Annotated in this window: 49 protein-coding genes and 2 pseudogenes (2 of these 51 only partly in view); 22 read left to right on the plus strand and 29 right to left on the minus strand. The window is 67.4% G+C overall.

Going from position 1 to position 57,671, the window contains the following annotated elements:
- From glk to RG19_RS08190, 4 genes are all read left to right on the plus strand, one after another.
- Positions 1-61, plus strand: partial view of a glucokinase gene (gene glk / locus RG19_RS08175; protein WP_058834845.1) — the end only. 938 nt of this gene lie to the left of the window's left edge; the window shows 61 of its 999 coding nt (coding positions 939-999); the start codon falls outside the window, past its left edge; the stop codon is at positions 59-61.
- Positions 58-801, plus strand: a complete 744-nt coding sequence (gene pgl / locus RG19_RS08180; RefSeq protein WP_238376606.1) for a 6-phosphogluconolactonase — start codon at positions 58-60, stop codon at positions 799-801. Before glk ends, pgl begins: the two co-directional genes overlap by 4 nt.
- A gap of 157 nt (positions 802-958) precedes the next feature.
- Positions 959-2,875 carry a phosphogluconate dehydratase gene (gene edd / locus RG19_RS08185; RefSeq protein ID WP_058834846.1) on the plus strand — a complete coding sequence of 639 codons (1,917 nt, stop codon included), beginning with the start codon at positions 959-961 and terminating at the stop codon, positions 2,873-2,875.
- 27 nt (positions 2,876-2,902) lie between these two features.
- A complete protein-coding gene (locus RG19_RS08190; RefSeq protein WP_058834847.1) occupies positions 2,903-3,559 on the plus strand; it encodes a bifunctional 4-hydroxy-2-oxoglutarate aldolase/2-dehydro-3-deoxy-phosphogluconate aldolase in 657 nt (218 codons plus the stop codon).
- Positions 3,560-3,586: 27 nt separating this feature from the next.
- Here the strand turns inward: RG19_RS08190 and RG19_RS08195 are convergent, their stop codons facing one another.
- From RG19_RS08195 to RG19_RS08235, 9 genes are all read right to left on the minus strand, one after another.
- A complete protein-coding gene (locus tag RG19_RS08195) occupies positions 3,587-6,757 on the minus strand; it encodes a discoidin domain-containing protein (protein WP_082672558.1) in 3,171 nt (1,056 codons plus the stop codon).
- Positions 6,758-6,864: 107 nt separating this feature from the next.
- Complete coding sequence (locus RG19_RS08200) at positions 6,865-7,725, minus strand: carbohydrate ABC transporter permease (protein ID WP_058834848.1); 861 nt, start codon at positions 7,723-7,725, stop codon at positions 6,865-6,867.
- Positions 7,722-8,600 (minus strand): carbohydrate ABC transporter permease, encoded by an 879-nt coding sequence (locus RG19_RS08205; RefSeq protein WP_058834849.1) that lies wholly within the window; start codon positions 8,598-8,600, stop codon positions 7,722-7,724. Before RG19_RS08205 ends, RG19_RS08200 begins: the two co-directional genes overlap by 4 nt.
- Positions 8,590-9,882 carry a sugar ABC transporter substrate-binding protein gene (locus RG19_RS08210; RefSeq protein ID WP_058834850.1) on the minus strand — a complete coding sequence of 431 codons (1,293 nt, stop codon included), beginning with the start codon at positions 9,880-9,882 and terminating at the stop codon, positions 8,590-8,592. Before RG19_RS08210 ends, RG19_RS08205 begins: the two co-directional genes overlap by 11 nt.
- 105 nt (positions 9,883-9,987) lie before the next feature.
- Entirely contained in the window at positions 9,988-11,583 is a 1,596-nt protein-coding gene (locus RG19_RS08215; protein WP_425599726.1) for a glucoamylase family protein, read from the minus strand.
- 137 nt (positions 11,584-11,720) lie between these two features.
- Entirely contained in the window at positions 11,721-14,711 is a 2,991-nt protein-coding gene (locus tag RG19_RS08220) for a TonB-dependent receptor (protein WP_058834852.1), read from the minus strand.
- Positions 14,712-14,819: 108 nt separating this feature from the next.
- The gene (locus RG19_RS08225) at positions 14,820-15,830 is read right to left on the minus strand and encodes a LacI family DNA-binding transcriptional regulator (protein WP_058834853.1); all 1,011 of its coding nucleotides are present in this window, start codon (positions 15,828-15,830) and stop codon (positions 14,820-14,822) included.
- 162 nt (positions 15,831-15,992) lie between these two features.
- Positions 15,993-16,268, minus strand: coding sequence for a BolA family protein (locus RG19_RS08230; RefSeq protein WP_058836502.1), 276 nt, complete (start codon positions 16,266-16,268; stop codon positions 15,993-15,995).
- Between the two features lie 26 nt (positions 16,269-16,294).
- Positions 16,295-16,594, minus strand: a complete 300-nt coding sequence (locus RG19_RS08235; protein ID WP_058834854.1) for a YciI family protein — start codon at positions 16,592-16,594, stop codon at positions 16,295-16,297.
- Between the two features lie 411 nt (positions 16,595-17,005).
- On the opposite strand from RG19_RS08235, the gene RG19_RS08240 reads away from it, so the two are divergent.
- From RG19_RS08240 to RG19_RS08250, 3 genes are read left to right on the plus strand one after another with little or no spacing between them, the layout of a single operon-like run.
- On the plus strand, positions 17,006-17,929 hold the full coding sequence (locus tag RG19_RS08240) for a segregation and condensation protein A (RefSeq protein WP_058834855.1): 924 nt from the start codon (positions 17,006-17,008) through the stop codon (positions 17,927-17,929).
- A gap of 58 nt (positions 17,930-17,987) precedes the next feature.
- Positions 17,988-18,896 carry an SMC-Scp complex subunit ScpB gene (gene scpB, locus RG19_RS18425; RefSeq protein ID WP_082672560.1) on the plus strand — a complete coding sequence of 303 codons (909 nt, stop codon included), beginning with the start codon at positions 17,988-17,990 and terminating at the stop codon, positions 18,894-18,896.
- Positions 18,896-20,509 carry a pseudouridine synthase gene (locus RG19_RS08250; RefSeq protein ID WP_058834856.1) on the plus strand — a complete coding sequence of 538 codons (1,614 nt, stop codon included), beginning with the start codon at positions 18,896-18,898 and terminating at the stop codon, positions 20,507-20,509. The genes scpB and RG19_RS08250 overlap by 1 nt, the downstream gene beginning before the upstream one ends.
- Positions 20,510-20,803: 294 nt before the next feature.
- On the opposite strand, the gene RG19_RS18430 is transcribed toward RG19_RS08250, so the two are convergent.
- The 3 genes from RG19_RS18430 to RG19_RS08265 all read right to left on the minus strand — a co-directional run bounded on the left by RG19_RS18430 (position 20,804) and on the right by RG19_RS08265 (position 23,322).
- Complete coding sequence (locus RG19_RS18430) at positions 20,804-21,277, minus strand: DUF3247 family protein (protein ID WP_338037914.1); 474 nt, start codon at positions 21,275-21,277, stop codon at positions 20,804-20,806.
- The gene (locus RG19_RS08260) at positions 21,228-22,058 is read right to left on the minus strand and encodes an amidohydrolase (protein WP_058834858.1); all 831 of its coding nucleotides are present in this window, start codon (positions 22,056-22,058) and stop codon (positions 21,228-21,230) included. Before RG19_RS08260 ends, RG19_RS18430 begins: the two co-directional genes overlap by 50 nt.
- Positions 22,059-22,167: 109 nt before the next feature.
- On the minus strand, positions 22,168-23,322 hold the full coding sequence (locus RG19_RS08265; protein ID WP_274377920.1) for a pyridoxal phosphate-dependent aminotransferase: 1,155 nt from the start codon (positions 23,320-23,322) through the stop codon (positions 22,168-22,170).
- A gap of 44 nt (positions 23,323-23,366) precedes the next feature.
- Here RG19_RS08265 and RG19_RS08270 point away from each other — a divergent pair, with 44 nt between their 5' ends.
- The 10 genes and pseudogenes from RG19_RS08270 (at position 23,367) to RG19_RS08315 (ending at position 31,378) form a co-directional block, all read left to right on the plus strand.
- Positions 23,367-23,900 (plus strand): DUF3293 domain-containing protein, encoded by a 534-nt coding sequence (locus tag RG19_RS08270; protein ID WP_058834859.1) that lies wholly within the window; start codon positions 23,367-23,369, stop codon positions 23,898-23,900.
- A 143-nt stretch (positions 23,901-24,043) separates the two neighbouring features.
- Positions 24,044-24,658: pseudogene (gene ccmA, locus RG19_RS18205) on the plus strand (heme ABC exporter ATP-binding protein CcmA); the annotation flags it as partial.
- Positions 24,659-24,883: 225 nt separating this feature from the next.
- Positions 24,884-25,561, plus strand: a complete 678-nt coding sequence (gene ccmB / locus RG19_RS08280) for a heme exporter protein CcmB (protein WP_058836504.1) — start codon at positions 24,884-24,886, stop codon at positions 25,559-25,561.
- Positions 25,562-25,599: 38 nt separating this feature from the next.
- A complete protein-coding gene (locus RG19_RS08285) occupies positions 25,600-26,349 on the plus strand; it encodes a heme ABC transporter permease (RefSeq protein ID WP_058834860.1) in 750 nt (249 codons plus the stop codon).
- On the plus strand, positions 26,346-26,513 hold the full coding sequence (gene ccmD / locus RG19_RS08290; RefSeq protein ID WP_058834861.1) for a heme exporter protein CcmD: 168 nt from the start codon (positions 26,346-26,348) through the stop codon (positions 26,511-26,513). Before RG19_RS08285 ends, ccmD begins: the two co-directional genes overlap by 4 nt.
- On the plus strand, positions 26,510-26,986 hold the full coding sequence (gene ccmE / locus RG19_RS08295; protein WP_058834862.1) for a cytochrome c maturation protein CcmE: 477 nt from the start codon (positions 26,510-26,512) through the stop codon (positions 26,984-26,986). The genes ccmD and ccmE overlap by 4 nt, the downstream gene beginning before the upstream one ends.
- Positions 26,987-27,169: 183 nt before the next feature.
- A pseudogene (locus RG19_RS08300) lies at positions 27,170-29,071 on the plus strand (heme lyase CcmF/NrfE family subunit); the annotation flags it as partial.
- Positions 29,072-29,355: 284 nt separating this feature from the next.
- Positions 29,356-29,895 carry a DsbE family thiol:disulfide interchange protein gene (locus tag RG19_RS08305; RefSeq protein WP_058834863.1) on the plus strand — a complete coding sequence of 180 codons (540 nt, stop codon included), beginning with the start codon at positions 29,356-29,358 and terminating at the stop codon, positions 29,893-29,895.
- A complete protein-coding gene (locus RG19_RS08310; protein ID WP_058834864.1) occupies positions 29,892-30,359 on the plus strand; it encodes a cytochrome c-type biogenesis protein in 468 nt (155 codons plus the stop codon). Before RG19_RS08305 ends, RG19_RS08310 begins: the two co-directional genes overlap by 4 nt.
- Positions 30,359-31,378 (plus strand): tetratricopeptide repeat protein, encoded by a 1,020-nt coding sequence (locus RG19_RS08315; RefSeq protein WP_238376607.1) that lies wholly within the window; start codon positions 30,359-30,361, stop codon positions 31,376-31,378. Before RG19_RS08310 ends, RG19_RS08315 begins: the two co-directional genes overlap by 1 nt.
- A gap of 194 nt (positions 31,379-31,572) precedes the next feature.
- On the opposite strand, the gene RG19_RS08320 is transcribed toward RG19_RS08315, so the two are convergent.
- The 17 genes from RG19_RS08320 to RG19_RS08395 all read right to left on the minus strand — a co-directional run bounded on the left by RG19_RS08320 (position 31,573) and on the right by RG19_RS08395 (position 51,636).
- Complete coding sequence (locus RG19_RS08320; RefSeq protein ID WP_162267062.1) at positions 31,573-32,232, minus strand: DUF6708 domain-containing protein; 660 nt, start codon at positions 32,230-32,232, stop codon at positions 31,573-31,575.
- The gene (locus RG19_RS17575) at positions 32,114-32,617 is read right to left on the minus strand and encodes a hypothetical protein (RefSeq protein WP_157515207.1); all 504 of its coding nucleotides are present in this window, start codon (positions 32,615-32,617) and stop codon (positions 32,114-32,116) included. The genes RG19_RS08320 and RG19_RS17575 overlap by 119 nt, the downstream gene beginning before the upstream one ends.
- 3 nt (positions 32,618-32,620) lie before the next feature.
- Positions 32,621-32,905: a hypothetical protein gene (locus RG19_RS08325; RefSeq protein WP_157515208.1), complete on the minus strand. Its 285-nt coding sequence runs from the start codon at positions 32,903-32,905 to the stop codon at positions 32,621-32,623.
- Positions 32,881-33,900 (minus strand): DUF6708 domain-containing protein, encoded by a 1,020-nt coding sequence (locus RG19_RS08330; RefSeq protein WP_058834868.1) that lies wholly within the window; start codon positions 33,898-33,900, stop codon positions 32,881-32,883. The genes RG19_RS08325 and RG19_RS08330 overlap by 25 nt, the downstream gene beginning before the upstream one ends.
- Before the next feature lie 66 nt (positions 33,901-33,966).
- On the minus strand, positions 33,967-34,998 hold the full coding sequence (locus RG19_RS08335) for a DUF6708 domain-containing protein (RefSeq protein ID WP_058834869.1): 1,032 nt from the start codon (positions 34,996-34,998) through the stop codon (positions 33,967-33,969).
- A 3-nt stretch (positions 34,999-35,001) separates the two neighbouring features.
- Positions 35,002-37,839, minus strand: coding sequence for a T6SS effector BTH_I2691 family protein (locus tag RG19_RS08340; RefSeq protein WP_058834870.1), 2,838 nt, complete (start codon positions 37,837-37,839; stop codon positions 35,002-35,004).
- On the minus strand, positions 37,836-38,711 hold the full coding sequence (locus RG19_RS17225) for a DUF4123 domain-containing protein (RefSeq protein ID WP_082672563.1): 876 nt from the start codon (positions 38,709-38,711) through the stop codon (positions 37,836-37,838). The genes RG19_RS08340 and RG19_RS17225 overlap by 4 nt, the downstream gene beginning before the upstream one ends.
- Position 38,712: 1 nt before the next feature.
- Positions 38,713-41,550 carry a type VI secretion system Vgr family protein gene (locus tag RG19_RS08350; RefSeq protein WP_058834872.1) on the minus strand — a complete coding sequence of 946 codons (2,838 nt, stop codon included), beginning with the start codon at positions 41,548-41,550 and terminating at the stop codon, positions 38,713-38,715.
- 55 nt (positions 41,551-41,605) lie between these two features.
- Positions 41,606-41,953, minus strand: coding sequence for a hypothetical protein (locus RG19_RS08355; protein WP_058834873.1), 348 nt, complete (start codon positions 41,951-41,953; stop codon positions 41,606-41,608).
- Positions 41,954-41,994: 41 nt separating this feature from the next.
- Positions 41,995-44,769 (minus strand): type VI secretion system ATPase TssH, encoded by a 2,775-nt coding sequence (tssH, locus tag RG19_RS08360; protein WP_058834874.1) that lies wholly within the window; start codon positions 44,767-44,769, stop codon positions 41,995-41,997.
- A gap of 41 nt (positions 44,770-44,810) precedes the next feature.
- On the minus strand, positions 44,811-45,896 hold the full coding sequence (tssG, locus tag RG19_RS08365; RefSeq protein WP_058834875.1) for a type VI secretion system baseplate subunit TssG: 1,086 nt from the start codon (positions 45,894-45,896) through the stop codon (positions 44,811-44,813).
- Positions 45,860-47,695 carry a type VI secretion system baseplate subunit TssF gene (tssF, locus tag RG19_RS08370; protein ID WP_058834876.1) on the minus strand — a complete coding sequence of 612 codons (1,836 nt, stop codon included), beginning with the start codon at positions 47,693-47,695 and terminating at the stop codon, positions 45,860-45,862. Before tssF ends, tssG begins: the two co-directional genes overlap by 37 nt.
- A gap of 9 nt (positions 47,696-47,704) precedes the next feature.
- Positions 47,705-48,190: a type VI secretion system baseplate subunit TssE gene (gene tssE / locus RG19_RS08375; protein ID WP_058834877.1), complete on the minus strand. Its 486-nt coding sequence runs from the start codon at positions 48,188-48,190 to the stop codon at positions 47,705-47,707.
- 144 nt (positions 48,191-48,334) lie between these two features.
- Complete coding sequence (locus RG19_RS08380) at positions 48,335-48,832, minus strand: Hcp family type VI secretion system effector (RefSeq protein WP_058834878.1); 498 nt, start codon at positions 48,830-48,832, stop codon at positions 48,335-48,337.
- Between the two features lie 147 nt (positions 48,833-48,979).
- The gene (gene tssC / locus RG19_RS08385; protein WP_058834879.1) at positions 48,980-50,467 is read right to left on the minus strand and encodes a type VI secretion system contractile sheath large subunit; all 1,488 of its coding nucleotides are present in this window, start codon (positions 50,465-50,467) and stop codon (positions 48,980-48,982) included.
- 5 nt (positions 50,468-50,472) lie between these two features.
- Positions 50,473-50,979, minus strand: a complete 507-nt coding sequence (tssB, locus tag RG19_RS08390; RefSeq protein ID WP_058834880.1) for a type VI secretion system contractile sheath small subunit — start codon at positions 50,977-50,979, stop codon at positions 50,473-50,475.
- Between the two features lie 39 nt (positions 50,980-51,018).
- On the minus strand, positions 51,019-51,636 hold the full coding sequence (locus RG19_RS08395) for a hypothetical protein (protein ID WP_238376608.1): 618 nt from the start codon (positions 51,634-51,636) through the stop codon (positions 51,019-51,021).
- Between the two features lie 315 nt (positions 51,637-51,951).
- Here RG19_RS08395 and tssJ point away from each other — a divergent pair, with 315 nt between their 5' ends.
- From tssJ to RG19_RS08420, 5 genes are all read left to right on the plus strand, one after another.
- Positions 51,952-52,512, plus strand: a complete 561-nt coding sequence (gene tssJ / locus RG19_RS08400; protein ID WP_238376609.1) for a type VI secretion system lipoprotein TssJ — start codon at positions 51,952-51,954, stop codon at positions 52,510-52,512.
- Between the two features lie 181 nt (positions 52,513-52,693).
- Positions 52,694-54,040, plus strand: a complete 1,347-nt coding sequence (tssK, locus tag RG19_RS08405; protein WP_058834882.1) for a type VI secretion system baseplate subunit TssK — start codon at positions 52,694-52,696, stop codon at positions 54,038-54,040.
- Positions 54,037-54,825, plus strand: coding sequence for a type IVB secretion system protein IcmH/DotU (gene icmH / locus RG19_RS08410; protein ID WP_058834883.1), 789 nt, complete (start codon positions 54,037-54,039; stop codon positions 54,823-54,825). Before tssK ends, icmH begins: the two co-directional genes overlap by 4 nt.
- A gap of 7 nt (positions 54,826-54,832) precedes the next feature.
- Positions 54,833-57,445, plus strand: a complete 2,613-nt coding sequence (locus RG19_RS08415; RefSeq protein ID WP_082672564.1) for a type VI secretion system Vgr family protein — start codon at positions 54,833-54,835, stop codon at positions 57,443-57,445.
- Positions 57,442-57,671, plus strand: the 5' portion of a protein-coding gene (locus RG19_RS08420; RefSeq protein WP_058834884.1) for a DUF4123 domain-containing protein. Its footprint extends 727 nt past the window's final position; 230 of the gene's 957 nt are visible here — the first part of the coding sequence; it begins with the start codon at positions 57,442-57,444; its stop codon lies beyond the right edge, outside the window. Before RG19_RS08415 ends, RG19_RS08420 begins: the two co-directional genes overlap by 4 nt.

The raw sequence follows: 57,671 nt of genomic DNA on the forward strand, positions 1-57,671 counted from the left end.
TGCCGGCTTGCTGGGCTGCGCAGCCCTGGCACAGCGTCACTTCCAGGCAAACGCAGCATGAGTCCCCAGACCTACCAGATGCCGAAAGCCCAGGACGCCGAAGCGCGCGTCCAGCTCTACACCTACGACTCCGTGACGCAGTGGATCTGGGGCGCCGCGGTCACCCTGTCCGCGGAGCTGGGACGCAGCCTGGAACACAAGCCGCGGGCGCGTCTGCTGCTGTCGGGCGGGACCACGCCGGCACCGGTGTACGCCGCGCTCGCCAAGTCGCCGCTGGACTGGTCGGCGATCGACGTCGCCCTCGTCGACGAGCGCTGGTTGCGGCCGGACGACCCGGACAGCAACGCGCGCCTGATCCGCGAGTCGCTGCTGCAGGGCAATGCCGCCCGGGCCCGCTTCGAAACCCTGACCCAACCGGGCCGCCCGCTCACCGAGGCGGTGGCCACCGCCAACGCGCACGCGCGCAACGCGCCCGATGTCGTCGTGCTGGGCATGGGCGAAGACGGTCATACCGCTTCGCTGTTTCCCGGCATGCGCGACCTCGACGCCGCCCTGTCGTCGCGTCAGGCCTACGTCGCCGCGGACGCCACCGGCTGTCCGGGCGCCGGCAACTGGCATACCCGCATCAGCCTGACGCCGGCCGGGCTCGCGCCCGCGCGGGTCCGCGTCCTGCTGATCCGCGGCCAGCGCAAGCGCGACCTGCTCGAGCGCGTACTGGCGGGCGAGGACGCCCACGAATACCCGGCGCGCATCGCCTTCACGACGCCGGGCGCACCCTTGCACGTGCACTGGTGCCCTTGATGCCCGTTGAAGGCCGGTCTCCGTTCGGCCCCTCTGCGGCACGCACGCCGCCCCCCGCGCATGCGCCCGCCCGCATGCGCCGTCCGCGCGGTCTCGACGACCGCCTTGCCGTCCGCAATTCCGCGGACGGCGTCGCCAAGCCCACAGCCATAACGCCATGAGCCTGCATCCCGAATTCCACGCCGTCACCGAGCGCATCCGCGAACGCAGCCGTCCCTCGCGCGCGGCCTATCTGGCCGGCATCGATGCCATGCGCGACGCCGGCCCCCTGCGCGGCCGCCTGAGCTGCGCCAACCTCGCCCACGGCTTCGCCGCCTGCGGTCCGACCGACAAGGCGCGCCTGCGTGGCGGCCCCACGCCCAACCTCGGCATCGTCACCGCCTACAACGACATGCTCTCGGCGCACCAGCCGTACGAGACCTACCCGGACCACATCCGCGCCACCGCACGCCGCCTCGGCGCCACGGCACAGGTGGCCGGCGGCGTGCCGGCGATGTGCGACGGCGTCACCCAGGGCCGCGCCGGCATGGAGCTGTCGCTGTTCTCGCGCGACGTCATCGCCCAGTCCACCGCGATTGCGCTGTCGCACGACATGTTCGACGCCGCGGTCTACCTCGGCATCTGCGACAAGATCGTGCCCGGCCTGCTGATCGGTGCCCTCGCCTACGGCCATCTGCCGGCGGTGTTCATTCCCGGCGGTCCGATGACCCCGGGCATTCCCAACAAGAAGAAGGCCGAGGTCCGCGAGCGCTACGCCGCCGGTGAGGCCACCCGCGAGGAACTGCTGGAAGCCGAGGCCGGCTCGTACCACTCCGCGGGCACGTGCACCTTCTACGGCACCGCCAATTCCAACCAGGTCCTGCTGGAAGCGATGGGCGTGCAGTTGCCGGGCGCGTCGTTTCCCAACCCGGGCACCCGCCTGCGCGATGCCTTGACCGACGCCGCGGTGGAGCGCGCACTGCAGATCACCGCGCTGGGCGACGACTACCGGCCATTCGGCCAGGTGATCGACGAACGTGCGATCGTCAACGCGGTGGCCGCATTGATGGCCACCGGCGGGTCCACCAACCACACCATCCACTGGATCGCGGTGGCACGCGCCGCCGGCATCGTCCTGACCTGGGACGACATGGACACCCTGTCGCACCTGGTGCCCCTGCTGACCCGCGTGTACCCCAACGGCGAAGCCGACGTGAACCGCTTCCAGGCCGCCGGCGGCACCGCCTTCGTGTTCCGCGAATTGATCGACGCCGGCCTGATGCACGCCGACCTGACCACCGTCATGCCCGGCGGCATGCGTGCGTGGAGCGACGAGCCCTGGCTCGACGGCGACACGCTGGCCTGGCGCCCCACGGCGACCACCAGCGGCGACGAGACCGTCCTGCGCCCTTACGCCGCCGCGTTCGAGGCCCACGGCGGCCTGCGCCTGCTCAAGGGCAACCTCGGCCAGTCCCTGATCAAGACCTCGGCGGTGAAACCGGAGTACCGCCACATCGATGCGCCAGCGGTGGTCGTCGATACGCCCCAGGCCCTGAACAAGTTGCACAAGGCCGGCGCCCTGCCGCAGGACTTCGTCGCCGTGGTGCGCTACCAGGGCCCACGCGCCAATGGCATGCCCGAATTGCACTCGCTGGCACCGCTGCTGGGCATGCTGCAGAACCAGGGCCGGCGCGTGGCGCTGGTCACCGACGGCCGGCTGTCCGGCGCTTCGGGCAAGATTCCCGCCGCCATCCACGTCACCCCCGAGGCCGCACGCGGCGGCCCCATCGCGCGCGTGCGCGACGGCGACCGCATCGTGCTCGACGGCGAGAACGGCACGCTCCGGGTGCATGTCGACGCCGCCGAATGGGATGCCCGCGAACCCGCGGCCGATACCGCACCGGCCGGCTGGGACATGGGCCGCAACCTGTTCGCCAACAGCCGCGCCATGGTCGGCCCGGCGGATCAGGGTGCGCTGTCGATTTCCTGCGGTCCGCCCGCCGCCGACGGCAGCCCGTGGAACTACGACGCCGAGTACGAACTCGGCGACACCGCCGACGCCGCCACGGCGCCGCACGAATCCAAGGACGCCTGAGCGTCCGCGCAACCAGGAGCGCACCCGATGTCGATCCAGACCCTCCAGGACACCGCCGAAGGCATGCTGCGCGACGCCGGCCTGCTGCCGGTCATCACCGTCAACAGCATCGACCAGGGCCGACGCATCGCCGAAGCGCTGCTCGCAGGCGGCCTGCGTACGCTGGAGCTGACGCTGCGTACGCGCTGCGCGCTCGAAGCGCTCGCCACCCTGAAGAAGGAACTGCCCGACATCGTCATCGGTGCCGGCACCGTGACCGACGCGACCCAGATGCGCCAGGCCATCGACGCCGGCGCGGATTTCCTGGTCACGCCCGGCACACCGCCCGCCCTGGCCGAGGCCCTGGCCAGGGCGCCGGTCCCGGTGGTTCCGGGCGGCGCCACGCCGACCGAATTCCTGTCGTTGATGGCGCATGGGTTCCGCGTCTGCAAACTGTTCCCGGCCACCGCGGTCGGTGGACTGGCGATGCTCAAGGGCCTCGCAGGTCCCCTGGCCGATCTGCGTCTGTGCCCCACCGGCGGCATCACCGAGGCCACCGCGGCTGAGTTCCTCGCCCAGCCGAACGTGGTCTGTATCGGCGGCTCCTGGATGGTCAACAAGGCCTGGATCGACGCCGGCGAATGGGACAAGGTCCGCGACAGCGCGGCGCAGGCCGCGTCGCTGGTCGAGACCGCCCGAGGCTGAGGCCCGGGCGGAACGCAGCGGCGGATGTCAGCCCGCCGTCGGCAACGCGATGCGCACCTCGGCACCCGCCTCGCGCACGCGTAGCTCGTTGCGCTCCCACTCCGCCGGTTCACCGTTCACGGTCGTCTCGCCGGGCGTGCCGGCGTACGGCCAGGGCAGCACCAGCCCACCGTCGGGCAGGCCCGCGTCCGCATCGATGCTCAGCAGCAGCGCGTCGCCATCGCGACGCAACCGGTAACCGAGCGTGCCCTGCGGCGTACGCAGGCCGTGGATCGCCACACCTTCGTCGAACCATGCCACCGGCAGGCCGGCGGCGAGGACCATGCTGTCGTCGATCTCGCGCACATAGGCGAACATGTCCAACGCAGAGCGCACGTAGTCGGAGCCGACCCAGGCGTGCGGCAGGTCGCCGACGAAGAACGGCTTGCGCGGTGTCGCCGACACCACTTCCGCCCACTGGTTCCAGGCTTCGGGCGCACGGTCGGCGAAGAAGTACTCCACCACCTCCCAGGCGCGCTCGCGCCAGCCCAGGCGCACGAACGCGGCGACGTTGCGCCATTCGTACGGGGTGTAGTCCTTCCACTCCAGGCGGCCGTCGCGACGGTCCGAGAACAGCGTCCAGTACTGCTCGAAGGTGTTGCGCAGCAACTCCGCCGGCAACCTGCCCTGCTCGCCCCCGGGTGCGAGGGCGATGGTGGTGGAGGTGGGATCGAAGTCGCCCAGTTCCGCGGCACCCGGCAAGTAGTCGATGCGGTGCAGTTTCGCCGCCGCTCGCAGCGATGCATCGAGATCCTCGCGGAACTCGTCGCGCGCGGCGGTCATGCGCGCCACGTCCGCGGCGCGCCCCAGGGCCTGCGCCGCTTCCACCGCATCCTTGTAGCCGCGCAACGCCCAGAAATTGTCCCAGTACGAATGCATCGGCTTGGCGGAATAGCCTTCGTGGCTGATCGAGGCCGGCATCATCCCGTAGAACGCGGGATTGATCGCACGGTTTTCCTCGGTGCGCTCGCTGGCGCGCAGTTCCTCCATGTAGGCGAACGCGCCGGCGATGTGCGGCCACATGCGCGCGAGGAACGCGTCGTCGCCGGTGTAGCGCCAGTACTCAACGATGTTGAAGATCAACTCGCCATGGCTGTCGTTCTCCGGCACCGGATCGCTGCCGCGATCGTCGACGCAGCACGGCACCATGCCGTTGTCGAACTGGTAAGGCGCATACCAGGTCACGTACTCCTCGACCACCTCGGGCCGGTTCATCCGCAACAGGCCTTCCGAGATCATCGCCCCGTCGCGGATCCAGCTGCGCGAGTATGAGCGCGTCCCCGGCTGCAGGCGCGGTCCGATGCGCGAGATCAGCATGTGCGCCAGCGACGTGCGCAGGGTGTCGGCCAGCGGCTGGCCGGCGGCGGGAACCTCGATGCGGACCCGATCGAGCTGATCGCGCCAGTCGGCGGCCACGCGCGCCTGCAGGGTGGCCGCGTCGGCATCGTCGAGGGTCTCGACCGCACCGGCCAACGGCGCACGCAGATCGAGCTCGTAGACCTCGCCGGGCGCCAGTTCCACCCGATAGAGCAGCGCCCCCGAGGCCATGCGCTCGGGATCGTCCACGGTCGCGGTCGTGGACACCCGCCCCGACGCCAGCCGGGGCACCGCCAGGCCGTTGTCAAAGGTCGACGCGAATGCCTGGTCCGGCGCCCGCGAGAACGTCACGCGGTGTGTGCCGTTGACCGACAACGCTGCGTCCTCGACCGCCAGCGACTCGATCCGGCTCACACCGCCGATGGTGTTGAGGAACTGCCCCGGCGGATTGACCTGCCAGGGCTGCACCGCCAGCGCCAGCGTGTACGCCCGGGGCTGGCCGGAGGTGTTTTCCAGCCGATAGCGCGCGACCAGACGCGACGCATCGCGATCGCCTTCGGCGAAACCGGTCACCCGCAGGGCGAACGCGTCGTGACGCCAATCCACACTGGGAATCGGCAGATAGCCGTCCTGCAGCGACTGCACCGGCGCGACATCCGCCCAGGTCACCATCGCATCGTCGACCAGCACGACGGGCTCCAGCGAAAACCCGCCCTTGTAGAACTCGATCGCGCCGTCTTCGCCGATCAGGCCCTGCTCGATGCCGCCGTCGATGCCCATGATCGTCCAGTTCGGCTGTTCGCCGCTGAACCCGCGCGGGAACCAGCCACGCGGCGCTTCGGCCGCCATCGCCTTGATCACCTCGTTGGGATGATCGGAAAACGCCAGCGGCTGCACCGCGAACTCACGCAGCGCATAGCCGGCGCCCGGGCCTGCGTGCAGGTCGAGAGCGATGTAGCGCGCCTCGGCCTCCGGAAGCGCGAGCCAATCCACATCGCCGGCGCCACCGGTCACCCTGCGCGCCTCCGTCCAGACTTTGCCGTCTTCCGACAGCCGGACCGTGTAATCGGACGCGTGCATCTCCTCGCCCCAGGCCAGACGCAACCCACCGAACTCGCGGACCCGGCCCAGGTCGAAACGCAGCCGTCGCTCTCCGCCGCGCCCTTCCCAGGCGGTGTCGCGGTCGCCGTCGAACGCGCGGCGCGGATCGCCGGCATCGGCGTCGGACGACACCGGCACCAGCGGACTGCCGTCGTCGACCGGCAGCGATTCCAGGGTGAGCTGGTCGAAGCACACGCGACCGCGGCCGCCGGCATTGTTGTAGATGGTGAATTCGACCTGCGCGCTGCGGCGCAGGGTCTTGTCCGGATCGGGCCCCCACGCCTTGTCGATGTGCCGGCGCTTGTAGCGCACCTCGGTCCATGCCTGCGGGAAGTCGTAACGCGGCCGGTTCACCCACCACACGTTGTCGCCGCTGCCGTCGATCAGCTTGAACTGCAGATCGTTGGCCGGCGACTCGCCACGCAGCTGGAAGCGGAACTGGTAGTTGTCGGGATACGCCTCCAGCGGCAGATCGCGCTGGAGGCCGGCATGGCCGGAGACGCCGTTGAAATCGTAGTCCAGACACAGTGCGGGCCCCTCGACGCCGTCCACGCGGACGATCTCGCCGGTGACCTGGTTGGAGGTGACCACGCGCCAGGCGGCCGTGTCCGAGAAGTCGTCGAGCACGCGCGCCTCGGCCGACGCCTGCGGCGCGGACAGCGCGCCGCACACCAGCAGCGCGCAGGCGACCGGAAGACGGGTGCGATGGTGGCGGGAGGGCTCGGACGCTGGCAGGGTCATCGTGTACCTCGAAGTGGAATACAGGATTCGGGTGCGCGAGATGGGGAGCCGCGACGGGAACAGGGCGTTCAGGCGCATGCGAGACGGTGCCTCGCGAGCATGCGTCCTCACCCTTTCACGCTCCCCAGGAGCAGCCCCTGGATGTAGTAGCGCTGCAGCAACAGGAACAGCAGCAACACCGGCAACACGGTGATCACCGCGCCCGCCATCATCATCTCCACGTCCTGCACGTGCTCGCGCGAGATCGCGGCGATCGCGACCGGCAGGGTGTAGTTGTCCTGATCGGTCAGCACGATCAGCGGCCACATGAAATCGTTCCACGCGGCCATGAAGGTGAAGATCGTCAGCGTGACCAGGACGGGCTTGAGCATCGGCAGCACGATCTGGAAGAAGATCCGGAACTCCCCCGCCCCGTCGATCCGGGCAGCCTCCAGCAGCTCGTCGGGAATCGAGCGCGCGTACTGACGCACCAGGAAGATGCCGAACACCGTCGCCAGCGCGGGAATGATCACCGCACCGAAGGTGTTCACCAGGCCCAAGCCCTTCATCATCAGGAACAGCGGCAGCATCGCGACCTGAGCCGGAATCACCAGCGCACCCAGCAACACCTGGAACAACCGGTCGCGGCCGCGGAAGCGCAGCTTGGCGAAGGCGTAACCGGCCAGCGTGTTGACCAGCAGCGCGCCGAAGGTGATCGCACCGGACACGATCAGGCTGTTGACGAAGTAACGCCCCATGCCCGCGCGCGCGAACAGTTCGCGATACGACGCGAGGCTCGGCGACTCGGGCAGCAACGGCGGCGGAAACGCGCTGGCTTCGCCGGTGTGCATGAACGACACCGCGACCATCCACAGCAACGGCGCAAGCGCCACCAGTGCCAGCACCGCCAGCCCCAGGTTGATCAGCACCGCGTGCAGCCGGCTGTCGCCGACCTCGAGCTCGCCGCCGAACCATCCGCGCCCGCTCACAGCGCCCCCTTCCGGCGTCCGATGCGCAACAACACCGTGGTCACCGCCAGGATGATCAGGAACAGCAGGAACGCCACCGCCGACGCCCGGCCGAGGTTCCACCACATGAAACCTTCCTCGTACATGAAATACAGCACGCTGACCGTGCTCTGCAGCGGATCGCCGCGCGTCATCACATAGGGTTCGGCGAACAGCTGGAAGTACCCGGAGACTGTGATCACGCCGACCACCAGCAGCACCGGCCCCAGCATCGGCAGGGTCACATGCAGGAACTGTTGCCAGCGCGAGGCGCCGTCGATCCGCGCCGCCTCGTAGAGATCCTGCGGAATCGCCTGCAGACCGGCCAGCAGGATCACCATGTTGTAGCCGAAGTTCTTCCACACCGCGAACAGGATGATCGTCGGCATCGCCCAGCGGGGATCGCCCAGCCAGTCGACCGGATCGATGCCGATGCCGCCCAGCGCCCAGTTCACCAGGCCGTAGCTGGTGTGGAACAGATAGCGCCAGATCACCGCCACCGCGACCAGCGTGGTCACCACCGGCGCGAACAGCGCCGTACGGAACAGCGGCTTGAAGCGCGCCACGCGTGCGTTGAGCAGCATGGCCGCGCCCAGCGACACCGCGATCGACAGCGGCACGCCGATGATCACGAAGTAGCCGGTGTTGCCCAGCGCCTTCCAGAACAGCGGCGTCTGCAGCAGCTCCAGGTAGTTGCCCAGCGCGACGAAGCGCAGGTTGTCGAGATCGGCCAGCGCGTACAGATCGAAATCGGTCAGGCTCAGCGCGAACGCCGAGGCCACCGGCAACGCGAAGAACACGCCGAGCACGATCAGCGCAGGCGCGGCGAAGATCCAGCCGGCGGTGCTAGCGCGCATCGTCGGCGTCCTCGATCGGCACGGCGCCCTCGGCCTCCGATCGCTCGCGCACCCAGCGGCGCTTGGCGAGGATGTCGTCGACACGACGGTCCAGTTGCGCCAGCGCGGCGTCCTGGGCCTGGCCGCCGCGGATCACCCGCTCGCTGGCGTAGCGCAGCTCCTGCACGATGCGCTCCCACTCCAGCACCTTCGGAGTCGGCTCGACCCGTTCGAGCTGGTCGCGGAACGCCCGCGCGTAGGGGTCGGCCTGCAGTTCGGGAAGCGCCCAGGTGCTGCGGCGCGGCGGCAGATTGCCGATCATCGCGTGGAAGCGCTGCTGGATGTCCGGGCGCGAGAGGAACTCCACCAGCTGCCAGCTGGCGTCCTTGACCTCGGAATCGCGGAACATCACCAGACTCGTGCCGCCGGCGATCCCGGCACCGGGGCCATCCGGACCAGGCAAGGGCGCGGTGCCCCAGGCATCGGCCAGATCCGCCGGCAGGCGGTCCCGGAACTCGCGGATGTTCCAGGGGCCGGAGATGTAGAAGCTGAAGAAGCCGCGGCCGAATTCGTCCCAGACATTGGAGATCTGCGTCTCCGACATCGGCGGTGCCCAGCCCTGGTCGAACATGTTGGTGTAGAAGCCCAGCGCGCGGCGGAAACCGGGACTGGAGAAATTGCCGCGGGTGTCGTCGTCGCGCAGCAGCGGGTCGTCCTGCTGCAGGCCGAACGACAGCAACTGCTCGAATTCGTTGAGCGGCGCCATCACCGCGAAGTTGCGGGGGCCGACATGCGCCTTGACGTCGGCCATCGCCTGTTCCCACTCCGTCCAGTCGCGCGGCGGGCGGTCCCAGCCGGCCGCGGCCAGCAGATCGCGACGGTAGAACAGCAGCCGGGTGTCCACGTACCAGGGAACACCGAGCAGTTGCCCGTCGATGACATTGGTGTCCCAGATGCCGGGGAAGTAATCATCGGCCTCGATCACCGACGAAGCCTCGACACGGCCGGCCACCGGCTCCAGCGCACCCAGCGTGGCGAACTCCGGCACCCAGGTGTTGCCGAGCTGGCACAGGTCCGGCAGCGCGTCGGCGGCGAACGCGGTCAACAGCCGTTCGTGCGCGGACGTCCATGGAATCTGCTGCACGCGTACGCGGGTACCGGGGTGATCGCGCTCGAACTCGCGGATGAGCTCCGCGACCACTTCAGCCTCGCGGCCCATCGCCCAGAAGCGGATCACGGTCTCGTCGCCGTCGCGACGGCACCCGGCCAGCAGCAGGACGAGCAGCAGCGCGATGCACGCCATCGCACGCGCACCCCGGAAGCGCGCACCCAGCGCCAGGCGCGCGGCGGACGCGGCGCGTCTGGCGCCCCTGCTCCCTGCCGGTCCGTCCCCGCGTCTCACCCAGGATCAGTCCGCGGCCCGTGCCGCGCGATCGCGCTCGGCCGCATCGGCCTGCGCGCCGCGCGACTCCGCCTGGCCGAGTGCGCGCGCATCGGCGGCCTCTTCGTCGGGCGGCGGCGAACCTTCCGCCTCGCCGGCCTCCTCCAGCCAGCCACCGGTGAATCCGGCACGCTTGAGACCCTCGCGGATGTAGGGACTCTTGCGCATCAGTTCCCAGACGAAATTGTTGCGGTAGTTCGCGGTCATCGCCAGGATCGGCCCCTGGTCGATGCCGATGTAGTCGCTGGCCACCCAGCCCAGTTCGGGCACGATGCGGCCGGTCTTGAGCGGCACGTCGTAGTGGAAGCTCGGATTGAACGAATCGAGGAACCCGTAGCTCGAATACAGGTGCTCGCCATAGCGACGATGCAGCTCTTCGGCAACCGGAATCACGATCTCGGGCGCGAACGCGATCGACGCCAGCGCCGCGGTCGGCACGATGGTGCCGTCGTCGAAGGCCACCGACAGGCCCGCACCCCGTGCGCTGTAGTGGCGGAACTCCCGCATCTCGCCCTCGTATTCCTGATCGGTCCGCTGCGGGCCGTCGCTGGCGGTCAGACCCCAGATGTTCTCGCCGTAGTCGCGCCAGCCCATCGGGTTCTCGATCGCGTACTGGCGCTGCGCATACGTGGCGCGACGGCTGTTCTCGAAGTAGTCGAGACCGCGGTCGCGCATGTAGGCATCGCGGATGCCGCGGAAATCCACCCAGGTATGCGTGTATTGATGGCCGAAGTGCGGCGCGAAGCTCAGATACTCCTGGCCCATGAACACGCCCCACGACTCGGTGTCGTAGGTGCGGGTCCACGCCTCCCAGGCGTCCGGCTCGACCGGATGCGTCGGCGAGCCCAACGCCAGGATGTAGACCAGCATCGCTTCGTCGTAACCGGTCCAGTCGTGCTCGATGAAGCCGCTCTCGGGATACCAGCCCATCGAGATCAGCGGCGGCCGCACCTGCAGCCACGGCCATTCGACGTTGCGGTAGAGCTCATCGGCGATCTCGCGGATCTCCTGCTCGCGCGAGTCGTCGCGATCGTAGTACTGCTGGGCGAACAGCACGCCCATCATCAGCAGGCCGGTGTCCACGCTCGACAGTTCCACCCACGGCTCGTAGCGGTGGCCGTTCTGCATGTCGATGAAGTGGTAGAAGAACCCCTTGTAGCCGATGGTGCCGCTCTCCTGCGGCCCCTGGCGGGCGTCGCGGAAGAAGCGCAGCGTGGTCAGCGTGCGGTCCACCGCCTGGGTGCGGCTGACCCAGCCGTTCTCCACGCCGATCGGATACGCGGTCAGGGCGAAGCCCACCGACGCGATGCTGGAAAACGGCCGCGACGGATAGCGGTCCGGGGTGAGACCGTTGACCTCGTTGGTGGTGTCCCAGAAGAACTGGAAGGTGCGCTTTTCGATATCGCGGAACAGCGGCGGAAGTTCCGGCGGTCCCGGCGACGGCGCGGGCTCGGCATCGGGCTCCGGTTCGGGCGCCTCGACCATCGGCCCCGGCCGCGGCGGCTCCACTTCGGGCGCGGGTGCCTCCTGCCTGCAAGCCGACAGCAGTGCCACGGCCAGGATCGCCAGCAGGAACGTCAGGATGGGGCGTCGCGTGCGGAACCGTCCGAATCGCATGTGCTCTGTCACCTTCTGTCTGTAATCGTTTTCAGTTCGCAGTATAAAGAAGCCGCCCGCCTGAACGGGCGGCTTCGATCACTTCACCAGTTCAGACCGAACGACAGCTTGAACGTTCGCGTCGGCAGGTTGATCGCGGTGAGGTGCTGGCCGAAGCTCGCGTTCGGCTCGCCGTTGCGTCCCCAATCGTCGTTGTAGCTATTCCAGTTGCGACGGTTGGTCGCATTGAGCAGGTCGGCGCGGATCTGGAAACTCAGATCGTCCGACACCTGCCAGACCTTGGTCGCGGCCAGATCCAACTGAAGATGACCAAAGGTGCCATCGGGACGGTACGAGTCCGGGAAGCAATCGCCGGTGCCGTCGTCGAAACTGCCGAGGCAGTTCACACCCACCCGGTCCTTCATGCTCTCCAGGGTCAGCTTGCCCGAGTAGGTAACGCCCCAAGGGCCGTCGTAGATCGCCGTACCGACGAAGCGATGCCGCGGCACCTGCGACACCGGCAACCACCCGAAGTAGCCTGCATAGGGGTAATCGAACACCGCGGCGCCATCCTCGCTGGAGTTGCGCTCGGCATCCGTGTAGGTGTACGCAAGCGTGATGCCCCAGCCCGACGCTTCGGTGTAGAGCTTGTCCACCTTCACGTACAGAGCATTGGTCTTGGTTTCGAGCTGATTGTCGACCAGGATCAGACGTCCGAACGGTGCATCGAAGTCCCAAGGCGTTCCCCAGTTCGACCCGTCGGGGAAGAATCCGCCGTCAGGACGGCGATTGCCCAGCCGTACCGACAGCCCGTCATGGCTGCGGATGTGCGCCACCGACACCTCGCTGTTCCAGGTGGTCTCCCCGAAGTCCCAGGCGTTGCGGATACCGACGCTGAACTGGTCGGAGTACGGCACCTTCAGATCGTTGTTGATGACGTAGTACTCCTGCGAGACCTGTCCCGCCGCCACCAACTGGTCCAGCCCCGCATCCGTCAGATAGATCGGATCCCACTCCACGCAGCCGCCCTCGTTTCGGCACACGCCGTCGGCATCGACGAAAAAGGCACGATACGGACCGGCGTAGCCGACGGTTTGCTGCTCCTTCTGGATGTTGGTGAACAGGTTGCGGTCGTAGGAGCGGCCTGCACCGCCGAAAATGACATGCCGCTGATCGGCAAACAGGTCGTAGGAGAAACCGACGCGTGGCTGCCAACCGTCCTTGAAGGAATTTCTGTTGTTGCCGGTACTGATGTAATTCTCGACATTAATATCCGAATTCTGCAGGTTCGGCCAAGCACGCAGGTCCGCCGCGAGCGCGTCCGGCGTGACATGGTCCTCATAGGCCGGCGTTTTCTCGTAATCCCAGCGCAGGCCCAGATTCAGGGTGAGATGGTCGTTGACCTCCCAGTCGTCCTGGATATAGATGCCGAATTGCTTATTGTCGGAGGTGATCGCGCCACCGGACGTGCCTGGGATGCCACGACCGAACTCGACCCGGTAGGGCTGATCCAAGCTCTGGTCGATGTCGTAGTAGAACTGTGGATTGGTGAAGTTGCGCTCGACCGAATTGAGATCGACCTGCTTGTACTTCACACCCATCTTGATCGTATGACGGTCCCAACCGGTGAAGGTCAGATCATTCTGGAAGGAATAGCCTTCCTGACCTTTGTCCTGATTGTTCGAACTCGCGCCGGAGCTCACGATGTTAGCTGTCTGCTCTCGGCGATCTTCGTCATTGAGCTCCGACACGGTCAGGATGTAACCCTGCCCTGACACGAGTGGGCGTGGCGTCCACGCGGTGTCCTCATAGGTCAGGTGCATGTCGTTGAGCCAGCGATCCCCGCTGTACTGCCAACGCAGGTCGTAACGGGTGACGTCATTGGTGATGAACGTCGCGCGATCGGACGTGAAAGCGCCGTCATTGCGGATGGTTTCTTCTTCTTCGCGGCGCTGCGCGGTGAATTCCACCAGATTGAAATCGTCGACCGACCAGCTCAGCTTTCCGAAATACATGTCCTGCTTGAACGGGGAATTGCTCGCACCGAGACCCGCGATCAGATCGTCGGGCACGAGTTCAGGGTCGTAACGTCCTTGCGCTCCAAGTTCAAGCGTCTTCGGTGTTACGTACTCCTTGGCCTCATAGGCAGCGAAGAAGTGGAGCCGATCACGGATGATCGGCCCGGCAAACGATGCGCCGTACTGCTCTTCCTTCGAATCCACTTTGTTGCCGCTCTCGTGCTCGGCGGGCGTACGTGCGCGCCAATCCGAAGCAGTGCGGTCCCAGAAGAAGTTGCCCTCGAACTCGTTGGTGCCGCTGCGCGTGGCCGCGACCACGGCGGCACTGCTGATCTGGTCGAACTCGGCCTTGTAGTTCGAGGTGATCACCTTGTACTCGCCGATCGCCGACTGCGGGAACGGGTTGCCGCGGCTGGTGTCCTGACCCGGCACGCCGCCCGGCATCGTGTAGCTCTTCTGCCCGACGCCATCGATGAACACGTTGACGTTGTTGGCCGACTGGCCGCCCGAGCGCAGCTTGGTATTGCCGTTGCCATCCTGGGTGAACACCATGCCGGGCACGGTGTCGGCGAACGCCAGGAAGTTGCGGGTGCCCTGCGGCAGCGATTCGATCTGCTTGGCGGTCACGTACGTCGCGACCTCGGACGTGCGGGTCTCGACCATGTTGGTCCCCCTCACCACCACCGCATCCATGTTGGTCGCGTCCTGCGGGCCGGTCTCGGCCACACCGCCGACGCCCAGATTCAGCGTGGCGGTCTGACCGACCTGCAGGGTGACGTCCTGCGAGTTGGTCTGCCCGCCCGAGGTGACATCCACGCGATAGGTGCCCGGCGGCAGGCCGCCCAGGCTGTAGTTGCCGTTGGCGTTGGCCTGCACGCTGCGCGTGAGACCGGTGGCGGTGTTGGTGGCGGTGACGCGGGCGTCGGTGGCCGGGGCGGAATCCGCCGAGACCTGGCCGCGCAGGGTCGCGGCGGTGGACTGTGCCAGCGCAAGGGGGGATGCCAGCAGCAGTGCGCCACCCAATGCACAGCTCAACAGGCTGCGATCAAGACGGCGCGAAGCATGACGCTTCTTCATGACGAGTCCTCAGTGAAAGGCGGTCGAACGGCTCAAGGGGGAGCACTCGGGGGGGGAGGCGAGCGTTCAGGTGCGCGAACGAGACCATCACGCATGTGGAAGGGGTGTCTACGCGGCGGTCCGTCGCTTGCGGCTGGACTCGCGGATCACCAGCTCCACGGGAAGCCGTTCGTCCGCCGGCGTCCCGTCCGTCCCTTCGCCGCCGAGCCTGTCCAGCAGCAGGCGCAGGGCTCGCCCGCCGAGTTCGGCGATATCCACGCGCATCGTGGTCAGCCCGGGGTGGACGTAACGCGCGAGGGGGATATCGTCGAAACCGGCCAGGGCGATATCGTCGGGCACGCGGACGCCGGCCTGGTTGAACGCGAACAGGCAGCCCAGCGCCATCATGTCGTTGGCAGCGAACACCGCATCCGGACGCGTCGCCCCGGCGAGGACCTCCTGCCCGGCGGCATGCCCGGCAGCTTCCTCGAAGTCGCCCTGCACGACCCGGGACTCGACCGCGCCGGGCACGGTCGCCAGTTCGTCCCGATACCCGCGCAGCCGCTCGCGCGCGTCATGGTTGTCCTCCGGGCCGGCGATGAAGGCGATATGGCGATGACCGGTGTCGAGCAGGTGGCGGGTCATGGCGCGGGCGCCGCCGTAACTGTCGACATTGAGCGCGGGCAGCGCGCCGCCGGCGCCGCTGTTGAGCAGCACCGCCGGCATGCCGGGGTCCGCGACACCGCCGTGGCCGGCTTCCGACGCGAACGGCGACATCAGCAGCAGCCCATCCACGCGCCCGCGCATGGCGCGCAATGCGGAGGCCTGTTCGTCGGGGTCGCCGTGGTAGCTCGACACCAGCAGGTGCAGGCCGTGCGAGCGCGCCACCGCGTCGATGCCGCGCATGAGCTCGGAGAAGAATTCGCCGTACAGATCCGGCAGCACCACGCCGACGGTCTGGGTCCGGCGGCTGCTGAGACTGCGTGCGGCGTGATGCGGGGTATAGCGCAGTCGATCGGCCACTTCGAAGACGCGCTTGCGCACTTCCGCGGCCACGTTCTCGTGACCGTTGAGTGCGCGCGACACCGTCGCGACCGACACATTCGCCTCACGGGCGACATCTTTGATCGTGATACTCACCCGCCCTCCACGGCTGAGCCCAGCGTGGCGCGGACTGTAATCGTTTCCACACGCATTCGCAAAGATATCGACGGACGCCCTGCAATCCCTGTGCCACGCCGCGCGGCCATGCGGCGCGAGCGACCGGGCATGTTGCGCTGCACGATGATTCTGCGCCGCGGATCAGGCATCGACCGGCGGCGTGGCCTGGATCGACAACGCGTGGATATCGGTCTCCATCAATGCCCCCATCGCATCGTAGATGGCCCGGTGCCGCTGGATCGGCGTCATGCCGGCGAACGCCTGCGCCACGATCTCGACATGGAAATGGCCTCGCCCATCGCGGGCACCGGCATGCTTGGCATGCCGCTGGGAGTCGTCCCGGATCTCGAGTCGTTGTGGCGCGAACGCCTGTTCCAGCGCCGCCCGGATCGCCGGAACGCGAGCCTCGCGCGGCATCGCGTCCGGATGCGGCAGGTCGGCGCTCACGGCAGCACCTTCCGGAACGGCCTGACCTCGACGCGGGCATAGACGCCCGCGGCTACGTAAGGATCCGAGTCCGCCCAGGCGCGCGCGGACTCGATGGATTCGAATTCGGCCACCACCAGGCTGCCGCTGAAGCCGGCCGGGCCCGGGTCCTCGGCGTCGATGGCCGGGCATGGGCCGGCCAGCAGGAGCCGACCGGCGTCGCGCAGCGCTTCGAGCCGCTGCAGGTGGGCGGGACGCGCCGCCTGCCGTTGCGCCAGGACATCGCGTCCGTCGTAGCCTTCGATCACGTACCACATGCAGCGGATCCATCGTTCACCGGGAGCGCGCATTGTATCGGCTCGACTTCCGGCCCCTTGCCGCGCCGCGCCACAACGCCCGTCCGCGGGCCGCACGGTGGCTTGAACGCCCGCCGCGCATACGCTGGACAGCCGCAACGCAAGACCGTAGGCTAGACGACAGTTTCGAGACCGGATCGCAGCGGCCGTCGCTCCAGGACGCCAGATTCGCTGCCAGACCCCGGTTCCGCCCGACGCCTCTCCGCCATCGCACCGCCCCGTTCCGGGCGATGTCGTTCGCGGCGTCCGGCCGCCACGTCCACGCCGTCATCGCCGTCCGGCCGCCTGTCAGGTGGCGGACCGCCGTGGTGGCCGCGACCGGCGGCCGACCATTCCGACACCAGAGTCGGCCCAGAGGGGGCCGCTTCGCGAATGACACAAGCCGGTCAGCCCGTCGCGGATCCCGCGGCCACCGCCGTACCCGCAGCGGCTCCGCAGCAGCAGGAGATGCCGCTGGCGGTGGTGCACGGCCAGCCGGTGCTGCAGATTCCGCAGGATCTGTACATCCCGCCGGATGCGCTCGAAGTCATCCTCGAGGCGTTCGAGGGCCCACTCGATCTGCTGCTGTACCTGATCCGCCGGCAGAACCTGGACATCCTGGATATCCCGGTCGCCGAGATCACCCGCCAGTACGTTGATTACATCAACGTGATGCAGGAGTTGCGGTTCGAACTGGCGGCCGAATATCTGGTGATGGCCGCGATCCTCGCCGAGATCAAGTCGCGCATGCTGTTGCCGCGACCGGTCGCCGAGGAAGGCGAGGAAGGCGATCCACGTGCCGAACTGGTACGCCGCCTGCAGGAGTACGAACGTTTCAAACAGGCCGCTGAGGACATCGACCTGCTTCCGCGAATGGAGCGCGACACCGCCCCGGCGTCTGCGCACCTGCCCGAACAGGCGGAGGTGCGCCTGCCGCCCCCGGTGGAACTGCGCGAGCTGCTGCTGGCGCTGCACGATGTGCTCAAGCGCGCCGAGCTGTTCACCGGCCATGCGATCAAGCGCGATGCGCTGAGCGTGCGGCAGCGGATGGGCGAAGTGCTGACCCGGCTCGAAGACGGCGCGTTCCACCGCTTCGAATCGTTGTTCGAAGCGGGCGAAGGCAAGCTCGGCGTGGTGGTGACCTTGCTGTCGCTGCTGGAGCTCGCCAAGGAACGTCTGCTGGAGATCGTGCAGGAGGCGTCGACGGCGCCGATCTACGTGAAGTCGCTGGCGACCCGCGATGGCGCCGCCGGACAGGTCGAACTGGTCAGCGAGTTCGACGATATCGATGCCGAAGACGACACGCGCGGCGCCTGACCTTGAACCACGAACCCCGCGCGTCGTACGCGTGACCGACCCACACCCGACCGATCACATGGACCAGACCCTGATCAACCGCATCGTCGACGCCGCGCTGCTGGCCGCGAACCAGCCGCTGACGGTCGTGCAACTGCGCGGGTTGTTCACCCTCGACGCGCCGGCACCCGACGGCACCATCGAACAGGCCCTGCAGGATCTGCAGGCCGCCTGCGCCGACCGCGGCGTGGAGCTGGTGGAAGTCGCGTCGGGCTGGCGCTACCAGGTGCGCGGCGACGTGCATGCCTGGGTGGCGCGGCTGTGGACCGAACGCCAGACCCGCTACACCCGTGCCACGCTCGAAACACTCGCGCTGATCGCCTACCGCCAGCCGATCACCCGCGGCGAGATCGAGCAGGTCCGCGGCGTGGCGACCAACAGCAACATCATCAAGGCGCTGGAAGAGCGCGAGTGGATCCGCGTGGTCGGCCATCGCGACATGCCCGGCCGCCCCGAGCTGCTCGGAACCACCAAGACCTTCCTGGACTACTTCGGCCTCAAGCGCCTGGACGAATTGCCGCCGCTGTCGGAGCTGAAGGACTTCGGCGAACTCGAGCCCCAACTCGATCTCGGCAAGGACGACGACACCGGTCAGGCCGACGGCGACACCGCCGCGATGCCGGTCGGTGACACTCCGCTCGACGATGCAGACGCAGCCGCTGGCGCCGATGACCCGACCGGTGCCGACGACGACGTCGATGCGGCCCAGGCCTCGCCCACTGCGACCGGTGACAGCGTCGACACCGCGTCCGACGCGGACGATCCGCCCTCTCGCGACGACACCGTCGACATCGATGTCGACACCACTCGCCCCACCGAAACCACCGAAACCACCGCGGACGATGCCGATTCCGGCACCGCCGCATCCTCGCAACCCGAAACGGATACCGCCCTCGCCGACGACGGCGACAGCACCCGGAGTCAATGATGAAGAACGACAACGACGCCCAGAACACGGGCACCCGCAAACTCTCGCTCAAGCGCGACACCGATGCCCCCGCCGCCCCGCGGCTGGAAGAGCGCCTGCACAAGGTTCTGGCCCAGGCCGGTCTCGGCTCGCGGCGCGCGCTCGAGCAGCGCATCGCCGAGGGCGTGGTCAAGGTCAACGGCGAGCCGGCCCAGGTCGGCATGAGCGTCGGCAGCGGCGACCGCATCGAGATCGACGGCCGCAGCTTCGTCGCCAGCGCGCTGACCGAGCCGGCGCGCATGCTGATCTACAACAAGCCCGAGGGCGAGGTCACCACGCGCGAGGATCCCGAAGGCCGCCCGACCATCTTCGATGCCCTGCCCGTGCTCAAGGGCGCGCGCTGGATCGCCATCGGCCGCCTCGACATCAACACCACCGGCCTGCTGCTGCTCACCACCGACGGCGAGCTGGCCAACGCGATGATGCACCCGTCCTACGAGGTCGAACGCGAGTACGTCTGCCGCGTGCGCGCGCCCGAGGGCGAGGACGTGGTCTCGGAGAAGATCATCGACCGGCTGCGCCGCGGCGTGTCGCTCGACGACGGCCCGGCCAAATTCGACGCGATCGAGCGCATGGGCGGCACCGACTCGCACGACTGGTTCAGCGTGGTGGTCAAGGAAGGCCGCAACCGCGAGGTGCGCCGGCTGTGGGAATCGCAGGGCTGTCAGGTCAGCCGCCTCAAGCGCGTGCGCTACGGGCGCATCGCCCTGCCCCAGCCGTTGCTGCGCGGCCAGTCGCAGGAACTGCCGGCCACTCAGGTCGAAACCCTGCGCCGTGAGCTGAAGCTGGAAGAAGGGCCGCCGCCGGCGCTGACCCTGCAGCCGGTGATCGGCCAGCGCAAGGCGACCAAGGCGACCCTGCACGTGCCGGCCGGCGGTGGCAACGCCTACGTCAACGGCCACAACACCGCCGATGAAGGCCGCGAACTGCGCCGCTTCGACCATGTCCGCGAAGACCGCGGTCGTCGCGGCAACCGCAAGCCGCAGGGCGGCCTGACCGTCAGCGGCGAGGCCGCGGCCAAGCAATCGCAGAAGCCGTTCAAGCAGCGCAAGGACAAGCACAGCCGCGCCCTGCCCGAGGGCAACCCCGCAGCGTTCCGCACCTGGTACGTGCCCGACGGCGTGGAAACCGGCCCATCCGGCCATCGCAACGCGGATGGCCGCGGCCCGAAGAAGCCATACGGCAACAAGAAGCGGCCTGGCGGTGGTGGTGGCAGCCAGGGCGTCTACGGCAGCCCCGGCGGCGGCGGACGTGGTCCAGGCGGAGGCGGCGGTGGTGGGCGCGGTCCTGGTGGCGGCAACGCGGGCGGTCGCGGCGGCGCGGGCGGTCAAGGCCCGCGCAAGCCATACGGTCATCCCGACAGCGCACCGGTCTTTCCGTCCGACCATGCCACCCCCGGCGGATACGGCGCGGGCGCGGGCGAGCGCAATCGCGGCCCCCGTCGCGAGGGCGGCCCGGGCGGCGGCCGCAAGCCCGGTCCCGGCGGCGGGCGCGGTGCACCGCGCAGTGGTGCTCCGCGCAGCGGCCCGCCTCGCGGGGGCGCATCGCGCGGTCCGCGCGGCGGCAATCGCTGACCGCGTAGCTCGAGTACAGGTGCCGCAGTCCGGTCACGTATCACGTGACCGGCGCGTCGCATCGGCGTCCGGGTGCGTGTCCACGACAGCATCCTGTGGCGGCCTATCCAGAACCGCCTCTGCTGGCAAGGCCGTCCGACGCGATGATGCGCACCGCGCCCCGAGTCACCAGGCGGGCTTCCCCTCACGTCGAGCCGCGCGTTCTTTCGCCCTCGATCGTTCCGCAGCGGGATGTCGCCATGCCAACGCGCGTTGAGGCCTGGCGCGCGGGCACGAACCGCCCGACGTCAAGCCTCAGGCGGAGCCCAGCCGGCGCACGCGCCGGACCGTATCCAGCCACAGCGTGCGCACCCGCGCCGGCTCGAGCGGGTCGTCGAGTCGAAGGACGCCATTGACGCCTTCGCGGCCGTCCACGTCGCGGAAGTTTTGTATGGTCGGTCGCGCCGCGACCACACCGACGCATGCCGAGCCGTCGTCGAGCTGCAGCTCCACCTTGGCCTCGTCGTCGAGTTCGACCACGAGCGCTTCGAGCCGCGCGATTTCGTCGGGGTCGGTATGTACGCGTTCGGCGAACTGTCCCATTGCGATGCCCCAGAGTCCGGTGGCGTCGATTTCATCGCAACCGCCGTCAACGCAGCGGCAAATGCATCCTTCCTCCGGGACACCGCGAACGGCCATCCCGGGTACTCGCGCCTGCCGGACCGCGCCGGCGACGGGATCAGCGCGTGCCTGCGCCCGGAAGACCCGCCAGCTCGAAGCGATCGGCATCCAGCATCGCCGGGAACTGCGCACGGAATTCGTGCAGGCGCTGCGCCTGAAGGGTCGTGGTGCTCACCACTTCCTGATCGGCCGCCTCGGCCAGCGGCCTGCCCATGAAGTCGAGCACCGCGCTGTCGCCCGAGTAGGCGATGTCGTTGCCGTCCACGCCGACCCGGTTCAGGCCCACCACGAAGCACAGGTTCTCGATCGCCCGCGCGCGCAGAAGGGTCTGCCAGGCGTAGGCCCGTGCGGCCGGCCAATTCGCCACGAACAACAGCAGATCGAAGTCGAGTTGCCCCGGGCGCTCCACGTCGTAACGGTTCCGGCAGAACACGGGGAACCGGAGATCGAAGCAGACCTGCGGATTGATCCGCCACCCCTTCCATTCCACCGTCAGTCGCTCGCGCCCGGCGGCGTAGCGCTTGTGCTCGTTGGCGTACCGGAACAGATGTCGCTTGTCGTACCAGCGCAACGCGCCGTCGGGCGTCGCCCACAGCAGACGATTGAACACGCCTTCCGCCGTACGCAACTGCACGCTGCCGGTCACCGCCGCATCCAGCGCGGCGGCCTGTTCGCGCACCCACGCCACGGTCGGCCCGTCCATGTCTTCGGCGCGGTCGATGGCATCGTTGCTGAACCCGCTGGTGAAGGTTTCCGGCAACACCACCAGATCGGTGATGCCACGCAGCGGCCCGATCAACCCGCCGTAGTAGTCGCGGTTGGCTTCGGGATCGTGCCAGCGGGTTTCGCCCTGGACGATGGAAACGCGGAGATCCTGGTCTGGGGTCATGAGAGTCGTTCCGTCGGGCGGGAGGCTCGGTGCAGGTGCGTCACAGATCGGCGCGGATGCCGGCGAGGATCATCGACCGGTCCGCCGGAAACGAGGCAAGCCGTGGATATCAGAGTCCACGCAGTCGCTCGATGGCGGCGTCCAGCGTGGCCTCGTTCTTGGCGAAGCACAGCCGCGCCAGGCGCTGGCCCGAAGGTGGCGCTTCGTAGAACGGCGACAGCGGGATCGCGGCCACACCGTGCTCGCGCGTCAGCCAGCGGCAGAACGCCGCGTCGTCCAGGTCGCTGACCGCGGAATAGTCCACCAGCTGGAAGTAGCCACCGGGCACGGCCAGCGGCACAAGCTTCGTCGTCAGCAACTGCTCGCGGAAGCGGTCGCGCTTGGCCTGGTAGAACGCGCCGAGTTGTTCGTAGTGTTCCGGCTCCGCGTCCAGCATCTCCGCGAACGCGTGCTGGGCCGGGGCGAACGTGCAGAACACGTTGTACTGGTGAACCTTGCGGAACTCCGCCGACAGCGCCGGCGGGGCGATGCAGTAGCCGATCTTCCAGCCGGTGCAGTGGTAGGTCTTGCCGAAGCTCGACACCACGAACGCACGCTCGCGCAACGCCGGATAGCACAGCACCGACTCGTGGCGCGCGCCGTCGAACACGATGTGCTCGTAGACCTCGTCGGACAGCAGCCAGATTCCGGTCCCGTCCAGCAGCGCCTGCAGCGCGGCCATGTCGTCGGCGGAGAACATCGCGCCGGACGGGTTGTGCGGGCTGTTGACGATGAGCATGCGCGTGCGCGGTGTCACTGCGGCGCGCACGGTGTCCCAGTCGACGGCGAAGGTCAGCGGATCGAGCGCGACATGCACCGCACGCGCGCCGGCCAGCTCGATCGCCGGCTCGTAGCTGTCGTAGGCCGGATCGAGCACGATGACCTCTTCGCCCGCCCTCACCACCGCATGGATCGCGTTGAACAGCGCCTCGGTGGCGCCGCTGGTCACGGTGATCTCGGCGTCGGCGTCGGGCCGGTGACCGTACACGCGCTCCGTCTTGGCCACGATGGCCTGGCGCAGCGCCGGAACACCGGTCATCGGCGCGTACTGGTTGTGGCCGGCCGCCATCGCACGTCCCAGGGCGTCGACCAGCCGGGGAGGCACTTCGAAATCCGGGAAGCCCTGCCCCAGGTTGACCGCGCCGTGCTCGGCGGCCAACTGCGACATCACGGTGAAGATGGTGGTGCCGACCTTCGGCAGCTTGCTCGGGTTGGGGTTCGACACTGCTAGCCTGTCCGCGGGAGAGGCCCGCGAGTGTAACGTCCGCCATGCAGCCGATCGACGACGCGCGTGCAACCACACTGTTCGATGCCTATCTGCGGGCCCGCTACCGGGTATCGACACCGTCGGGCTGGCTGCCGCTGGAGACCGGCCGGCCGGTCCCCTTGGCACTGCGTCGTGCATTGAGCGGGGTCTCCGCCGAGACGGAGACGGTGGCCACGGCGTTCGGCGTCATCACCGCCTTCAATCCCGGTTCCTCAGCGTGCGACGCCCCGACCAATCGGGCCGCCGACGCCGCCTTGCACGAGGCTCTGCGCGATTCGGCGCCAGGCCGACTCTGGCGTACCCGCGCCAGCGCCGCGGACGGCCGCTGGCCCGAGGACGGCTGGCTGGCATCGGGCCTGACCACGCGGGTACTGGACGCCCTCGCCTGCCGCTTCGGTCAGCTCGGCACCCTCCACGCGGAGGACGACGCGCCCATTCGCCTGCGCCTCGCGATACCCATGCCAGCCGCCCTGCCACCACATCCGCATGTGGATTGGCGGGTGGCTCATCCCCGCTCGAACCGCTCTCTACCGTAGGCACAGTCGCGGCCGAGACCATCCTCGGAACGGCGACGCGGACCGTCCGACGGCCGCGAACGGCGACGCACCGGGCGGCCAGCCCGCTAGAATCGACGGTTGCGCCATCGGCGCCCGTCCATTTTCCGCGTCCGCGCCCCTGCATGCCCGATCCCGTCTTCCACGCCCCGCTGCTCGCCGCACGCGGGCTGCGCTTCAGCCGCAACGAGCAACTGGTGTTCGGCCCGCTCGATTTCGCACTGGACGCCGGCGAAGCCCTGCTGGTGCGCGGCGACAATGGCGCCGGCAAGACCAGCCTGTTGCGGGTCCTGGTCGGCCTGCTTCGCGCGGACGCCGGCGAGGTGGACATCGAGGGCGCCGCCGTGCAGCCCGCGCTGCGTGCCCGGGCCATGGCCTACCTCGGCCACCTCCCGGGCCTGAAGGCCGAACTCGGTGCGCTGGAGAACCTGCGGTACCTGTGCGCGCTGCAGGGCCGCCGCCCGGGCCAGGACATGGCGCAGGCGCTCGCGACGGTGGGCCTGGCCGGCTACGAGGACACCCCGGCCGGGAAGCTCTCGGCCGGGCAACGCAAGCGACTGTCGCTCGCGCGGCTGTGGCTGTCCCCGGCGCCGCTGTGGTTGCTCGACGAGCCCTACGCCAATCTCGACCTGGAAGGCATCGAACTGGTCAACCGGATGGTGCAGGCCCATCTGCACGCCGGCGGTGCCGCCCTGGTGACCACCCACGGCGCCTACGCCGCGCCACCGGTCCGCACCCGTGAACTGGTCCTGCCGACCGGCCCGACACCGCCTGTCCCGGCCGACGACATCGCGGACGATCTCCGGACGGACCATCCTCGCGCTGCTGACCCTGCGGTGCGGACCGGCGCCGGCCCGGCGCCGGCTCCGGCCACGGACGCGGACACGGACACGGACACGGCCACCGCCACTTCGGACCCTCAGCGGTCCGCCACGCCGGCAGCAGCGTGGAACCGTGCGGCCAGCCTGCCCACCCTGGCCGGATCCGCCGCCGCCCTCGTCGCCCGCGACCTGCGCCTGCTCTGGCACCGCCGCGGCGACGCGTTCCAGCCGGTACTGTTCGCGGTGCTGGTGGTGGTGCTGTTCGGGCTGGCGCTGGGCGGCGAGCGCACGACCCTGGCCGGTGTTTCCGCCGGCGTGCTCTGGGTCGCCGTGCTGCTGTCCGGGCTGCTCGCGCTCGACACCCTGTTCCGCGGCGATGCCGAGGACGGTTCGCTCGAACAATGGATGCTCTCGCCGGTCCCGCTGGCCTGGCTGGTGCTGGTGCGCACGGCCGTGCATTGGGCGACCACCGCGCTGCCGCTGATCCTCGCCGCGCCGTTGCTGGCCGAACTCATGCAACTGCCGCGCATGCAGCTGCCCGCCCTGCTGGCCGGACTGGCGCTGGGCACGCCGCTGTTGAGCCTGATCGGCGCGGTGGTGGCGGCATTGACCGTCGGGATGCGCCGCTCGGGTATCCTGTTGGCCCTGCTGGCATTACCGTTGTACGTGCCGGTGCTGGTGTTCGGCGCCGGCAGCGTCGCACTGGCGGGCCAGGGGCAGGATCCGACCGGGGGGCTGCTGCTGCTCGCCGCGGGGCTGGTCCTGGCGCTGGTCCTGGCACCGGTGACCGCAGCGGCCGCCATCCGCATCGCTCTCCATTGACCGCAGCGCCCGCTCCGGCGGGCGGCCACGAAGATCGAATGAATCCTGTCCTGCGCTGGTTCCACCAACTCGGATCGCCCCCCACCTTCGATCGCTTCGCCGCGCGTTGGGCGCCGTGGGGCTACGGGCTCGGTCTGCTGGTGATGGCCTGGGGCATGTACGGCGCGCTGTTCGTGGTACCCGCCGATTATCAGCAGGGCGACAGCTACCGGATCCTCTACATCCACGTGCCCAGCGCCTGGATGAGCCTCGCCGTGTACGCGCTGATGGCGCTCTACGCCGCGATCGCGCTGATCTGGCGGATCAAGCTGTGCGAAATCCTCGCCATGGCCTGCGCCCCGATCGGCGCGGCGTTCACCCTGATCACGCTCGCCACCGGCAGCATCTGGGGCAAGCCGATGTGGGGCACCTGGTGGGACTGGGATCCGCGCCTGACCACCGAGCTCATCCTGCTCTTCATGTATCTGGGCGTGATCGGCCTGTACCACGCGATCGAAGACCGCCGCGCCGCCGCGCGCGCCGCGTCGCTGCTGGCCATCGTCGGCGTGGCGCTGCTGCCGGTGATCCGCTATTCGGTGGTTTGGTGGAATTCCCTGCACCAGGGCCAGACCATCCGCGTGTTCGGCGAATCGTCGATGGACCCGAGCATGATGCCGCCGCTGATCTGGATGGTGATCGGCACCAAGCTGTGGTTCGTCGGCTCGCTGCTCAACCGCGCCCGCGCCGACAATCTCTACCGCGAGGGCGGCAAGGACTGGGTGCGCAAGATGGCACAGGAGCGCACATGAGTTACCTTCAATACGTCGTGGCCGCTTACCTGGTCTTCGTAGCGGTGCTGTTGTGGGACTTCGTCGCCCCGCGCATCCGCATCCGCCGCCTGTTGCGCGGTGTCCGCCTGCTGGCGGCACGGCGCGCGGGCAAGCCACACGCAACCGGTGAACTGACCCGATGAATCCGATCCGCCGCCGCCGCCTCTGGTTCGTCGTCGCGCTCGTCGCGGCGGCCGGCCTCGCGACGACCCTGGTCGCCTTCGCACTGCAACGCAACATCGCCTACCTCTACACCCCGGCCGAGGTGCTGGACGGCCGCGCCGGAGAATCGGCGACGTCCGGCGAGGCCCGTTTCCGACTCGGCGGCATGGTCGCGGAGGGCTCGTTCCAGCGCCCGTCGGGCTCGCTGGAATCGCGCTTCCTGGTGTCCGACGGCGATGCGGTGCTGCCGGTGACCTACAGCGGCCTGCTGCCGGACCTGTTCCGCGAGAATCAGGCCGTCGTCGCCACAGGCCGCATGCGCGACGGCGTGTTCGTCGCCGAGGACGTGCTGGCCCGGCACGACGAGACCTACATTCCGAAAGAGCTGGCCGACAAGATGGGCCTGGCCCACGAGCGGCACGGCGTGGACACGCCGGCAGGCACCTACGAGTGATGGCGCACGCATTGGCGCCCGTTCCCGGCGACCGGATCCCGCCTCGCCGTCCATACCGAACACGGTCGGTGCGGCGCATCGGCCACGCGGCGCGCGGCACCGGAACGGCCGCCTGCACGCAAGCGATGCCCGCACGGTCTAACCACGCGCAGCACGTGAGCGCGAGGCGCACGGAGGCCCGGCATGCTGCCTGAGTTCGGCCAGATCGTGCTGCTGCTCGCGCTGCTGGCGTCGGTGGTGCAGACCGCCTTGCCGCTGTTCGGCGCTCAGCGCGGCATCCCTGCATGGATGGACACCGCGCGCCCGGCCGCCTACGCGCAGCTGGCCCTGGTGTTCGTCGCCTGGCTGCTGCTGACCTGGGCGTTCGTGTCGCAGGATTTCTCGGTCCGCTACGTGGCCGAGAACTCGAACTCGCTGCTGCCGATGATCTACCGGATCACCGCGGTCTGGGGCAACCACGAGGGCTCGCTGCTGTTCTGGGTGCTGATCATCGCGCTGTGGAACGGTGCGGTGGCGCGCTGGTCGCGCAGCCTGCCGCCAGAGGTCATCGCCCGCGTGCTGGCGGTGATGGGCGCGGTGTCGCTGGGGTTCCTGGCATTCCTGATCTTCACCAGCAACCCCTTCGAACGCCTGCTGCCGGCCGCGCTGGAAGGCCGCGACCTCAATCCGCTGTTGCAGGACCCGGGGATGATCGTCCACCCGCCGATGCTGTACGTCGGCTACGCGGGCTTCGTGGTGCCGTTCGCGTTCGCGATCGCAGCGTTGCTCGACGGCAAGGTCGACGCGCGCTGGCTGCGCTGGACCCGACCCTGGACCAACGTCGCCTGGGCGTTCCTGACCGCCGGCATCGCGCTGGGCAGCTGGTGGGCCTATTACGAGCTCGGCTGGGGCGGCTGGTGGTTCTGGGATCCGGTGGAGAACGCCAGCTTCATGCCGTGGCTGGCGGGCGCGGCGCTGATCCACTCGCAGGCGGTCACCGAAAAACGCGGCAGTTTCCGCGGCTGGACCCTGCTGCTGGCGATCGCCACGTTCTCGCTGTCGCTGCTGGGCGCGTTCCTGGTGCGCTCGGGCGTGCTGACCAGCGTGCACAGTTTCGCCGCGGATCCGTCGCGCGGGCTGTTCATCCTGGTGTTCCTGGGCATCGTGGTCGGCGGCTCGCTGCTGCTGTATGCGTTGCGCGCACCCGACGTGCGCGACGGCAAGCCGTTCGCCGGCACCTCGCGCGAAACGCTGCTGCTGCTCAACAACCTGCTGCTGGTCGCGGCTTGCGCCATGGTGCTGCTGGGGACGCTGTACCCGTTGCTGGCCGACGCGCTGGACATGGGCAAGATCTCCGTCGGCCCACCCTACTTCGGCCTGCTGTTCCTGCTGCTGATGGCGCCGCTGGTACTGCTGCTGCCGTTCGGCCCGCTGGTGCGCTGGCAGCGCGACGAATCGCGACGGGTCACGCGCGTGCTGATGCCGTGGGCGGTGTTGGCGTTGCTGACCGGCGCGGTCGGCTTCTTCCTCGCCCCGCAGGGCCCTTGGAAAGTCGCGATGGGCCTGACCGGCGCGCTGTGGGTCGGTGCAGGCACCGCATATTTCGTGTGGACGCGCGTGCGCGGCCGTGGACGGTTCACCCCGGAGATGGTCGGCATGTTGCTGGGACACTTCGGCGTGGCCGTGTTCCTGGTCGGCGCATTGCTGGTGGAAGCGATGAACGTGCAGCGCGAGGTCGCGCTGCGTCCGGGGCAGACGCTCGAGATCGGCAAGCACGCCTTCCGCTTCGAGGGTGTCGAACGTACGCAGGGCCCAAATTACGTCTCCGACTACGGCAGCGTGACCTATCTACGCCAAGGCGGCGACGTGACCCTGCTGCATCCCGAGAAACGCCACTACGCCAGCGGCGGCCAGGTGATGACCGAGGCCGCGATCCGTCCCGGCGTGCTCGGCGATGTCTACGTGGCACTGGGCGAGCCGCTCGGTGACGATGCCTGGGCGGTGCGCGCGCATGTGAAACCGTTCGTCCGCTGGATCTGGGCCGGTGCTGCTTTGATGGCGCTCGGCGGCCTGGTGACCGCAGTGGACCGGCGCTTCCGGCCGGCAGCGCGCTCGCCTCGCGACAAGACGGGTGGTCCCGATGGCCGCGGCCGGCACGACGGCGATGCCCCTGCTCCGGCGATGCCGGGGAGTGGGCGCCTGGATTCTGGTTCCAGCGCGGGTGCGGGTTCGACCGATGAGGTGGGCGCCGCCTCGACCGGCGCCCCGGCGGCACGTTCTTCGACAGGCGGCCGTGGTACCGATTCGATGGCCGCCGGTGATGCGAGCGACGCCGCCACCGCGCGGGCCGACGCGCGGTCCGTGGCCGACCCCGGCCGGGAACCCGCGCCATGAAGTTGCAACGCTGGCTGCCCCTGATCGTCTTCGGCGTCATCGCCGCCCTCCTCGCCGCGGGCGTGTGGATGAGCCGCGATCCCGACCGCGATGCCCTGCCCTCGCAGCTGATCGGCAAACCCGCTCCCGCATTCCGCCTGCCGGTGCTGCACGAGGCCGGCCGACTGGTCACCGACCAGGATCTGCGCGGCGCGCCGTACGTGCTCAACGTCTGGGGCAGCTGGTGTCCCGGCTGCCGCGAGGAACACGGCGTGCTGACCCGCTTCGCCGAAACCCGGCGTGTGCGCGTGATCGGTTTCAACTGGAAGGACGAGCGTGCCGACGCGCTGCGCTGGCTGGAACAGTTCGGCAATCCCTACTGGACGGTGCTGGTGGACTACGACGGCCACGCGGCCATCGACTGGGGCATCTACGGCGCACCGGAGACCTTCCTGGTCGATGCCGAAGGCGTGGTGCGCTGGAAGCACGTCGGCCCGATGACCGATGCCATCGTGCGCGACCGCCTGGTGCCTGCGCTGGAGGCGATCGACGGATGAACGGCCTGTCGCGCACCGGCATTTCACTGCTGGCGCCGCTGGCGCTCGTGCTCGCGCTGCTGGCGCCCGGCCGTGCGCCGGCGCAACCGGCCCAGGATGCCGCGCCGCTGGTCTTCGCCGATGCTGCCGAAGAAACCCGCTTCCGCCGTCTGGTGGCCGAACTGCGCTGCGTGATGTGCCAGAACCAGTCGCTGTCGGATTCCAACGCGCAGATCGCCCACGACCTGCGCCGCGAAGTGCTCATGCTCATGCGTCGCGACATGAGCGATGCCGAGGTCCGCCAGTACCTGGTCGACCGCTACGGCGAGTTCGTGCTTTACCGGCCACGCGTAGAACCGGCCACCTGGCTGCTCTGGTTCGGCCCGCTGCTGCTGGTGCTCGGCGGCGGCGCGACGGTGGTGTGGATCGTGCGTCGCCGCAGCGGCGACCGCCCCGTACCGCACGACGACACCCAGGAGTGGTGATGACGCTGTTCGTTGTGATCTCCCTGCTGCTGGCCGCGATCACCGGTGCCGTCCTGGCCTGGCCGCTGCGCCGCACGCGCGCAGTGTTCATCGCCTTCATCGTCGCGGTGCCGGTCCTGGCGCTGGGCCTCTACACCTTGATCGGCGTCCCTGCCGCACTCGACCCCGGCCAGCGCCGCGCGCCCGGCACGCTCGACGAGGCCATCGCGCAACTGCAGGCCGACCTGCAACGCGACCCGCGCCAGATCGAAGGCTGGCGCCTGCTCGGCCGCGCACTGCAGGAACAGGGGCGCTTCGACGCCTCCCGCGACGCCTTCGGCCAGGCCGCCCGGCTGGACCCGGAGAACCTCGGCGTGCAGGTCGAATACGCCGAATCCCGTTCCCGCGCCCACCCCGAGCGCCGCTTCGACGACGAGGCCATCTCCGTGCTCGAACAGGTGCTGGCGTACGACCCCGGTCAGGAACGCGCCCGCCTGTTCCTCGGCATCGCGTACCGGCAGGCCGGCCGCGACGCCGACGCCGCCAGCACCTGGGAATCGCTGCTACCCGACCTCGGCCCACAGGCCGCCGCGGGCCTGCGCGCACAGATCGACGACGCCCGCCTCGCCGCCGGTCTCGACCCGCTGCCGGCCGTCGCCGACGCACCCGCACAGGACGCAGCGGACGCCGGCCACACCGTGCGCGTCCGGGTCACCGTGGACCCCGACTACGCCGCCCGCATCCACCTCGACCCCGAGTCCGTGCTCTTCGTCCTCGCCCGCGTGCCCGGCGGCCCGCCGATGCCCGTCGCCGTCCAGCGCCGCCGCGTGGCCGACCTGCCGTTCGAACTCACCCTGAGCGACGCCGACAGCCCGATGCCCACGCAGACGCTCTCTGCGCTGGAGGATGTCGAGATCGTCGCCCGGGTCTCGGCGTCCGGCACGGCCACGCCGTCCGACGGCGATCTCAATTCGCGGCCTGTCCGCGTGCGCCTGCCGGCCGAAGGCGTGGTCGAACTGGTGATCGGCGCCGCGCCGTAGCGAACACTAAGACGGCCGAAGCATCCCTTCTTCCGCAGGATGGAGAAGGTCAGGTGCCAGAAAGATCTACTCATCCGGTGTCTGGGCGGCGGGGGAGCTTACGGCCTCACCGCATGCCTCGTTGAAGGCGTACAGATACCCCGAGGCACAGCAGGTGGGTGCTATAGCGGAAACTGGTGATATCGACTAGGCAACTACATCAAAACCGAGAGGAGCCACCAGAGCCCGGCCACCACGGCAGCAAGCCCTACAACGAAGCAGATCATGGGCCAGCCCAGCTCGTAGAAATCGTACTTGCCATTGCTGCGCCAATCCTTCCGGTGGGGATCGTCCGGGTCCACCTGACAGGCGGCATCCACCTCTGCAGGCCAGACCGGCACCTTGCTGGTGGACATCGCCAGCCAGCGGCCCAAGATCGTCAAGGCTGCAATGGGAGACCCGATCAACTGCGCAACCGGTTGGTTGGCCGCCATTGCGAACGTGCGCACGATCCCGAACGCCAGCCCTTCACGCCGGCCATCAACAGGCAAACGAAGTGTCACTGCCTCCTCACGATCGCACTGCTCCACACCGTCCGGTTCTTGCATGTAACGGCGGATGTATTCCCAAAACTGCAAGAGCTTTTCTTTGTCACGAAATTCGTAATAGACCAAAGTGAATGTATCTATCACCGTTTTTCCGTCACCGGCCAAAACATGCGCACGCACATCAACACTCTTTCCAAACAGGGGCAGATTATTCTCGCGCATACAGAGAAACAACGCGTCCCACGGAACGGTCAAAACCGTGTCGCCCGGCCGGGTAACATGCACCTGCCTGGTTTTTCGGTTGAGACGGATCGGGTAATGGGTCATGCGAAAAATATCGAATCGCATGCCTCTGTAACCAGCCCAAATAAAGAACAAAAGCACACTTCCCGTCAAAATAAAAAAAAACCCATCCGCCCAAATCGTTGTCGTTAATGGCCAGCCACAAAAATGCCACGAATGGAATCAAACCAAGAAGTAAGATCATCGCGCCTTGCCAAGCTGCAAATCCCCTTACCGGATACCATCGGTCCACTAGTTCAAGATAGGTGCTGTTGAGCTTGATGACTGACAATCCATCCATTGGCTCGGTACTGGCTTGCCTGTCCAGCTTCAACCGATTGGCCCGCTCCTGATCGGTCAGGGCACGGTTTATCTTGTAGTCACGTTGGTAGTTGTGCTTACCGTCCTTGCCGAATCCCGTGAGATCCATTGCCTAACCCGCCTGCGGTATCGGGGTGGGAACTGCCTCATCTTCGGTTTCATCGTCGCCAGCTTTCATGCCGAGCGCCCGCATCGCCACCTCGAACTGTTCCATCTCCACCTCAAACTCCTGATAGCGATCACCTTCATCAAGTGCCCCGAACAAACATCGTTCCATCCACTCTTGCAACTCGTTCGTCTTGAGGAACTCAATCAACAGATCGATTGCGATGCCGACAATCACCGGTACGATACCGATACTCGTGGCTACCGCTACAAAAGCGACGAGAGCAACCACCAGATGCCGCCCACGACCACCGCCAGCCCGATCACGAAGCAAACTGCAGGCCACCACAGCTCGTAGAAATCGTACTGGCCGTTGCTGCGCCAATTCTTCTGGTAGGGGTCGTCGGCATCTATCTGACATGCCGCTTCCACTTCCGCAGGCCAGACCGGCACCTTGCTGGTATACATAGAAAACCAGCGACCCATCACCGTCAGGGCCGCGATGGGCGATGCGATCAATTGGATCGCCAGTTGGTTGGCCGCCATCGCAAAGGTGCGTACGATGCCGAAGGCCAGCCCTTCACGGCGGCCGTCCACCGGCAAGCACAGACTGACCTCTTGATGGCATTGCTCCACACCATCCGGCTCTTCCATGTAGCGACGGATGTACTCCCATAGCTGCATGAGTTCGTCCCTGCCGCTGAACTCGTGGTAGGCAAGGGTGAAGGTATCCTTCACCGTTTCACCATCCTCGTCCAGAATATGCGCACGCACATCCTGGCTCGACTGCCACATGGTCAACTCGTTCTTCACCGCACACAGGAACAGCCGATCCCACGGCGCCTGCAAGACCGTCCCATCTGGCCGAAAAGCATAAACCTTCCGGGTCTTGCGGTTGAGGCGAATTGGGTAATGCGTCTGGCGAAAGGCTTCAGTGTGCACCATGGAAAGCGCCGCCCAGCCAAAGAGGCCGAAAACTGGCGCAACAAAAGCCAGGGTCATCCATCCCGCAAACTCATTCCGCTCAAACGCGATAAGCGCAAGTGCTGCAACAAACCCCATACACGGAATAGCGATCATCGCACCCATCCATGTCCACCACCCCTTGACCGGATACCAACGATCCACCAACTCAAGGTAAGTGCTGTTGAGCTTGATGACCGACAACCAGTCCTGCGGTTCGGAACTTGCCTGCTTGTCCGACCTCAACTGGCTTGCCCGCTCCTCATCGGTCAACGGCCGGTTGAGCTTGTAGCGAATGAATCTGCCGAGTCCGGTGTAATCCATCGGTCACCTGCTGCGGAACCAACGTCGGATTCGACGCATTCTCGGATTCGTGCTCTCGGAAAAAAATCACATCACAACCGAGAACAACCACCAAAGACCGGCCACCACGGCGGCAAGCCCGACCACGAAGCATATCGCCGGCCAGCCCAGTTCATGGAAACCGTACTCGCCGTTGCTGCGCCAATCCTTCCGGTAGGGGTCGTCCGGGTCGACCTGACAGGCGGCCTCCACCTCCGCCGGCCAGGCCGGCACCTTGCTGGTGGACATCGCTAGCCAGCGGCCCAGGATCGTCAAGGCTGCAATGGGAGACCCGATCAACTGCGCAACCGGTTGGTTGGCCGCCATTGCGAACGTGCGCACGATCCCGAACGCCAGCCCTTCACGCCGGCCATCAACAGGCAAACGAAGTGTCACCGCTTCCTCACGATCGCATTGCTCCACACCATCGGGCTCTTGCATATAGCGGCGGATGTATTCCCAAAGCTGCATGAGCTTCTCTTTGTCACGAAACTCGTAATAGGCCAAAGTGAATGTGTCTATCACCGTTTCGCCATCATTGGCCAACACATGCGCGCGCACATCAACGCTCTTTCCGAACAGAGGCAAATCATTCTCACGCACACAGAGAAACAATGCATCCCATGGGATGGTCAGAACCGTGTCGCCCGGCCGGGTGACATGCACCTGCCTGGTTTTTCGGTTGAGACGGATCGGATAATGAGTCATGCGAAAAATATCGAATCGCATCCCCTTGCAGCCAATCCATGAAAAAAAAGCAAAGATTGGCGCCGCCATTGCAAAGGAAATCCAACCAGAAGAGTTTTTCATATCCAGAGCCAACCAACCGAACGCGACTAGAGATGCAACTCCTAGCAAAAAAATCATCCCACCTTGCCAAGCTGCAAAACCCCTTACCGGGTACCAGCGATCCACCAGTTCCAAATAGGTGCTATTGAGCTTGATGACCGATAATCCATCCATCGGTTCAGTGCTGGCCTGCTTGTCCAGCTTTAACCGGCTGACTCGCTCCTCATCGGTCAGGGGCCGATCGATCTTGTAGTTGTGCTTGCCATCCTTGCCGAATCCCGTGAGGTCCATGGCTTAACCCGCCTGCGGTATCAGGGCAGGATCTGCCTCATCTTCTATTTCATCATTCCCAGCCTTCATGCCGAGCGCCCGCATCGCCATCTCGAACTGTTCCATCTCCACCTCAAACTCCTGATAGCGATCACCTTCATCCAGCGCCCCGAACAAGCATCGCTCCATCCACTCTTGCAGTTCGTTCGTCTTGAGAAACTCAATCAAAAGAGCGATTGCGATGCCGACAATCACCAATACGATGCCGATACCTGTGGCGACCGCGGCCGTCAGGCCAAATATACTGGCACCCCAAGCGGTGAATAGAACTGCCGCTCCAAATCCAGTTCCTGCAGAAACGAGATAGAGCGCCACCATGCCTACGTTACCTTTCCGGGCTTCCCTATAGGCATTGACAGAATCCATTACCGCCATAATCCCGGCCGTCACGATTCCAAGCCCTCTACTGATCCTGCCAGTCCACTCCACCCATGTCCTCCCTGCCCACTTCGCCAACCGCACACTCCCCGCCTTAGCACCATCCACAATCCCATCGTGAAGCAGATTGCCCACGCCGCCCACAATTGCAGCCACCGACGTCCCAAACCGCCAATTGCTCTCTACCCGGCGGTGCTCCATCGTCGCGTCCAGTTTGCCCGCCATCTGCTTGGCATCCACGATCTGCAGGATCAGGCCCACTACCGCCAGCCGCGCATTCGTCCCGAACATCGCCCGGAACCGGGCCAGTCCGTTCTTCGGCCATTCGTCCATCGTCAGCACCGTCAACGCCGCCTGATCCGCGCGTTCCGCCGCGGCGCCCCCGCCAGCGATCTGGCCCAGCGCGAACCGGTCCACCCGGAGCGTCACTTGTCCGGGCGCAAAGCGCCCGCCCGGTCCCCGCGTCTGCGTGACGTGGCGACGTCCACGGGAGCGAATCTGCAACTGCCGCTTAAGCAGGCCGGCGTCGATGTCGCCCAGCGCCTCCGGGTTGACCTGCTTCATCATCTCCACCATCACGTCCAGCGCCTGATCCACCGTGCCTGCGTGCGTGAGCGGCAGGATCGGAGCATGGCTGATCACCCCCAAGGACACCAACAGTCGTCCGGCCGTGTGGTCGATCATGCCGTCGACCACCTTGATCACGGGGCCGCCCAAGGCCACCAGGAGTTGGGCCGCCAGATTCTGGCCCCCATTGTTCACGTGCCCCAGGCTTTCCTGGTAGACGCTGACCAAAGTACCCCACTCGATGGACGGCAGTTCGCTCTTGGGCAGCCCAGCGCTGGGTACCGCCTCGTTCAGTGCGTCGATCACGTCCTGTTGGTTATGCACCAGCGCGCGTTGCAGCAGGTTGCCCGGATCTTCCGTATTGGCCGACAACCACTCGACGTAGTTATCGAAGCAGACCTGGTTCTGCTGCGTATCCTGGATGCACAGCAACAGCGTTTGCACATAACCGGCACCCGAGTCGCCATCTGCCTCGTCATGGTTGCATTCAAAGCATGCCGCAGTTGCCGGGCCGCGCAACCAGGCCTGATGCGCATGCGCCAACGGTACCAGCACCCCCTGGTCGTAGTCTTCCAGCCTGGGTTGGTAAACCGTTTCACGCCACTGCTCCGGCTCGCCGGGCCGCAGCTTGCTTCGATACTTTCTCCAAGCTCTGTCGGCAGCACGCTCCAGGTCGTCTTCACTCAGGCCATCCGCGGCTTCCTGCCGGGCGGCCTCCAGCTTCGCCTCCCATTCGGCTCGATAGCCGGGTTCGGCGCGCAGTCGCTGCTCATGGCGCTTGATGAATTCGTAGCGGCCGTCGCGCCCGCTGATATAGAAGGGATAGTTCCAGGAATGGGCGCGCCAGACTGCCTGGCGTTCTGCATCACGAAGCGCGTCCAGCTCCGCGTTGTTGCGGATGGCCTCTTCCAGCGAGTCCACCAAGGCCGAGATCGCCAAGGGCCTCTGCAATTCGTCTGCTTCGAGAAACTCGTTCAACCTGGCGCCCATCAGGCTGGCAAGCTCCATGGTGATGCCCGTCGGGTCGTCCAACGCCACCAGCATCGCCTTTGCACCAGCCTTCTCCGCGGCGGCTTCCGCCCAGGTGATCAGGCCGTCGGCTTCATGTCTGGCACCATTGAAGCGGTGCGGGGAGAAATCGAACGCCGGATTCGCCCAGACCTCGATCTCCTCCAGATCGATCAATGGAACAACCTCTCCGGTTCTGGGATCAAGCATCGCCCGCGTCGATGTCGGCGGCGAGGCGTCTCCTCCCCGCTGCGTGCCCTCACGAACGAATTCGTTCACTACCTCCTTCAGGCGCGTGAACTCCGCCGTGTGTGGCTGACTTGTGTCGCCGCCCGCCCACTGCCCCACTTCGACCGGCCGCATATGCCGCTCGCGGTATGCGTGCCGGCGATGACGAGCGAGCACCTGCGGCGTCCATGCCGTATCAGAGAATCCCAGCCACAGACGAGTCGCATTGACAGCGTCAGGCACGGTGATACACCGTGCAATGAACTCTTCACCCGTACGGAAACAACTGAATTCGATGTTGTCGGCATCGGGCGGCGTGGTGTCCTCGATGTCGAACTCGTACAAGTAGCCGAGTTCGGTCACCAGATAGGCCTTCCACTCGCCCCGCGCTTCATTGAAGGCATACAGATAGCCAGGGCGTAGCAGGCGGGTGGTGTAGCACGCGCTGTCCGCCGGCAGGGCGATATCGGTCACGCCCGCTCCGAAGCCAGATGGCAAATCAAGCGCCTTCCATCGAGGGTGCGATTCGTCGTAATCGGTACGCGCCACAGCGTAACGGAGCGGCAGAATCGGCAAGCCCGTCTTCTCACAGAAGGGGCACTTGGCAGTCGGTTCGGTCATTGGGGTCTCCTCGCTTCCATTGCGACGGATGGGGTTTCAAGTTCGGCAGCCAGACAACGCAGCCGGGCAGAGTCGAGATCGCGGCAAGCTTCAGAGTAGGAAATAGCACCACTCTGGGCGCGGCTCAGTCTTTCAAGGAGGTCCGGATGGCGATGGACGCCTGGGTAGCGCAGTTCCAAGGTGGCGTACTGGCGACGATCTACTTCGTCCTGCAAGCGGTGCAGCGTCAATGACTCCCCCAGCACGGCATCCGCACGTCTCCAAAGGTCAGCTTGACCGAGCAAGTCCGGTTCGGAGCGCGCCCACGTACTGAGAGAGCGATTGAGCAGACCCAAACGCTTGAGCGTGTCCCACTGCTCCAGGGTTGGTGTCATCCGCATCGAACCCTGAGCGCCCTCGCGCAGGTACTGCTGCCAGCCATGCTGGGGGTCACACCAGCTCCAGTGCGTAATGCCCCCTAGCAATGCAAGACGTTGTTTCTGATTCAACAGCCACAACAGATGCCGGAACACGACCGGATCGTAGTAGCGCAGCAGAGCTTGCTCGCGTGCTGGCGGCGGCCCCCTCAGGACCATCTGTCGACGAAGATGTACCACCAATTCTTTCCATGGGACGGGCGCACGCAGCAAGGCACTGAAGAAGGGCTTGCGGCTGTGGCGCCGGTGAGCGCCATCACGATCAAGCAAGTCGATTCGCTCGTCATGCGGCAACCGAGAAAATTGCAACAGCAACGGGTACAACCCCGCATCCTTGGCTTCTTCGGGGGCCACTGATTCAATCGGTAGGTCCTGCCAGAACTGGGAATCTACCTGCAGCGGATTAATCAACGCGTAGTCGTGTGCCAAAAGGCGTCGATGGTCAAGGTCTTGCATCTCAGCCGCCAACGACAACAGCTTCGCCTGCGGCGTCAGCGCCTCTAGACTTGAACTCGCATGCGCTCAAGTCACCACCACCCAGCGTCGGTGCTTGCCCACTCGCACTCCTCGGCCCCGTGAACTCCCGGCTGCTGCCCTTGAACTCAACCACCCCCGGCGCGCCCAGCTCGATGTTGCCGCCCTCGATCTTCAGGTAGGCGCCCTGCGCGGTCAGCAGCACATGTTTGCTCGGCGCGGCGATCTCCACACCAGATTGCGTGCTGGCTACGGTGATCTTCGTCTTCGCCGCCACCTTGGCTTCGTTCTTGTGCGCCCGCGCACTCGCCTTGCCCTGTGCGGCATGCAGCGCGATGCCGGTTTCCTGGTTAGGCTTGCCGCCCGGCGCGTCGCCGCCCTGGGTGAACAGCGCGATGCCGCCGCCGGCGGCGATCACCGTGCCGGCCTGGCTGGCCCAGTCGAGATCGCCGTTGGCAGTCAGGGTGGTCTGGGTGCCCGACACCCACGCCTGGTCAGCCGGGGTCAGGCTCATCACGCCGTCGGGGCTCGAGCCCAGCAGGTGCGGGGCGCTCCAGCCCGGCACTTCGCCTTCGCCGCCGCCGATGGCGCTGTCGCCCTCGCCGCCCCCTGCGCTGCCCTGCTGGGTCGCCTTCAAGGCGTCCTGCAGTTGGGTGAGGCTGTCCTGGGCCGGCAGTGTGTCGCCGTCGTCGGGCAGGATCGCTTCCTGACTCTTGGCGGTATCGGCCAGGGCCTGCAGCAACTGGGTGCCGGCATCGAGCTGGGCCAGGCCGTCGGTGGCGGTGAGGTGCTGGGCGCCGGACTCGGTGGTCAGCAGCAGGCCCTGCCCGGCGCGGATCGCGCCGCTGGCCTGGGTGGACAGTTCCGCACCGAAGCCGCGTTCGGTCTCGCGCACGTTGTCCTCGCCGCCCTTGATGTGGCCGAGCGTCAGCGTGGTGGCATGCTGGGTGGTACTGGCCTGGGCACGGCCCTGGCCGGGCGTGTCGTCGAGGCGCAGTTGCTGGTAGCCGCCGCTGCCGGTCTGGCTGTCGGCCAGTGCCTGGGATTTGAAGCCGGTGAAGACAGCGGCATGGTCGTTGCCGTCGAACCAGGCTGCGGCGTTGCCGGTGGCGCCGCCACCGCCGCCGGCGATCTGGTTGTGCGCGGCATCGTCCTGGCCACGGCCGTTGTAGAGGCTGCCCACCACCACCGGGCGGTCGATGTCGCCTTCCAGAAACGCCACCAGCACTTCCTGGCCCTTGCGCGGCAGCAGCACGCCGCCCCAGTTGTCGCCGGCCCACGGGGTCGCCACGCGCACCCAGGTCCAGGCGCCGTCGGTGCCGGGCGCGTTGTCGTCTCCGGCCGGATGGGCCTGCCCACCGCTGGCGTCGCCGCCGCGTTGCCAGGCGAACTGCACCTTGATGCGGTCGTCGCGGTCGGTGGTCAGGGGGGCGCCGTCGCTGACGACGATGGCGCTCTGGGTGCCGTAGACGGTGGGCTTCGGGTGCAGGCGCGTGCCGTGGCCGTCGCGAGTGCGAGGGCGGTAGGCGATGTCGGCCGGGAGCGTGTGGAAGTGGTTGCGGTAGAAGTCGGCTTCGCTGTCCGCGCTCGCGGCGGACGAGCTGCCCTCACCCCTGCCCCTCTCCCGCTTGCGGGAGAGGGGTTCCAAGGCATGGGGCGTGGCGGTTGCACTGCCGCCGAGGGATTCGGGGAGGGCGAGGCCCGGCAGGGCGATGGGGCCCAGGGTCTGTTCGAGGGTGTCGAAGATCTCGGCGCCCAGGTTGTTGCGGGCGACGTGATCCACGCGCACGCACAGATGTTCTCCGTCGCCGGCCTGCGGGTGCTGGGTGACGGTGAAGCGGCCACCCGGGGCCAAGCGGCGCCAGCTGCCGCCGCCGGTGCCCATGCGACCGGCGGCCTGCAGGCCTTCGATCTGGCGGCGGGCCAGACGGTCGCCGTGGGCGCTGTCCACCCAGGCATAGGGGCCGGCGGTGTCGATGTCCTCGGCGATCACGTCGCCGGGCACGTCGGCCTCGGCCGAGGCCGGGCGCAGGCCCAGGCTGCGGTAGTCCCAACTGGCGCGCTGGATGCGGCCGGTGTGCAGCCGGCGTGCCGGCGACCACTGCTGCAGGCTGTCGTCGCGTTCGGTCGCGTCGGCGCGGTGGTAACGCACGCTGCCGAGATCGGCCGCGGCGCCGTTGTGATCGGCGATCACCAGCGTGTGCGTACCCAGCGCGTCATCGCCGGCAGCACCGCTGTGCTCGAACCAGTAGAACAGGCCCTCGTCGGCCAGCAACCGCTCGACGAACGCGAAATCATCTTCCTGGTATTGCGTGGTCAGACTGCGCTTCGGGTAGACCGAAGCATCATCCAGGTCCCACCGCCAGGCGGGTGCCAGCGCGCCGGCATCGACGTAGTCGGCGAAGACGTCCTCGACGATCTCCACCACGCTCTTGTCCTGGAACACGTAGCTGTCCACGCGCTGGCGCAGGAACGCCAGCCACGGTTCCACCACCAGCCGATAGCGCGCCAGGCCGCCGTTGCTGCCCAATTGCTCGAATGCGGTGACGTGGCCGTGGAATGGCCGCAGGTCCGTGCTGGAATCCGCGGTGAGGAGCTCCAGCAGCACCGGCCTGCCCAGCAGGGCATCGAGATCCAGGTGCGCGTCCACCGACAGCGCGGCGATCTCGAGCCGGAACCCGCCGCCATCCAGGCGCTCGTGGCCCTGGAGAGCCTCGGCCACGAGCACGTCCGGCCCCAGCGGCGTATGTAGCCGGAGCAGACGCTCGCGCTGCCCGGGGGCGGCCTGCAGCGTGGTCAGAAGGGTGGCGATGACATCCATGGCGATCTCCCGCCGGTGCAAGGCTCCTGCCGCACCGGCGCCGCAGGGGCCGAATTCAGGCGCTGATGCGCTCGATCTTCAGCGAGGGGGTTTCGGTGCAATGCAGGCGGTAGGTGCGGCTGGCGACCGATACCTCGATCTCGCGCACGTTGCTCACCAGGCGTTCGCCGGTCTGCACGCCGGCCTGGTTGCGCACCCGCCATGGCATGCGTGCGATCAGCGCGGCCAGGTCGCGCGCGTCGCCGCGAGCTTCCGTGGCGGCACCGTCGAGCAGGTCGATGACGTGTTCCGGGCGTACGCGGTTCCATGCGCAGATCGCCTTGGCCTGGCGCCCTTCGCGGCCCAGCGCCAGGCTGTCGCAGTTGGCGGCAGCGGCGGTACGGTCGAATCCGTAGAAATCCATCTCGTTCTCCTTAGTCGTCCAGTGGTTCAGGGGAATCCCGATCAGGTCACCTTGTACTTGAAGGCGCCATTGCGCCCCGCGGTGACCTTGATCCGGGTGATGTTACCGCCTTCGGCCATGCTTGCCAGCACGGTCTCGGCGATTTCCGGCAGCAGCGTGCCGTTGAGGATGTGATCGACGTTGCGCGCACCGGAGTCGACTTCGGTGCAGCGGGTGAGCACCGCCTCCACCAGGGCGTCGTCCCATTCGAACGCGGCCTTGTGATTTCCGAGCACGCGATCGCGGATGCGACCGAGCTTGAGCGCGATGATCGAAGCCAGGACGTCATCATTGATCGGGTAGTACGGCACCGCCTTCAGGCGCCCCAGGAAGGCGGGTTTGAAGTGCTTCATCAGCACGGGGCGTAGCGCCTCGGCGAGGGTGTCGGCGTCCGGGATCTCCTCCGGCGGCTTGTTGAGGCAGGCCTGCATGATCTGCGAGGAGCCGACGTTCGAGGTCAGGATGATCAGGGTGTTGCGGAAGTCGATTTCGCGCCCTTCCGCGTCGTCCATCATGCCCTTGTCGAACACCTGGAAGAACATCTCCAGCACGTCCGGATGCGCCTTTTCGACCTCGTCGAGCAGGACCACGCTGTACGGGTTGCGGCGCACGGCTTCGGTCAACACGCCCCCCTCGCCGTAGCCGACGTAGCCGGGCGGCGAACCCTTCAGACCGGAGACGCTGTGCGCTTCCTGGTACTCGCTCATGTTGATGGTGACCAGCTTCTTCTCGCCGCCGTAGAGGATGTCGGCCAGCGCCAACGCGGTCTCGGTCTTGCCGACGCCCGAGGGACCGACGAACATGAACACGCCGCGCGGTTTGTTCGGGTCCTCCAGCTTCGCGGTCGCGGTGCGCACGCGCTGGGCGATGGCATCGAGGGCGTGGTCCTGGCCGATGACGCGCTCGGCCAGCAACGGCTGGAGATTGCGCACGGTGCGGATCTCGTCTTTGACCATGCGGCCCAGCGGGATGCCGGTCCAGGCCGAGACGATCTCGGCGACCACAGTGCCGTCGACCTGCAGCGGCACCATCGGCGCTTCGCCCTGCAGGGTACGCAGCTCGGCGAGCAGGGTGTCGAGCTCGGTCGGCGGCGCGGCGTCGGCCGTCTTCTTGCGAGTGGATTTGCGCTTGGTCGCGACCGCTGAGCCGCCGTCGCTCCCGTCCACCGGTGCGGCCGGCTCATCGGCGACCGGCACCGCACCGGCGGGCGTATCGCCACCCTCGCCCGCTTCCATCTTCGCGCGGAGCGTCTGGATGCGTTCGGCCAGGCCCTGCTCGCGGGTCAGGCGCTCTTCCAACGCGTGCAGGCGCGCGGCGGCGGCGGTACGCGTGTCGCGCAGTTCGCTGGCACGCTCGCCATGATGACGCGCGCCACCGGCGCTCTCGCGATCCAGCGCGGCCAGTTCGGCGTCCAGACGCTCGATTTCGCGACGGGTGTCCTCGATGGCCGCCGGCGTCCCGCTCTGCCCCAACGCGACCTTGGCGCAGGCGGTATCGAGCACGCCCACGGCCTTGTCCGGCAGCTGCCGCCCGCTGATGTAGCGATGCGACAGGCGCACCGCCTCGGTGATGGCTTCGTCGAGCACGCGGATGTTGAAGTGACGCTCCATCAACGGCACGATCCCGCGCAGCATTGCGGCGGCGATCGTCTCGCTGGGCTCTTCCACCTTCACCACCTGGAAGCGGCGGGCCAGTGCGGCGTCCTTCTCGAAGTACTTCTTGTACTCGCCCCAGGTGGTCGCGGCGATGGTGCGCAGTTCGCCGCGCGCGAGCGCAGGCTTGAGCAGGTTGGCGGCATCGTTCTGGCCGGCGGCACCGCCGGCGCCGATCATCGTATGCGCCTCGTCGATGAACAGGATGATCGGGTGCGGGCTCTTCTTGACCTCGTCGATGACGTTCTTCAGACGGTTCTCGAACTCGCCCTTCACGCTGGCGCCGGCCTGCAGCAGGCCCATGTCAAGCACGTGAAGCTCGACGCCCTGCAGCACCGCGGGGACATCGCCCGTGGCGATACGCAACGCCAGCCCCTCGACCACAGCGGTCTTGCCCACGCCGGCCTCGCCGGTGAGGATCGGGTTGTTCTGGCGGCGCCGCAGCAGGATGTCGACCAACTGGCGGATCTCCGCATCGCGGCCGATCACCGGGTCGATGTGACCGTCGCGGGCGCGCTGGGTGAGATTGGTGGTGAACTGGTCCAGCGCCGGCGTCTTCGACAATCCGCCGTCGGCCGTCGGCGCGTCGCCCGGCACCGCGTCTTCGCCCTGTGCCGGTGCCGCACCGGCGAAGCGCACCCCCTCGGTGGCCTCCTGCGAGCCTTCGGTCAGGCCGGCGAAGTTGTGCTTGAGCTCCTCGCGCTTGAAACGCGCGAACTCCTTCGAGCCGCGCAAGGCGAGCTGCGACAGGTCCGGCTCGGTGAGCAGCGCAAGCAGCAGGTGACCGCTGCGGATGCGGGTGGTGCCGGAATCGAGCGAGGCGATCAGCCAGGCATGCTCGAACAGCGCGGGCAGGTGCTGCGAGAACACCGGGGTGCGGGTGTTGCCGTTGCGAAAGCGACCGATCTCGGCTTCGAGGTCGCGCTGCAGCGTCTCCGGCGGGATCCCGCTGCGGCGCGCGATCAGCACGAAGTCGCACTGCGGCTGCTCCAGCAGGGCCAGGAACAGGTGCTCCAGGTCGACCTCGTAGTTGCCGCGCGCCATGCACAGGCTGGCCGCGCGCTCGGCCGCCTGGCGGCATGTAGCGTCGAGCTTTCCGATCAGGGTCTTGAGGTTGATGCTCATCTTCGACTGCGGTCCTTGCTTGATGCGTCCCAGAGAAGGCGCTAGTGGAGTGTGTGGAGTTCGTAACGGGTATCGGCGCGCGGCCCGTCGGCCGCGCGCGTGCACAGATAGCTGTCCCAACCGAGACGGACGCTGCCGTCGTCGAGACTGGCGCCGCGGACATCCTCGGCACGCAGCATCAGGCGCACGTCGTACTCGAGCGTGGAACCGACCAGCAGCGTCAGCCACTTCGACAACGCGGCCGCGGCGTCGCCACCGGGCAGGAAGGCATCGAATGCCTCGCGCCGCAGCGGGCCGATCATCAGGCGCATGCGCAGATCGCGCTGCCAGACGCGATCGCCCGCCAGCGCGGTGGAGCCCAGGCGCGCATTCGCGGTCCCCAGGCGGCTGGCCTGCTCCGCCGGCACCTTGTACCAGGCGCCGACGAACTGCTCGACCTTGATCGGTGTGGCGAAGTAATCGGACAGAAGGCGCTGCAGCGACATGGCCGAGACGGGCCGCTGGCGGATCGCGCCGGCGTAGTAGGCCACGGCCTGGTCGAACACGTCGCCCTGGCCGTCGACCATGCGATCGCGCAGCCCCGGCACACCCAGACCCGACAACGAGAGCACCAGCGGCAGGAAACGTTCGCGGCGATCGAGTTCGTACTGCAGCGCCAGCCGATACTTCTTCCAGGCTGCGTAGTGCTGCGCGACCATGCGGGTGGTGAAGATGTCGAGGAACGCGCGCGCCGCGCGGTCGCGCCGGTACAGCTCGCGATCGGCCAGCGTCTCCGTGTAATGCAGCGGCAGCGCGCCGGTGCTGCCCAGCAACCCCATGAACGCGGGGGTGAAGTGCACCTGTCCGATCCGACGTTCGGCCAGCGCTGCCTCGAGCGCCTCGGCACCTTCGATCGGCTCGCCCTTGTCGTCGAAGACGAACGCATCGCTGAGCTCGCTGGCCGGAAACGCCAGCGACAACGTATTGAGAAAGCGCACCCGCGCCGGCAATGCATCGCCGGTCTTGACGCCTTGCCGGTGGAACAGCTGCTCGATCAACCGCATCGCCTGGAAGAATCCGAAGCGTTGCGGCTGTTCGGCGAGCTGCCGGATCAGACCAGGGTCGATTCGCCGCTGCGCGCTTCGCATCGCACCAGCTCCTCCCCGTTGTGGGCCGACAGCAACACCAGGCGGGTGAAACTGTTGGCGTGGACGTACAGACCGAAGAACCGGTCCATCACCTGCGCGAAACCGGCGATGCCGCTGCCGACGAAGTTGTTCTCGTCGAGGGTCAGCCGGATCTCGACGCCACGGACCACCGAAGCGAAGTGCTGCCCGGCCAGCCAGGCGGTGGTCGGCACATGCTCGATACCGACGATGCCGTCGATCTGCCGCCGCGACACGTCGTTCGACGCCAGGTCGTACAGGCGCAGCATTTCCTTCAATGCGGGCAACCCGGCCTCGGTGAGCGACAGGTGGTTCAGCGACAGATGCGAAATCAACCGCCACTGCGCCCCACGTCCACGCCGGAAACGCAGCGGCGCCGACGGCTTGCGCAGCAACGCGATGCTGCGCGCGGCCGACCCGCCTTCGATGGTGAGATCGCCACCCGCCACGCCATAGGTGAGCTGCGAAGGAAGCTCGCGGTTGCTGCAGGTCAGCTCCACGCTGACCACGTCGGTCTTGGGCACCACTGGGTTGAAATCGAGATCCACGAACGAAAGCTCGGTCTCGAAGCCGGGGCTGGTGCGCTCCAGGTCCTCGTCGCGACGGGCGACCCAGTAATGGCCGGCGCGTTCGGGATCCTCGCCGTGATGCAGCGAATAGAACGGACGGAAGGCCTGGATCTGCTCGCCCTGCGGGGTCTGGCGGATGCGCACCACCGACTCGATGGCATGGACGTCGTAGGCGAACGCACGGCGTGCATCGGGGAGCACCGAGTACCGATCGGCGCGATGGGTGATGCGGATCGGCTCGCCGCGCTGACGGAACAGATTGACCACCGGCGTGCAGCCGGCCAGCAGATGCTCGCGCCCCAGCGCCTCCAGCACGCGTCCTGCGGCGTGATCCGGGCCCGCCGCACGCAGCACGAGATGCAGGGTGAAACGCCGCTGCGCACCGTCGCTCACCGCAGCCAGGGGCAGATCGAAGAACCCGAACTTGTCGGGAAACGCGAAGAATTCGGTCAGCAGGCGATAGGCCGGATGCGAACGCTCCGGGAACTCGATCAGCGCATCGGCCTCGTCCAGGCCCGCCGGCTGCAGCGGATTGCCCTCGAGGCGCCGCCAGCGGCCGATGTTGTCGGCTTCGACGTAGGCCGCGACAGCCTGCAGCGCCAGGGCGTCGCGCAGGGCGGCACGTAGCGAAGGCTCACCATCGGCGAACAACCGCAGGACCTCGCCGCGGAGATCGGCGAAGGAGACCTGATCGGATGCGAGCTCGAAGGTCAACGAGATCTGGGCCCCACTGTGGGGCGGCAGCATCACCGCCATCGGCGCCTGGGCGACGCCCAGGTAGCGTGCCGACACCAGAGTCAACGGCAGCAGATCGACATCGAACGTGGAGCGAAAGCGGCACGGCACGCCGCGGACAGGGCGCGACTGCATCGACGTCCCGCGCGGAATGCGGACCGGCCCGCTCAAGCGCGCCGCCGCCGGGCCGAGGTCGAAGTGGGCGATGGAACAGGACGGAAACGCGCGCAGGTAATGCGGGTACATCACCTCCAGCAGCGCGTCGGTGAACTCGGGGTAGTCGTCGTCGATCTTCTTCGACACCCGCGCGCTCAGCAGCGCGAACGACTCGATCAGGCGCTCGACATGCGGATCTTCGCTGCCCTCGGCCGACAGCAGCAGCCGGTTGGCGATTTTCGGATAACGCTCGGCGAATTCGCGCCCGTAGCGACGCAGATAGGCGAGCTCGCGCTCGTAGAACGGCAACAGGTCCTGCACGCGCCCCCCTTAGGCAGCCTGCCGGCGCAGCCGGCTCACCGAGTACTGCAGCGTGGTCGGCTGCAGCATGGCATCGAAACTGATGGGCTCGCGTGCGGGATTCACGTCGAGCATGCCGTGGATGGTGAAGTGCAGGCCGGAGCCGGCCTTGTTGCCGCTGTCGAGCTGCACCTGCACATGGTGAAGGCGCTTTTCGTGGCGGGCGATGGCACGCTCGAGCGACCGGCAGATGGTGGCGCGGTCGTAGGCGCTGGCCAGGCTCATCGCCGCGAAGTCGCACAATCCGTAGGTCATCAGCGAACGCTGGCACTCGGGAAACGCGGCCAGGTCTTCCTCCGTGAAGGCGCTGCGGCTGTTGAGCAGCCCTTCCAGATCGCGAGCCACGGATTCCTTGTACTGCTCCAGCGACACGGGGCGAATCACACCGATACCCGACGGATTGCGCGGTGCGTCGTCGAACAGTTTTTCCAGCAGGCTCGGTTCGAGTCCCTTCATGTCCTGGCGTCCTGGGCGCGGCCATCCGCGCGTATGCGTATCGGGCGGCGGAAAGACCGCCTGGCGGGCGCATCCATGGCCCGTCGCTGGATCCGGCAAATGCGGTGGCGCCCTTCGGCACCACCGCAAAACCACCGCGAAAGATTACGCGGTGTAGTTCGGCACGTTCTTGATGGCACTCCACTGCGCCACCGTCTTGCCCCCAACGCCGCCTTCCGGCTTCTGCTGGTTGTAGGTCCAACGGATGGCACCGTAGCTCAGCTGCACCACTTCCTGCGGCATGCCCTCATCGTCGACCGTGGTGGTCACGCGATGCACGAGGACATTCAGCAGTTCGACGGCGTAGTAGTTGATGGCGTTGCCGTCCTTGTCGGCGCGCATGAACTCGATGCGGGCCTTGGGGAAGGTGGTGCCGTTGGCACACGCCTGGTTGAGCGCGGTGGTGGAGAGGTCGATCGACTTGACGATCTCGATCGGCGACAGGTTGACGCGCGCGGCGGTACCGCCACCGGAGGTGGAGGCCGTGGCCGAACGCGGCTGGAGCAGGTCCTGCGAGAAGGATTTGATTTCGATCCAGTCGACGTGCTTGTCGTCGCGGGATTCGCCCTTGATCGTGTCGATGCTCAGGAATGCGTGCTGCATGGTCTGGTTTTCCTTGTTCCGTTCTTCCGTGAGTAGGGACGCCGGACACCCGTCCGACGCGTTGTTTGCGACCGCCCGCGCATGCGGGCGGCTGCGTCATGACTGCAAACTGCGGGATCTTTCGTCCCTTGACGCTTCGAAACGCCGTTACGACTTCTTGGCACCGGCCGGCAATTCGGCCACCAGTCGCAACGACACGGACAGCTCGTCGAGCTGGAAATGCGGCCTGATGAAGGCCACCGAGCGGTAGACGCCGGGCTTGCCCGGGACTTCCGAAACCTGGATGGAGGCTTCGCGCAGCGGGTACTGCGCCTTGGCTTCCTGGGAGGCGTTGTCGTCGAGCAGCACATACTGCGCGATCCAGCGATTGAGGAATTCCTCGACATTGCCGGCCGACGCGAAGCTGCCGATCTTCTCGCGCATCATCGCCTTGAGGTAGTGGGCAATGCGTGAGACCGCGAACATGTACTGCAGTTGCGCCGACAGCATCGCGTTGGCATTGGCCGCATCGGTGTTGTACTTCTTCGGCTTCTGCGCCGACTGCGCACCGAAGAAGGCCGCGTAATCGGTGTTCTTGCAGTGCACCAGCGGGATGAAGCCGAGATCGCTCAGCTCCTTCTCGCGGCGGTCGGTGATCGCGATTTCGGTCGGGCACTTCAGCGCGACTTCGCCGTCGTCGGTACGGAAGGTGTGGGTCGGCAGATCCTCGACCAGACCGCCGCCTTCCACGCCGCGGATCGCCGCGCACCAGCCGTAGTCCTCGAAAGCACGGGTCAGACGCGCGCCCATCGCGTAGGCGGTGTTGCACCACAGGAACTTGCTGTGGTCGCTGGCGTCGACATCCTCGACGAAGTTGAATCCCTCGACGGTGGTGCCGTCCTTCGGGTTGTACGGCAGACGGCCGAGGAACCGCGGCAGGGTGAGACCGACATAGCGGCTGTCCTCGGCGTCGCGGAACGACTTCCACTTGGCGTACTCGACGGTGTCGAAGATCTTCGCCAGATCGCGCGGCTTGCCCAGGTCGGTGAAGCTCTCGAGACCGAACATGTCTTCGGAGGCGGCACTGATGAAGGGCGCGTGCGCCGCGGCGGCCACGTGCGACATCTGCTCGACGAAGTACATGTCCTCGGGCTGACGCCCGATGGCGTAATCGCCGATCAACGCTCCGAAGGGCGCACCACCGAAGGTACCGAACTCTTCCTCGTAGACCTTCTTGAACAATGCGCTCTGGTCGAAGTCGATCGCGGACTTGAAGTCGCGCACGATGTCCTTCTTCGGCGCGTTGATGACCTTCACCTTCATCATCGTGCCGGTCGAGGTCTGCTGGCAGAGGTAATGCAGGCCGCGCCAGGTGCTCTCGAGCTGCTGGAACTCCGGCGCGTGCATCACCGCCGACAACTGCTCGGAGATCAGTCGGTCGAGTTCGGCCACGCGCGCGTCGAGCGTCAGGCTGAGGTTCTCGGACACCACCACGGTGCCCTCCATGACCTCACGCGCGAGCTCGGAGATGATGTCCTTCGCCCGACGATGCTCGACCTCGGTCTTGGCGACCTTGCTCTGCTCCACGATCTGGTCGAGCAGTCCGGCTTCCGCTGCCGGTGCCGCGTCTTTCGCGGCCAGGGCTTCTGCGTTCATGCGCCTTACTCCTGCGGTTCTTCGCTGCTGCCGAGCTTGGCCAGCTGCTCGGTGTTGTTGAGCACATCGGTCAGGATGTCTTCGAGCTTCTCGTTGCCGGCGAGCTTGTTGCGCAGATCGGCCAGCTTGGAGCGCGACTCCAGCAGCTTGCGCAACGGCTCGACCTGCTGGACCACGGCCTCGGGCCGGAAGTCGTCGATCGACTTGAAGGTCATCTCGACACCGAACTCGCCGCCCTTGTCGGTGATCTTGTTCGGCACGCGATAGACGGCCCGCGGCGCCATGCCTTCCATCACCTCGTCGAAATTGTCGAGATCGACGTTGACGAACTTGCGGTCCTTGAGCCGCGGCAGCGGCTGCTCGGGATTGCCGCTGAAGTCGCCCATCACACCGACGACGAACGGCAGTTCCTTCTGCTCGATCGCGTCGCCCTTCTCGACGTCGTAAGTCAGCTGGACCCGCGGAGGGCGGATCTTCTGCAGCCGCTTCTGGACACTATCCTTCTTGGACATGGAACGTCTCTCCTGACGATGTTGTGGCGACAGCTGCGATCAGTTGCCGCCGATGTTCCGGAACGGATCCGATGAGGAGGATGAAGACGCCGGCGGCGTCGCGGCCGGACGCGCCTCGTCGTTCGAGCTCGACTGCGACGCCGCGCGCCGCGGCTGCGCCGGCTGGTTGCGTGCGGCGCGCCGCGGTGCCGGGCGCGCCTCTTCGGACTCGCCGAGGATCTGCGGCCCCATGGTGTCGCGCAGCGTGGTGACGAGCGTTTCCGCCTCGCGCCGCGCCGTGGCCGAGGCCAGCGCGCCGCGCCCGCGCAGCCGCTCCAGCGCCTGGTTGGCGATACGGAAGCCGCTGACGGTCAGGATGCCGTCGGCCACCATGTCTTCGGAGTCACGCTGCATCGCTTCTTCGGCCGCGACGACCGCACGCGCGTAGTGGGCGCGATCGAACTCGAGCTGAGCGGTACGGACCCAGGGGTCCTTTCGGGTCGGATCGGCCTTGGCGGCATCCGCGAATGCGATCAGGGCGGTATCGACCTGCCCGGCCTGCACCGCAGCCTCGCCCTGCTCCATCAATCCGGTGTAGTCGGTGACGGTGCGCCCGCCCGACGTTGTCGCACAGGCGGCCAGCAGCGACGCCAGCACCACGACAGAGAGACCGCGCACGGTCTGCGAAACATTCCTTACAGTCATCATGACCCACCCCAAATCGATCCTGATTCTTTCCATCGGTGACGCACGTCCAGATGCGCCACCCACCGCGGATCCGGACACGCCGGGGCCGCTCCCGCGTTCTGCAGGAGCCGGTATAGTAGCCCGCCACCCTTGCGTCAATGCAAGCGCGTATGGTCGATACGCCGTTCCGGCCCCGATAGGACGCCGGGCCACCCCAGCACCGACCCTCATTCCGAGACTCTTCGTATGGACACGAGCACGACCCGCCCCGCGCGATCGCCCCATTCAGCTTTTCTCCGCGCATGCGTGCTCGCGGCGGTACTGGCCTCGACCGCAGGCTGCGCGAGTTCGGGTGGGCTGGTCGACCGCGGTCTGCAGGCGGTCGGATTGCGCGAAGCCAAGCCTGAAGGGCCGCGCACCGTGCCGCTGGAACTGATGGCGGGAACGAATCTGAATGCGGGCAACCGGCAACAGGGGCTATCACTCGTGGTCAAGGTCTACCACCTGCGCGGCACCCAACGCTTCGATCGTGCGCCGTTCGATGCCTTCCTCGACGAGACCCGCGAGCGCGCGGCTCTGGGCGACGATCTCATCGGCGTCGACGAAGTGGTCCTGACGCCCGGCCAGCGGCAGACCCTGCCGCAGGACGTCGGCGACCAGGTCAATGCGATCGGTGTCGTGGCCCTGTTCCAGGCGCCGGCCAGCCAACGTTGGCGCCTGGCGTTCGATACCCGTCACGACGCTATCGACCGCGACGGCGTCCGGATCGGCGCTCATGCCTGCGCACTGACCACCACCAGTGCCTCGTTGCTCACACGCCTGCCCGGCGACGCCGGCAGCCTGGCTTCCGTCCGCTGCCAGCCGTAGCCTTCAAGAGGCGGCCCGAACCTCCTCCGGGGATTGCCTCGGCAGGCGCCCGCTAGTTAATCTTCATGGGCGTCGGACGGCGCACCGTACGCATGCGCTCGACATGCCGCACCGATGGAACGGCGCGACGACGCATGACCCATCAGCAACAAGGGATTGCCGCGTGTCGCATGTCAGTCGGATGTCGAAGGTGTTCTGGGGCGAAGGCCTGTTCCTGCGGCCGCAGCATTTCCAGCGCCAGGACGCCTATCACGAAGCGCGCATCCAGGATCTCGCGCACAGCCTCCATCCGTTTCCGTGGGGCGTCCGCCGTCTCCGCTTCGATCCGCAGAGCCTGGGCAGCGGCAGCGTGCGCGCGCTCGAGCTCTCGGCGGTCTTCGCCGACGGCGAGTCCTACGATGCCCCGGCGCAGGATCAACTGCCCGACGCACTGTCGCTGACCGATCTGCCCGCCGGCGTGCAGGCCACCACGATCCATCTCGCGCTGCCGCTGCTGCGCGAACATGGCGGCAATGCGGGCAACGGGCAGGCGACCGGCGGTTCGTCGCAATCGGCGCGTTATCGGCAGGCCAACCAGCCCACACCGGACCTGTTCACCGACGCTGCCGAGGCCGAACTCGGCTATCTGCACAAGGCCGTGCGGCTGCTCACCGACGACCAGCCTCGCGACGCCTACACCACCATGCCGGTGGCCCGCGTACGCCGGACCGCCACCGGCGGTTTCGAGTTCGACGAGACCTTCGTGCCGCCCGCATTGCACATCCAGGCATCGAGCACGCTCAACCTGCACCTGCGCCGCCTGCTCGATGCGCTGCAGGCGAAGGTGGATGCGCTGTACGGACTGCATCGCGAGCCTTCGCAGAACATCATCGAGTTCCGCTCAGGCGACATCGCCTCGTTCTGGTTGCTGCACACGGCGTCGTCCTCGTACGCGGCGCTGTCGCATCTGTTCCGGCACGGCGACTTCCACCCCGAGCGGCTGCACCAGGAGCTTCTGCGCCTGGCCGGTGCGCTGCTCACCTTCACCAAGGCCTACGGCCTGTCGGATCTGCCGCATTACGACCATGCGCGGCCCGAAGACGGGTTCGACCGCCTGTTCGGGATCATCCGGGAGCTGCTCGACACGGTGATCTCCGCGCGCTATTTCCAGATCGCGCTGACCGAAGTGAAGCCGTCGTTCCATCTCGGGCGCATCGACTCCCAGCGCATCGACGAGAACTGCGCCTTCTATCTCGGCGTGGCCGCCGATATGCCGGCCCAGGAACTGGTCCAGACCGTGCCGGTCCGCTTCAAGGTCGGTGCGCCGGACGATGTCGAGAAATGCGTGCTGTCCGCGCTGCCCGGCGTGAAGCTCACCCATGCCGCGCAGGTGCCGGCCGCCATCCCGGTGCGTCCGGGCAGCTACTACTTTTCGGTGGAGGCACGCGGGCCGCTGTACGAGCGCCTGATCAAGGCGCAGTCGATGATGATCTACGTGCCGGCCGGTATCCATGACCTCAAACTCGAACTGATCGCGGTGGCGCCATGAATTCGCTTCCTCCCGTCCCGGGCGCGATGCCCTCGCTCACCCCGCAGCAGGCGATGCCGCAACCGGGCGTCGCACCCGTCACGCCACGCAGCCTGCTCGACCTGATGTCCGACGGCTTCTATCTGCTGGTGCTGCTCAAGCGCGCTCAGCTGCCTCAGGACGCGGAGGCGTTCGTGCAGTCGGTGCAGCGCTTTTTGACCCAGGTCGAGCGTGGGGCGAGCAAGCTCGGCATCGCGTCGGAAGACGTCTACGCCGCCAAATATGCCTTTTGTGCCGCAGTGGACGAGGCCATCCTGTCGCAGCCTTCCGCATTGCGCGACACCTGGGAGCTGCACCCGCTGCAGTTGCGGCTGTTCGGCGAGCATCTCGCCGGCGAGCATTTCTTCGACCGCCTCGACGACCTGCGTGCGCAGGGCGCACCACGACTGCCGTCGCTGGAGGTGTACCACTACTGCCTGTTGCTCGGCTTCGAAGGCAAGTACCGACTGGAAGGTCCGGAGAAACTCGGTTATCTGACCGCGCGCCTGGGCGACGAAATCGTCTACCTGAAGGGCAAGCGCACGGGGTTCGCGCCGCACTGGCCGCCACCGGACAACGTGCGACATACGTTGCGCCGGGTCGTGCCGTTGTGGGCGCCCGCCCTCGTCGTCGCCTGTTTCGGCATCATCGGATTCTTCGGCCTGCGCGCATGGACGGCGCATCAGACCGAGCAGCAGCTGGCCGACTACAACCAGGTCGTGCAGATGCCCGAACGCACGGCGCATATCACCATCACCCTGCCGTGAGCCCCATATGGACATGCCTGCTCTGGCGCGAAACGCCCTGGCTTCGCTCGCCACCCCGTCGCAGCACGCGCGGCTGATCCAGCTCGTCGCGCCGGTCGACGGCCTGGTCGTCGAGCGCTTCCACGCCACCGAGGCCGTCTGCGCGCCGTTCCGCCTCGACGTCGACGTGCTCGCGACCTCCGCCTTCGTCGACGCCTCGGCCCTGCTCGGCCAGAGGCTGTCGCTGCAGTTGCGCCGCGCCGACGGCGGCCAGCGTAACTGGCACGCCCTGTGCGCCGCCGTCGCCCCGCTCGGCGGCGATGGCGGCCTCGCCCGCTACCGCCTCACCCTCGCCCCGTGGACCGAGTGGCTGCGCCACCGCCGCGATGCGCGCATCTTCCAGGACCTCGACGCCCGCGGCGTCATCGAGGCCGTGTTCGCCGCCGTGCCGCGTGCGGCCTGGCGCTTCGACGTCACCCGCACCCTGCCCGTGCGCGCCATCACCACCCAGTACCGCGAGACCGACTGGGACTTCGTGACCCGCCTGCTCGCCGAGGCCGGCCTGGCCTGGCGCTTCGCGCACGACCAGGATGGCGATACGCAGGACGGCGCGGGGCGTACCCGCGCTGGCGACAGCGGCCAGGACGCTGCCATCGGCCACACCCTGGTGATCTTCGATGCCGAGGCCGAGTGGCCCGAGGCGCAACCGCTGCGCTTCCATCGCGCCGACGCCAGCGAGGCCGAGGACGCCATCACCGCCCTCACCGAGCGTCGCGAGCTCGTCCCCAACCGCAGCACCGTCGGCAGCTGGCACGGCGAGCGCGTGGCCGCGGTCGTCGCCTCCCAGGCCGGCGCCCACGGCGAGGCCGTGCCCGCGCTCGAGGTCTACGTGCAACCGCGCGCCGGCCGTTTCGCCGAGGCCGCTTACGCCGACGACGACGCCACCGCCCGCCTCGCGGCCCTGCGCCTGCGCGGCTGGCAGTTGGGCGGCGCCGGCACCGCCCGCACCCTGGACGCCGGCCAGCCCATCACGGTTCGCCAGCACCCGCGCCACGAAGGCGCCGTGCTGGTGCCGATGGCCGTCGAGCACGTGGCCGTCAACAACCTCGGCAGCGGCATCACCGCCCTGCTCGCCACCGCCGATCTCGAACACGGCAGCTACCGCAACCGCTTCGTCGCCACCCCGGTCGACGTGCCCGTCGCGCCGCTGCCGCACGACCGCCCGCGCGTCCACGGCCCACAGACCGCACGCGTGGTCGGCCTGCCGGAATCGGCGGTCAGTCCCACCCGCGATCACCAGGTGCGCATCCAGTTCGCCTGGCAGCGCGGCGCACAGCCCAATGCCGGTGGCCTCGAAGGCGACGCCCATGCGCCGGGCGACCACACCAGCGGCACCTGGGTGCCGGTGGCCGAGTGGGTGGCCGGCCCCAACTGGGGCAGCCACTTCCTGCCGCGCATCGGCGCCGACGTGCTGGTGGAGTTCGCCCACGGCGACATCGACCAGCCGCGCATCACCGGCCAGCTCTACAACGGCGAGGTCGCCCTGCCCTTCGCCGCCGGCACCGACGGCGACGCCAACCACCCCGGCACCCTCAGCGGCCTGCACAGCCAGGCCCACGACGGCAGCGGTACCCAGCAGTGGGTGATCGACGACACCCCGGGCCAGTTGCGCACCCGCCTGCACACCACCCTGGCCGAGAGCCGGCTGGAGCTGGGCTATCTGATCCAGCACGACGATGCCCGCCGCGGCGGCCTGCGCGGCCAGGGCGTGGAGCTGGCGAGCGCCGGCTGGGGCAACGTGCACGCCGCCCAGGGCCTGCTGCTGTCGGCCAGCGCCCGTCCCGACGGCACCTCGACGCAAATGGACATCGGCGACGCGGTGGCCCAGCTCAAGGGCGCCGAGCGCACCGCCGAGGCGCTCCACGACACTCTGCAGCAACAGCAGGTGCCGGGCTTCGACGCCAATCCCCAGCTCGCCGCGCTGCGCGAAGCCCTCGACCCCGAAGCCGACGGCGCCTACAGCGGCAGCGTGGCCGGCCAGCCTGCGATGAAGCCGGCCGACGGCCGCGAACCGGGCGACGACCCGGTCGAGCGCTTCGCCGATGCCCGGCTGATCGCCGAATCGCCGGAATCGATCGCCTTCGCCACCCCCAAGAGCGCGGTGGCCTACGCCGGCGGCGCGCTGCACCTCACCGCCCAGGGCGATGCGCACCTGGCCGCCGGCCAGACCTTCGCCAGCGTCGCCGGCCAGCACACCGCCCTGTACGCCCACGCCGGCCCGGTGCGCGCCATCGCCGCCAACGGCCCGCTGAGCCTGCAGGCTCACACCGGCGAGCTGGAACTGCTGGCCGACCAATCCGTCACCCTCACCGCCACCGACGAGCGCATCGACGTGCTCGCCAACGAGAAGATCGTCCTGCAGGCCGGGCAATCGCGGGTGGTGCTGGAAGGCGGCGACATCACCTTCGAGTGCCCGGGGGAATTTACGGTCAAGGCGAGCCAGCATCCGTTTCGGGGCGGGGAGAGCGCGGCAATCGCACCGCCTCCGATGCCGGAGGGCCTTCTCGGACGTATGTGCATGCGCAGATCGGATGGCACCTGCCCGCTCGGAGACTGTCCCTGCGGACGCAACGCCGCATGAGAGCGCCGTCCCTCGTCCCCGCCACGACCGCCGCACCTTGCGAAGAAATCGAACGAGACGAGCTCGATCAACGCCTTCGGGAACGCCTGGAACAGTCGGCTCTGCTGTTGGATTCCAGAATCATGGAGGATTGGGCGTATCCGGGCCTGGCGCCTGACGCCCTGGAGTTTCCGCCGGCACCCGAGGTGGAAGACCTGGTGTCGGCCCTCGATGCCGACGCCCCGAT

The organism is Luteimonas abyssi (assembly GCF_001482195.1).
GTDB lineage: Bacteria > Pseudomonadota > Gammaproteobacteria > Xanthomonadales > Xanthomonadaceae > Luteimonas > Luteimonas abyssi.

Coding starts and splice junctions, on each gene's coding strand:
- RG19_RS08415 (WP_082672564.1), top strand. CDS start 54,833: ATGGACATGCCTGCTCTGGCGCGAAACGCCCTGGCTTCGCTCGCCACC.
- ccmD (WP_058834861.1), top strand. CDS start 26,346: ATGAGTTACCTTCAATACGTCGTGGCCGCTTACCTGGTCTTCGTAGCG.
- tssE (WP_058834877.1), bottom strand. CDS start 48,190: ATGAAGGGACTCGAACCGAGCCTGCTGGAAAAACTGTTCGACGACGCA.
- edd (WP_058834846.1), top strand. CDS start 959: ATGAGCCTGCATCCCGAATTCCACGCCGTCACCGAGCGCATCCGCGAA.
- RG19_RS08310 (WP_058834864.1), top strand. CDS start 29,892: ATGAACGGCCTGTCGCGCACCGGCATTTCACTGCTGGCGCCGCTGGCG.
- RG19_RS08250 (WP_058834856.1), top strand. CDS start 18,896: ATGAAGAACGACAACGACGCCCAGAACACGGGCACCCGCAAACTCTCG.
- RG19_RS08315 (WP_238376607.1), top strand. CDS start 30,359: ATGACGCTGTTCGTTGTGATCTCCCTGCTGCTGGCCGCGATCACCGGT.
- tssH (WP_058834874.1), bottom strand. CDS start 44,769: ATGAGCATCAACCTCAAGACCCTGATCGGAAAGCTCGACGCTACATGC.
- tssG (WP_058834875.1), bottom strand. CDS start 45,896: ATGCGAAGCGCGCAGCGGCGAATCGACCCTGGTCTGATCCGGCAGCTC.
- tssB (WP_058834880.1), bottom strand. CDS start 50,979: ATGTCCAAGAAGGATAGTGTCCAGAAGCGGCTGCAGAAGATCCGCCCT.
- RG19_RS08330 (WP_058834868.1), bottom strand. CDS start 33,900: ATGGATTACACCGGACTCGGCAGATTCATTCGCTACAAGCTCAACCGG.
- RG19_RS08285 (WP_058834860.1), top strand. CDS start 25,600: ATGAATCCTGTCCTGCGCTGGTTCCACCAACTCGGATCGCCCCCCACC.
- RG19_RS08190 (WP_058834847.1), top strand. CDS start 2,903: ATGTCGATCCAGACCCTCCAGGACACCGCCGAAGGCATGCTGCGCGAC.
- RG19_RS08235 (WP_058834854.1), bottom strand. CDS start 16,594: ATGTGGTACGTGATCGAAGGCTACGACGGACGCGATGTCCTGGCGCAA.
- RG19_RS08230 (WP_058836502.1), bottom strand. CDS start 16,268: ATGCCGCGCGAGGCTCGCGTTCCGGCGATCCGGGCGGCGCTGGAACAG.
- tssK (WP_058834882.1), top strand. CDS start 52,694: ATGTCGAAGGTGTTCTGGGGCGAAGGCCTGTTCCTGCGGCCGCAGCAT.
- RG19_RS08350 (WP_058834872.1), bottom strand. CDS start 41,550: ATGGATGTCATCGCCACCCTTCTGACCACGCTGCAGGCCGCCCCCGGG.
- RG19_RS17225 (WP_082672563.1), bottom strand. CDS start 38,711: ATGCAAGACCTTGACCATCGACGCCTTTTGGCACACGACTACGCGTTG.
- RG19_RS08380 (WP_058834878.1), bottom strand. CDS start 48,832: ATGCAGCACGCATTCCTGAGCATCGACACGATCAAGGGCGAATCCCGC.
- RG19_RS18430 (WP_338037914.1), bottom strand. CDS start 21,277: ATGCCGATCGCTTCGAGCTGGCGGGTCTTCCGGGCGCAGGCACGCGCT.
- RG19_RS08260 (WP_058834858.1), bottom strand. CDS start 22,058: ATGACCCCAGACCAGGATCTCCGCGTTTCCATCGTCCAGGGCGAAACC.
- tssC (WP_058834879.1), bottom strand. CDS start 50,467: ATGAACGCAGAAGCCCTGGCCGCGAAAGACGCGGCACCGGCAGCGGAA.
- RG19_RS08270 (WP_058834859.1), top strand. CDS start 23,367: ATGCAGCCGATCGACGACGCGCGTGCAACCACACTGTTCGATGCCTAT.
- RG19_RS08195 (WP_082672558.1), bottom strand. CDS start 6,757: ATGACCCTGCCAGCGTCCGAGCCCTCCCGCCACCATCGCACCCGTCTT.
- ccmE (WP_058834862.1), top strand. CDS start 26,510: ATGAATCCGATCCGCCGCCGCCGCCTCTGGTTCGTCGTCGCGCTCGTC.
- RG19_RS08335 (WP_058834869.1), bottom strand. CDS start 34,998: ATGGACCTCACGGGATTCGGCAAGGATGGCAAGCACAACTACAAGATC.
- RG19_RS08340 (WP_058834870.1), bottom strand. CDS start 37,839: ATGACCGAACCGACTGCCAAGTGCCCCTTCTGTGAGAAGACGGGCTTG.
- RG19_RS17575 (WP_157515207.1), bottom strand. CDS start 32,617: ATGGATCTCACGGGATTCGGCAAGGACGGTAAGCACAACTACCAACGT.
- RG19_RS08210 (WP_058834850.1), bottom strand. CDS start 9,882: ATGGCGTGCATCGCGCTGCTGCTCGTCCTGCTGCTGGCCGGGTGCCGT.
- scpB (WP_082672560.1), top strand. CDS start 17,988: ATGGACCAGACCCTGATCAACCGCATCGTCGACGCCGCGCTGCTGGCC.
- icmH (WP_058834883.1), top strand. CDS start 54,037: ATGAATTCGCTTCCTCCCGTCCCGGGCGCGATGCCCTCGCTCACCCCG.
- RG19_RS08205 (WP_058834849.1), bottom strand. CDS start 8,600: ATGCGCGCTAGCACCGCCGGCTGGATCTTCGCCGCGCCTGCGCTGATC.
- RG19_RS08240 (WP_058834855.1), top strand. CDS start 17,006: ATGACACAAGCCGGTCAGCCCGTCGCGGATCCCGCGGCCACCGCCGTA.
- pgl (WP_238376606.1), top strand. CDS start 58: ATGAGTCCCCAGACCTACCAGATGCCGAAAGCCCAGGACGCCGAAGCG.
- RG19_RS08355 (WP_058834873.1), bottom strand. CDS start 41,953: ATGGATTTCTACGGATTCGACCGTACCGCCGCTGCCGCCAACTGCGAC.
- RG19_RS08320 (WP_162267062.1), bottom strand. CDS start 32,232: ATGACCCATTACCCGATCCGTCTCAACCGAAAAACCAGGCAGGTGCAT.
- RG19_RS08220 (WP_058834852.1), bottom strand. CDS start 14,711: ATGAAGAAGCGTCATGCTTCGCGCCGTCTTGATCGCAGCCTGTTGAGC.
- RG19_RS08305 (WP_058834863.1), top strand. CDS start 29,356: ATGAAGTTGCAACGCTGGCTGCCCCTGATCGTCTTCGGCGTCATCGCC.